We start from the raw sequence: 56,135 nt of genomic DNA on the forward strand, positions 1-56,135 counted from the left end.
GCCGGTACCGGCGGCCGCGACCTGCATGATCGCCTTGGCGTGGTCGGCGGCCGGGTGGTCGCTGGCCTGGTACGCGGCGGAGACGCCGAGGCAGGCGCTGTAGTCGAAGGTGCCGTAGTGCAGTCCGGTGGCGCGGCCCTCGGCGGCCTGGATCATCCGGGCGACGGTCGCGGTGCCGTCGGTGGCGAGGATGGACTGGCTCGTCTCGATCTGGATCTCGAACCCGATCCGGCCCCGCTCGAGCCCGTGGGCCTTCTCGAACTCCTCCAGGAGCCGCACCATCGCGGTGACCTGCTCCGCGTACGTGACCTTCGGCAGGGTGAGCACCAGTCCGGCGGGCAGTCCGCCGGACTCCATCAGGCCGGTGAGGAAGATGTCCAGCGTGCGGATGCCCCGGTCGCGGACCGGCGCCTCCATGCACTTCATCCGGATGCCCATGTAGGGGGCCGCCGTGCCGTCCTGGTAGGCCTGGGAGATCAGCCGGGCGGCGCGGGCGGCGGCCTCGTCCTCCTCGGCGTCGGGACGCGGCCCGTAGCCGTCCTCGAAGTCGACGCGCAGGTCTTCGATCGGCTCGCGCTCCAGTTTGGCGCGTACTCGGGCGTGCACGGGCTCCGCGAGGTCGTCGGAGAGGCCGAGGACGGCGGCGAGGGAGTCCGCGTCGGGTGCGTGCCGGTCGAGGGCGGCGAGGGCCTGGTCGCCCCAGGAGCGGACGGTGTCCGCGGCGAAGGCGTCGCCCGGGACGTACACGGTGTGGACGGGCTGGCGGGTGCCGGGGTCTCCGGGGTAGCGGCGCTCCAACTCGGCGTCGACCGGGGCGAGGGAGGCGCTGATCTCCTCGCTGACGGCGCCGGCGAGGCTCGTCGTCACCTTCTCCTGCTGACCCTGACCCATTCCACACCCTCCTGTTTTCCGCTCAGCGGAATCAACAATCCGTAGAGCGAAGTTATCCGCGACCTTCCGGCTGGTCAACACCCTCATTGCACCCCTCTTGCCCGGTGATCCTCCCCCGGGCCCCTCCCGGAACACCTGCGGACTTCCCCCGGGGTCCATCCGGGCATCTCGACATGTTCACGCCCAACTTCGAGACTGCAAGGCGCACGACCCGACCGGCATCCGTCGCAGAACGGTCCGCACCACAGACCGGCACTGGCCACAGAAGGAGCATCCCGTGCCCCGTCACAGCCGAGTCACGCGCCGCCTGGGACTCAAGACCGCGCTCGCCGCCGCGGTCGCCCTGCCCCTGTCCAGTACGGCGCTCTCCAGGTCGTCCGCCTCGGCGGCGGACCGCCACGGCCGCCTGGAGGTCATGTCCTTCAACCTGCGCTACGCGAGCACCGCCGAACCCCACAGCTGGGCCGTCCGCCGTCCCGTCACCCGTGAACTGCTGCGCCGGGAGCGACCGCACGTCCTCGGCACCCAGGAGGGCCTGTACCAGCAGGTGCGCGACATCGCCACGGATCTCGGCGGGCACTACGAGTGGATCGGCACGGGCCGCGCGGGCGGCAGCCGGGACGAGTTCATGACGGTCTTCTACGACACCCGCAGACTCGCCCCGGTGGAGTACGACCACTTCTGGCTCTCGGACACGCCCGCCGTGATCGGCTCGAACACCTGGGGCGGCGGCTCCATCCGCATGGTGACCTGGGTCCGCTTCCGGGATCTGCGGGACGGGCAGCGGGAGTTCTACTTCCTCAACACCCACCTGGACAACGCCAGTCAGAACGCACGCGCGCGTGCCGCAGCCCTGATCACCGAACGGATCGCGGGGCTCGACCGCTCCCTGCCGCTGGTGGTGACCGGCGACTTCAATGTGGCCGCCCACAAGAACCCGGTCTACGACACGATGCTGGGCGCCGGCCTCGTCGACACCTGGGAGTCGGCGGCCGAGCGGAGTGACCTGTACGCCACGTTCCACGGCTACCGCCCGCTGACCCCGGACGGCGACCGCATCGACTGGATCCTCGCCTCGCCCGGGATCGGCGCGCACCGGGCGTCGATCAACACCTTCTCCCTGGACGGGCAGTTCCCGAGCGACCATCTGCCCGTCCAGGCGTCCCTGACCCTGGGCTGAGCAGGGCCCCGAACGCCGTGAGGCCCCCTCGACCGTGTCGGTCGAGGGGGCCTCACACGAGGATCACGCGAGGAGAGCGATCAGCCCTTGCGGGACTTGATCTCCTCGGTGAGCTGCGGGACGACCTCGAAGAGGTCGCCGACCACGCCGTAGTCGACCAGGTCGAAGATCGGGGCCTCGGCGTCCTTGTTGACCGCCACGATCGTCTTCGACGTCTGCATGCCGGCGCGGTGCTGGATGGCGCCGGAGATGCCGTTGGCGATGTACAGCTGCGGGGACACGGACTTGCCGGTCTGGCCGACCTGGTTGGTGTGCGGGTACCAGCCGGCGTCCACGGCGGCGCGCGAGGCGCCCACGGCCGCGCCGAGGGAGTCGGCGAGCGCCTCGATGATCGAGAAGTTCTCGCTGCCGTTGACGCCACGGCCGCCGGAGACCACGATCGCGGCCTCGGTCAGCTCCGGGCGGCCGGTCGACTCGCGCGGGGTGCGGCCGGTCACCTTGGTGCCGGTGGCCTGCGCGGAGAAGGTCACCGACAGCGCCTCGACGGTGCCGGCGGCCGGGGCGGCCTCGACGGGGGCCGAGTTGGGCTTGACGGTGATGACCGGGGTGCCCTTGGAGACCCGGGTCTTCGTGGAGTACGAGGCGGCGAACACCGACTGGGTGGCGACCGGGCCCTTGTCGTCGGCCTCGACGTCGACGGCGTCGGTGATGACACCGGCGCCGATGCGCAGCGCGAGACGGGCGGCGATCTCTTTGGCCTCGGCGGACGAGGGGACCAGCACGGCGGCCGGGGAGACAGCCTCGACGGCGGCCTGCAGCGCGTCCACCTTCGGGACGACGAGGTAGTCGGCGTACTCGGCGGCCTCGTCGGTGAGCACCTTGACGGCGCCGTGCTCGGCGAGCGTGGCGGCGGTGTTCGCGGCGCCGGCGCCGAGCGCGACGGCGACCGGGTCGCCGATGCGGCGGGCCAGCGTCAGCAGTTCCAGGGTGGGCTTGCGGACGGCGCCGTCCACGTGGTCGACGTAGACGAGAACTTCAGCCATGGGACTTCTTCTCTCCTGCTTGCGAAAGATGAGGGGCGGGCGGCAACGACTGGGCTCAGATGCTGCGTCGGCCCGGGGGACGACCCCCGGACCCCAGCCGTTAAATGAACTTCTGGCCCACGAGGAACTCGGCGAGCTGCTTGCCGCCCTCGCCCTCGTCCTTGACGATCGTGCCCGCGGTGCGCGCGGGGCGCTCGGTGGCCGAGTCGACCGTGGTCCAGGAGCCGTCGAGACCGACCTCGTCGGCCTCGATCTCCAGGTCTTCGAGGTCCCAGGACTGAACGGGCTTCTTCTTGGCGGCCATGATGCCCTTGAAGGACGGGTAACGCGCCTCGCCCGACTGGTCGGTGACCGACACGACGGCGGGCAGCGAGGCCTCGAGCTGCTCGGAGGCGGTGTCGCCGTCCCGGCGGCCCTTGACGACGCCGTCCGCGACCGTGACCTCGGACAGCAGCGTGACCTGCGGGACGCCCAGGCGCTCGGCGACCAGCGCCGGGAGCACGCCCATGGTGCCGTCGGTGGAGGCCATGCCGGAGATGACCAGGTCGTAGCCGGCCTTCTCGATCGCCTTGGCCAGCACCAGCGAGGTGCCGATCGCGTCGGTGCCGTGCAGATCGTCGTCCTCGACGTGGATGGCCTTGTCCGCGCCCATGGACAGCGCCTTGCGCAGCGCGTCCTTCGCGTCCTCGGGGCCCACGGTCAGCACGGTGATCTCCGCGTCGTCCGCTTCGTCGGCGATCTGCAGGGCCTGCTCGACCGCGTACTCGTCGAGCTCCGACAGCAGGCCGTCCACGTCGTCACGGTCGACGGTCAGGTCCTCGGCGAAGTGCCGGTCGCCAGTGGCGTCGGGCACGTACTTAACAGTGACAACGATCCTCAAGCTCACGCCGGCTCTCCTACTGCATCGTCTTTTCTGGGCTGCCTGCCTACGGGCAGCATAGGCGCCTGAAGCAGCCGTTCCCGGTGGGGGCGACCCGCGCTCCGAGCGAAATATTACTCGCCAGTACGCGCTTCTACGCTCCCGTAGCTGGTTCCCTCTAAGCAAGCGCTTTGAACTGTGACCTTCGCAACGCAGCGTAATCGGAACTCGACGTGCTCGCAGACGGGGGGCGGACGGGGTGGGCCGTGGCGGCCCGGCGCACCCGCCCCCGAGCGCGCTATTCCCGCAGCGCGTTGAAGCGCCCCTGGTGGTACAGCAGGGGGCGGCCGGCACCGGCGGGGTCCCCGAGCACCACCTCGGCCAGGACGACGCGGTGGTCCCCCGCGGGAACGCGGGTGACGACCCGGCACACGAGCCAGGCGAGGACGTCGTCGAGCACGGGAACGCCCTCGGGCCCCTCCCGCCAGGCGGTGGGCCCGCCGAAGCGGTCGGCGCCGCTGCGGGCGAAGGTGGCGGCCAGTTCCTGCTGGTGCTCGCCGAGCACATGGACGCCCACGTGGTCCGTCCGGGAGATGGCCGGCCAGCTGGAGGCGCCGGTGCCGATGCCGAAGGAGATCAGCGGGGGCTCGGCGGACACGGAGGCGAGCGAGGTCGCGGTGAAGCCGACGGGGCCCTCTTCGCCGCGTGCGGTGATCACGGCGACTCCGGCCGCGTGCTGGCGGAAGACGGAGCGGAGCAGGTCCGGGGAGGCGAGTCGGGAGGTACGGAGATCGGGCGTGGCCGTCATGGAGTTGTCCTTCTGCGCGAGGCCGGCGGCGGGGGTCCTGGGCTGCTCAGCAGCCCGGACAGCGCCCGCCCGCACCGCGGACGAGGGCCGCGGTCCGAAGGCGTGCACGCTCGAAGCGCGCGAGGCGCTCGCAAGGAAGGAGTTCCGTGGGCATACGGTCAGACTGACGATAGGTGGCTGATGCAGTCAAGTACGTCCCGGCATGTGGGAGATGCGTCACCGAGGGCCTCCAGCCTCATGATCAGGGGCTTTTGGATGATCAGGGTGTTCCGAATGATCAGGTCTTCGCGGATGGCCGGATGATTGCGGATGATCAGGTGGTTGCGGTTGATCAGGTGGTGCCGACCGCCTCACCGAGCGCGGCGATCACGTCCGCCTTGCGCGGCTGTCCGGTGGCGCGGCGCACGATGTGACCGTCGGCGTCGAGGACGAGCACGGTCGGCGTCTTGAGGATCTCCAGTTCGCGGACGAGTCCGAGACGGCTCTCGGCGTCGATCTCGATGTGCCGTATGCCCGGAACCAGTTCGGCGACCTCACCGAGCACTCTGCGGGTCGCCCTGCAGGGTGCGCAGAAGGCACTGGAGAACTGGACGAGGGTGGCCCGCTCGCCGAGGTCCTCGCCCAACTCGGCCGCGCCCAGCCGTTTTCCGCCGTCCCGCCCACGCACTCTGACTCTCCCGCTCCGACGTCGGTTCAGCACTCCGTAGGCGCTCGCCAGGGCGAGCACCACCACACACACCGCAAGTCCGGTCATCCCCGGCTTCAGCGTTCACGAGGCTGCAAAGATTCCCGCGCCCGGGGGCGTGATCCCTGCGGAATACTTGATTCATGAACATCGATGCACGTGGGCCGCGTTTCGGAGCGGTCGTGACCACCGTGGTCCTGGCGGTCGTACTGATCACCGGCAGCGCCTGGCTGCTGGCCTGGCAGACGCTGGCGTTCGCCCTCGGCGCGGCGGGCGGCGTGGGCCGTTCCCCGTACGGCCTGCTGTTCCGGTACGCCGTCCGTCCGCGGATCGCGCCGCCGACGGAGTTCGAGGCGCCCGAGCCGCCGCGGTTCGCGCAGGCGGTCGGATTCGCGTTCGCCGCGATCGGTCTCCTCGGCTACACGGTGGGCCCCGAGTGGCTGGGACTCGCCGCGACCGGGGCGGCGCTCGCGGCGGCGTTTCTCAACGCGGCGTTCGGGTATTGCCTCGGGTGCGAGATGTACCTGCTCGTACGGCGAGTGGCGGTTCGCGCGGAGTAAAGGCCACGTAAAACGCCGAGGTGGATCAAGGGGTGACGTGACGAGGATCTCGCCAATCTCAGGCACCAGGACTGGTCACTCGTCCGTTCTTCGGGCACGATCTGCGCAATGCCGTAAACCTACGGCAGCGTAAGTTTCCCGCCGGGAGCACCCCTTCCCAGGCAGAACAGAGAGAAGGGTCCACTCCGTTCATGGCTGAGCTTGTCTACCGTCCCGCCATCGGTCTCGCCCAGACGTTGTTCAAGGCCTGGGACCTGAAGATCGATCTCAAGGGGACGGAGAACATCCCGCGCACGGGCGGTGCGGTGCTGGTGAGCAACCACATCAGCTATCTCGACTTCATCTTCGACGGTCTCGCCGCCCTGCCCCAGAAGCGCCTTGTCCGTTTCATGGCCAAGGAGTCGGTGTTCCGGCACAAAATCTCCGGCCCCCTGATGCGCAACATGAAGCACATCCCGGTGGACCGCAAGCAGGGAGAGACGGCGTACGCCCACGCGCTGGCCTCGCTGCGCTCCGGTGAAATCGTCGGCGTCTTCCCCGAGGCCACGATCTCCCAGTCCTTCACACTGAAGAGCTTCAAGTCGGGCGCCGCGCGCATGGCCCAGGAGGCGGGCGTCCCGCTGATCCCGATGGCCGTGTGGGGTACGCAGCGGCTGTGGACCAAGGGCCACCCGCGCAACTTCAAGCGCAGCCACACCCCGATCACCATCCGGGTCGGCGAGGCGATCGAGGCCTCCCGCGACAAGTACGCGGGCGCGATCACCCGTCAGGTGCGCGAGCGCGTGCAGGAGCTCCTGGAAGCCGCGCAGCGCGCCTATCCCGTACGCCCCAAGGGCCCGGACGACACCTGGTGGATGCCGGCGCACCTGGGCGGCACGGCACCGACCCCCGAAGAAGTGAAGGCCTCCGAGGCCCGCTGAGCGCACGGCGCTCCGTGGAGGGGCAGAAGGACCGTCCGCAGGCCCGTCGGCCTGCGGGCCCTCCGGCTCAGAGCGCGGCGGCTCAGAGCGCGACGGGAAGCGACTCCCACAGGTGTGGGCGGTCCCGGGCGGCCTTGAGCGCGGCCAGGACGGCCGGGTGCGGTGCGTCGTACAGCTCCGGGTGGTCCAGCTCGTGCGCCCGCGGGTCGGGCGTGAAGGCCAGGCGCTCTCCGGCGAGGGAGAACCGGGCGTCCACGCCCGGTTTGTTGCCCCGGGGGTCCTGCCGGTGCCAGGCACCGTTGAAGCGGACCGCGACCAGGCCGTGCACCACGTCGAACTTCTGGTAGCAGAACGCCGTCGGGATGTCCTCGGCTCTCAGCAGGGCGGCCAGGGCGTGGGCCTTGGCGTAGCAGATGCCGGTGCCCTGCTCCAGGACGTCGGAGGCGCGCCAGGTGACGCGGAGGTCGCCGGAGTCCTGTGAGTGCGGGATGGTGTCGCGCACGAACTCGAAGGCCGCCTGCGCATAGGCATACGAGTCGGCGACCTGACTCGCCAGCCGTGCGGACACCTCGCGCACGATCGGATGACGGTGGTCGATCGCCTCGTCGGCGGCCAGGTAGGCGGACAGGTCGGGGTTGTTCTGGATCAGCTCCATGCCTGCGGAGCATAAGAATACGATCACCCGGGAGTCAACTACTTTTCCAGGCGACCGTATATCTATGCACCACTCCCCGGGCCTGTCAGCCCGCCATCTCCTCCTTGAGCGCCGCCACGAAACCGTCGACGTCGTCCTCGGTCGTGTCGAAGGCGCACATCCAGCGGACGTCTCCCGCGGTCTCGTCCCAGAAGTAGAAGCGGTAGCGCTTCTGCAGGCGTTCGCTCACGTCGTGGGGCAGCCGGGCGAAGACCGCGTTGGCCTGTACCGGGTAGAGGATCTCCACGCCGTGCACCGCGCGGACGCCCTCGGCGAGGCGCTGGGCCATCTCGTTGGCGTGGCGGGCGTTGCGCAGCCACAGGTCCTTGGCGAGCAGGGCCTCCAACTGCACCGACACGAAGCGCATCTTGGAGGCGAGCTGCATGGACAGCTTGCGCAGATGCTTCATGTGGCTGACGGCATCCCGGTTCAGGACGACGACGGCCTCGCCGAACAGCGCGCCGTTCTTGGTGCCGCCGAAGGACAGCACGTCCACGCCGACCGCGTTGGTGAACGCCCGCATCGGTACGTCCAGGGAGGCGGCCGCGTTGGCTATCCGGGCGCCGTCGAGGTGCACCTTCATGCCGTGCCCGTGGGCGTGCTCGCAGATCGCGCGGACCTCGTCGGGCGTGTAGACCGTGCCCAGTTCGGTGTTCTGCGTGATCGACACCACCTGCGGCATCGCCCGGTGCTCGTCGTCCCAGCCGTACGCCTGCCGGTCGATCAGCTCGGGGGTGAGCTTGCCGTCGGGCGTGGCCACCGTGAGCAGCTTCAGCCCGCCCATGCGCTCGGGAGCGCCACCCTCGTCGACATTGATGTGCGCGCTCTCCGCGCAGATCACGGCGCCCCAGCGGTCGGTGAGCGCCTGCAGGGCCACGACGTTGGCGCCCGTGCCGTTGAAGACGGGGAACGCCTCGGCGCCCGCGCCGAAGTGGCCGCGGATCACCTGCTGGAGGTGGCCGGTGTAGTCGTCCTCGCCGTACGCGATCTGGTGCCCGCCGTTGGCGAGGGCCAGGGCGGCGAGCACCTCGGGGTGGGCGCCCGCGTAGTTGTCGCTGGCGAAGCCGCGCACCTGCGGGTCGTGGCGCCGCCGGGCATCCGTCCTCGGCGGGTTCACGGCGTCTCTGCCGGAGTTCACGGCTTCTCGGTCAGCCACAGACGCTTTCCGTTCACTTCGGGGGCGGACTGCTCCCAGACACCGGTGATGGACTCGGCCAGGTCCTTGACGTCCGTGAAGCCCGCGAACTTCGCGTTCGGGCGCTCCGCGCGCATCGCGTCGTGCACCAGCGCCTTGACCACCAGGATGGCGGCGGCGGACGTCGGCCCCTCGGCGCCCTCGGAGATCCCGGCCTTGCGGAAGTAGTCGGCCATGGCCAGCGTCCACGCCTCGGCGGCGGCCTTGGCCGCCGCGTACGCGGCGTTGCCCGCGGTGGGCTTGCCGGCGCCCGCGGCGCTGATCAGGACGTACCGGCCGCGGTCGCTGCGCTGCAGTGCCTCGTGGAAGGCGAGGGAGGTGTGCTGCACGGTACGGATGAGCAGCAGTTCCAGCAGGTCCCAGTCGTCGAGGCTGGTCTTGGTGAAGGTCTCGCTGCCGCGCCAGCCGCCGACGAGGTGGACCAGTCCGTCGACGCGCCCGAACTCCTTCTCGGTACGCGCGGCCCAGTCCTTCGCCGAGTCCCGGTCGAGGAGGTCGACCGTGTCGCCGACGACGGTGGCGCCGCCGTGGGCGTAGCGGGCCGCGTCCACGGCCTCGGCCAGTCGCTCCGGGTCGTTGTCGGACCCGACGACCACGGCCCCGGCCTCGGCGAGCCGCAGCAGGGTCGCCCGGCCCACCGGACCGCCCGCGCCGGCCACCGCGATCACCGCGCCGCTCAGTGCCCCGCCGCTACCGTTCCCCATGGTCTTCGCCTCCTGAGCAGTGTTCCGGACGCGGTCGCTCACGCGGCCACCCGCTCGGCACTCGCAGCGGTGATGCCCTTGGTCTGCGCGATCACGTTCTTCAGCTTCTTGGAGAGTGCCTCATAGAACATGCTCAGGGGAAACTCGTCCGGAAGCACGTCGTCCACCAGTTTTCGCGGCGGCAGCGTCAGATCGAGGGCGTCGGGGCCCTTGGCCCAGCGGGATCCGGGGTGCGGGGAGAGGTACTGGGAGACCAGGTCGTACGCGGCGAACCAGTGGACCAGTTTCGGACGGTCGATGCCGTCGCGGTACAGCTTCTCGATCTCGGCGCACAGCTCGTTGGTGACCTGCGGGGCCCGCTGCCAGTCGATGAACAGCTTGTTGTCGGTCCAGCGGACGACGTCGTGCTTGTGCAGGTAGGCGAAGAGCAGCTGTCCGCCGAGGCCGTCGTAGTTGCGGACGCGGTCGCCGGTCACGGGGAAGCGGAACATCCGGTCGAAGAGCACCGTGTACTGCACGTCACGGCCCTGCGGGAAGCCGTCGGCCTCCAGCTTGACGGCCTCGCGGAAGGCCGTGAGGTCGCAGCGCAGCTCCTCCAGGCCGTACATCCAGAACGGCTGGCGCTGCTTGATCATGAAGGGGTCGAAGGGCAGGTCGCCATGGCTGTGGGTGCGGTCGTGGACCATGTCCCACAGGACGAAGGCCTGCTCGCAGCGCGCCTGGTCGCCGACCATCTCGCTGATGTCGTCGGGCAGGTCGAGGCCGAGCGTGTCGACGGCGGCCTCGGTGACCTTGCGGAAGCGGGCGGCCTCGCGGTCGCAGAAGATACCGCCCCAGCTGAACCGCTCCGGGGCCTCGCGCACGGCGATGGTCTCGGGGAAGAGGACGGCAGAGTTGGTGTCGTACCCGGCGGTGAAGTCCTCGAACTTGATGCCGCAGAACAGCGGGTTGTCGTAGCGGGTGCGCTCGAGGTCGGCCAGCCAGTCGGGCCAGACCATGCGCAGGACGACCGCTTCGAAGTTGCGGTCCGGATTGCCGTTCTGCGTGTACATGGGGAAGAGGACCAGGTGTTCGAGGCCGTCCACTCGGTGCGCCGCGGGCTGGAAGGCCAGCAGCGAGTCGAGGAAGTCGGGCACCTCGAAGCCGCCGTCGGCCCAGCGGCTCAGATCCTTGACGAGCGCCGTGTGGTACTCGGCGTCGTGCGGAACGAGCGGCGACAGCTCCTGCACGGCGTCCATGACCCGGCGCACGGCCTGGCCGGCCTCCGCCGGATCGGGGGCGCTCCCGGCGTCGAAGTCGATCGATCCGTCCTTGGACTGCCATGGCCGGATCCGCTCCACGGCATCCTTGAGCACGGGCCATGCCGGGTGGCTCACTACCCCGCTCCGGGGAGGAATCTGTTCCTCCGCACCCACCTGCACAAGAATTTCCGTCATGACCCACCTTCCACGGGAGAACCTCGCGTATGGACACCGTATGCGTGCGGGACTCTCCGGGACAAGTGGAGTCTCGGGAGATTATCCTGTCGCCTCGCACCTTCACCGCTATTTTTCCTGTGGGACACCGCGAGGGCGAATACTTCCGCCGTCGGCCGGGTAGTCGCCGGAGTTCGGGCGGTCCGCCGCGGACACCCTCTCCGAGGCGCGGTCAACCGGCTGAGGACTCGCCCACCCGGGGGTGAGCCGCAAAGGCCACGGCAGGACCCGCTCCCCCGGCCGACAGGCCTCATTCCCGGCCACCGGAGCGGGTACAAGGCCCGCCGAGGCCATTAGGCTGCGGCCTTGCCGCGTGGGCACGGGAGCGCCGCGCGCGGCAGCCGAGCCGCCGTCGACGGAAGCGGAGTCAACCCTTGAACTTCCTCACCATCGGTCATCGCGGGATCATGGGTGTCGAACCGGAGAACACCCTTCGTTCCTTCACCGCCGCCCAGCAGGCGGGCCTCGACCTGATCGAGCTGGATCTGCATCTGAGCAAGGACGGCGCGCTCGTCGTCATGCACGACGCCGACGTGGACCGTACGACCGACGGTTCGGGTCCGATCGCCGAGAAGACCCTCTCCGAGCTGCGGGTGCTGGACGCGGGACGCGGGGAGCGCGTGCCGGTGTTCGAGGAGGTCCTGGACGCCGTCACGGCCCCGCTCCAGGCCGAGATCAAGGACGTGGCCGCGGCCCGCGCCCTCGCCGAGGTGATGAACCGGCGCGATCTGGTCGGCCGGGTCGAGGTGCTGTCCTTCCACGACGAGGCGATCGCCGAGATCGCGCGGCTCGTGCCGGGCGTCCGTACGGCGCTGGTCGCCAGCCGCTATGGCATCGATGTCGTCGAGCGGGCGACCGCGGTCGGCGCCACGACTCTGGTGCTGAACATCCGGCGGCTGACCCTGGAGGTCGTCGAGCGGGCGCGCAAGGCGGACCTGCGGATCATCGGCTGGGTCGTGAACACCCAGGACCATCTGCGGCTGGTGCGCGCCCTGGAGCTGGACGGCGCGACCACCGACTACCCGGAGATCAAGCGCACCGGCCGCTTCACGGCCTAGCCGCCGCCGCCGCGCCGACCGGCGGCGTAACGATTATGCGAGCGGCTTCGTCAGGAGCTCGAACTGCAGGTCGTCGCGCTGCGGCAGGCCGAAGCGCTCGTCGCCGTACGGGAAGGGAGTCATCTCTCCCGTACGGCGGTAGCCGCGTCGCTCGTACCAGGCGATGAGGTCCTCGCGTACGGAGATCACGGTCATGTGCATCTCCTTCGCGTCCCAGGTCTCGCGGGCCAGCCGCTCCGCCTCGGCGATGATCACCTTGCCGAGGCCCGCCCCCTGGAGTGCGGGGCTGACCGCGAACATGCCGAAGTAGGCGTGCGCACCCCGGTGTTCGAGCTGGCAGCAGGCGACCACCGTGCCGTCGCGCTCGACGGTCAGCAGCCGGCTGTCGGGCGACTTGATGACCGCGAGGACGCCTTCCGGGTCCGTCCGCTGCCCTTCCAGGATGTCCGCCTCGGTGGTCCAGCCGGTCCGGCTGGAGTCCCCCCGGTAGGCGGATTCGATCAGTGCGACCAGGGCGTCCACGTCGGTGTCGACGGCGTCGCGGAAGGTCGGTCCGTCGGGAGCGGTGGGCATGGGGCGGTTCTCCGATCTCGGGCGCGGCGCGGCCATGGACGAGGGTAACGCTCCCCTTCACCCCCATTACGCTCGGGACGCATGGTGCATGTACTGAGCAGCCGGACCTTGCTCCGCCCCGCCGATCCCGAGCGCTCCCGTGCCTTCTACGGCGAGCAGCTGGGGCTGCCCGTCTACCGCGAGTTCGGCACGGGCCCCGAGCGCGGCACCGTCTACTTCCTCGGCGGCGGCTTCCTCGAAGTCTCGGGCCGTTCCGCCGAACCGCCCTCCCCCGCCGTCAGGCTGTGGCTGCAGGTGGCCGACGTGACGGCGGCGTACGAGGAACTCGTGGCCGCGGGTGTCGAGGTGGACCGGCCGCCGGTGAAGGAGCCGTGGGGGCTCGTCGAGATGTGGCTCAGGGACCCGGACGGCACACGGATCGCGGTGGTGGAGGTGCCGTCGGACCATCCGCTGCGGTACCGGCCGTGAGGGACCGGGCACGGTGACCCGGCGGGCCCGGCGGTCGCGGCGGTCGCGGCCGACGGCGGTGGCGCCGGGTCACAGGCCGCCGGCCGGCCCTCCGTCACTGGCGGCAGAGGCAGAACGGGTGGCCCGCCGGGTCCGCGTACACGCGGAAGCCGCGGCGACCGCCGTCGTCGTCCAGGTCGAGCGGCGTGGCGCCGAGGGCCAGTACCTGGGCCTCGTCCAGGTCCGGCACGTCGAAGTCCAGGTGCAGCTGCTGGGAGCCTCCGTCGGCGCTCGGCCAGTCGGGCGGGCGGTGGCCGGGGGCCCGCTGGAAGGAGACGCGGTGGCCGCCGGGGGCGTGGAGGTCGTACCAGTCGTCGCTGTACCGCTTCACCTCACCGCCCAGGACGCCCGCGTAGAACTCCGCCAGCGCGGGCGGATCCGGGCAGTCGAGTGCTACGAGGCCGTACGTGGCGATGGCCATGGGGTTCCCTCCGCTTCGAAGCTCACAGGTCCTTCAGCGCGGGCAGCAGCTTCTTCTCGGCCCAGTCCAGGAAGGGGAACTGGTGGTCTCCCCCGATCTGGACGAGGGCGACCTCGGTGAAGCCCGCCTCGGCGTAGGGGCGGACGGCCTCGACGAAGGCGTCCACGTCGTCGCCGCAGGGAACGTTCTGCGCCACGTCCTCGGGCCTCACGAACCGGGTCGCCGTGTCGAAGGCCGCCGGGCCCGGAAGTTCGGAGTTGACCGGCCAGCCGCCCAGCGACCAGCGGAACTGCTCGTGCGCCCGCGCCACGGCGGCGTCCTTGTCCGTGTCGAAGCAGACGGGCAGCTGGCCCACCCTGGGCTTGCCGGCGCCGCCGTGCCGGTCGAAGGACTCGATCAGTTCGGCCTTCGGCTCGGTGGCGATCACCAGGTCGGCCAGCCGGCCCGCGAGGGCGCAGGAGCGCTCGCCCGAGACGGCGACACCGATGGGGGTCGGCTCGTCGGGCAGGTCGAAGAGCTTGGCGTTCTCCACGTCGAAGTGCGTGCCGTGGTGGTTCACGTTCTTGCCCTCGAACAGCGCGCGGATGATCTCGACGGCCTCTTCCAGCATGTCGAGGCGTACGTGCGCGGCGGGCCAGCCGCCGCCCACCACATGCTCGTTGAGGTTCTCGCCGGAGCCCAGCCCGAGCCGGAAGCGGCCCTCGGCGAGCAGCTGCGTGGTGGCGGCCTTCTGCGCGACGACCGCCGGGTGGTAGCGGGTCGTCGGGCAGGTCACGTACGTCATGAGGGGGATCGTGGACGTGGCCTGCGCGGCGGCCCCGAGAACACTCCACGCGTACGGCGCGTGTCCCTGCTCGGCCAGCCACGGGAAGTAGTGGTCGGACGTGACCGAGAAGTCGAAGCCCGCCCGTTCGGCGGCCACCACGTGCTGGACGAGCTCACGGGGTCCGGCCTGCTCGGTCATCATCGTGTATCCCATTTGCACCATACGCTCCGAGTGGCCGGTCACGGCCACCCGAAACCCCCGTCATGTCGGTGGCCGCCGAGGCCGCCGCCCTCGAAGCCGCCACTGTGGGGCCGGCCCTCGGGGCGCGGCGGACCGGGCTCCCGGCTGCGCACCCGCACGCCCCGCCACACCGCGACGACCGGCACGGCCGTGCCCAGAAGTCCCACCGCAACCCGGACAGGGCGTGATCAGTGCGCGTGTCGCGGTGTGCCGGAGGCCGCCGGGGGTACGGGGAAGGGATGCGAATGGGTGTACTCGACGTCGGCTCGAACACGGTGCGGCTTGTCATCGCGGAAACGGATGGCGCGGTTCCGCTTCCCGTGCACACCGCCAAGCGTCAGCTGCGCCTCTCCGCCCATGTGGAACGGGGCGGCCATCTGCCGGCGGAACAGGTGGACCGGCTGGTGGAAGCGGTGAAGGAGACCCGCGCGGAGGGCAGGCGGTGGGGGGTGGGCCAGCCGTTCGCGTTCGCCACCGCGATCGTGCGGGACGCCCCGAACCGCGACGAGATCCTCGGCCGGATCGCCGCGGAGGCGGGGGTGCCGCTGCATGTGCTGCCCGGCGAGGTGGAGGCCGAGCTGACCTTCCTGGCCGCCCGGCGCTGGATGGGCTGGCGCGCCGGGCCGCTGGCCCTGCTGGACATCGGGGGCGGTTCGTTCGAGGTGGCCTTCGGGCGGAGCAGGCTGCCCGACTTCGCCATCGCGCTGCCGCTGGGCGCCAACCGGCTGACCCGTGAGTTCTTCCGCGGCCAGGACCCGCCGTCGCCGCACCGGATCAAGCTGCTGCGCCGGCACGTACGCCATCAGCTGCGCGATGTCGCGGCCCGTATCCGGTGGGAGGCACCGCGGACGGCGGTCGTCACCTCGCGGACGTTCCAGCAGCTGGGCCGGCTGTGCGGCGCGGCCCCGGGCCGGTCCGGGCCCTTCACCACCCGGACCATGACCCGCTCCGACCTGGGCAGGGCCGTCGAGCAGCTGGCGGCGCTGCCGACCGCGGAGCGCGCGCTCCTGCCCGGTATCTCCCTCGCGCGGTCGGGGCAGTCCCTGGCCGGGGCGATCGTCGCGCACACCACGATGAAGCTGATGGGCATCGACGAGGTGACCATCTGCCCCTGGGCGCTGCGCGAAGGGGTGCTGCTGCGCTGTATCGAGGACGGCAACTCCGAGTGGTGGGACTCGTACGGCCTGGAGGCCCTGGAGAGCGCGGCGCCGAACGCGACGCCGCTGGTGCTCCGCCCCCTGCGCGGGACGGAGCCGACGTCCGCGTAGGCCCCCGTCCCCGGTGCAGGCCCCCGTCCTCGGTCCGACGCCGCGGCTGACAACCGGCGTTCCCGCCGCGGGGCCCCTTACGTGGTGCAGGCCGTCCCGTTGAGGGTGAAGGCCGTGGGTGCGGTGTTGCCGCCGGACCAGGAGCCGTTGAAGCCGAACGTGACGGCCGCGCCCGGCGCGATGGCCGCGTTGTAGCTCGCGTTGGCGGCGGTGACGGCCGGGCCGGACTGGGTGACGGTCGCGTTCCACGCCTGCGTCACGCTCTGCCCGGCGGGCCAGGTCCACGCCAGCTGCCAGCCGTTGACGGCGGTGGTGCTCGTGTTCCTGACCGTCACCTGCGCGGTGAAGCCGGTGTTCCACTGGCTCTGCACGGCGTAGGTGACCGCGCAGGCGCCCACCGGTTCGGGCGTGCCGTCGTCGACCCAGCCGAGCGCCTCGGCGATGCCGTAATAGGCGGGCTTGGGCTGGAAGTTCTCGTCGTACGGGGTCGCCGCGCCGTAACCGGTGAACACGTCCGGGATCCATGAGTCGGAGTCGGTGAAGCCCCAGACGGTGACGCCCTCGCAGCGCGCCACGGCGACGCAGGCGGCGGTGACCGCCTTGTACTCGGCCTTCTGCTGGGCGAGTTGGGCGGTCGTGGGCGGAACGGTCATCCGGATGTCGAGTTCGGTGATCGCGACGTCCACGCCGAGGTCGGCGAAGCGCTGGATGTTGGCCTGGAGCGTGGACGGCACCTGGCCGAGGATCAGGTGGGCCTGCAGTCCCACGCCGTCGATCGGGACGCCCTGCTCCTTGAACGACTTCACCAGGTTGTAGAGGGCGGTGCTCTTCGCGTTGACGCCCTCCACGTTGTAGTCGTTGACGTACAGCTTCGCGGCCGGGTCGGCGGCACGGGCCGCCCGCAGCGCGTCGGCGATGTACGAGTCGCCGATCGCCGTCTGGAAGACCGACTGCCTGCGCGTACCGTCCTCGTTGAACGGCTCGTTGACGACGTCCCAGTGGTCGATACGGCCCTTGTAGCGGCCGGCCTCGGTGGCGATGTGGTCGGTCATCACCGTCCGCAGGGTGTCGGCGGTCCAGGTGCCGTTGCTCACCCAGCCGGGCAGTTGGCTGTGCCAGACCAGGGTGTGGCCGCGGACCTTCTGGGCGTGCGCCTCCGCGAAGGCGACCACGGCGTCGGCGCCGGACCAGGTGAAGCTGCCCCGGGTCGCCTCGACCGAGCCCCACTTCATCTCGTTGCCCGGCGTGATGGAGTCGAACTGTTCGCCGGTGATCGTGCCGTAGGTGCCGTTGAGCTTGGAGGCCGTGACGGCCGTCCCGTAGTAGATGCCCTTTGCGGCGGCGAGGTCCCGCAGTACGGGCTCGGCGGCGGCCCGCCGTTCCGTGGCGGCCGGTTCCGGGCCGGCGGCGGCGTGACCGGAGGTGGCTCCCCCGATCACGAGCGAGGCCGCGGCCAGGAACGCGGACGCGGCTCTCCGTAAGCTCTGGGGCTTCATGGACGTCCCTCTCATGATGGCTTCACGTCGCTTCCGGAATTTCCGGAAGACCTCTGCAAAGTTTCGAGAGTGCGTCCGGAACGGTAGAGGCGTACGGGGTGACCGTCAACGGAGGTGGGGCAGTTGACCGAGGAGGACACCGGGGGCGCCGGGGACGGCGGGGCCCGGGAGGGGCGGGGCAAGGTCACGATCACGGAGATCGCCCGGGAGGCCGGGGTCTCCGTACCGACCGTGTCGCGGGTGGTCAACGGCCGGTCGGACGTGGCGCCGGGCACGCGTGCGCGGGTGGAGGACCTGCTGCATCTGCACGGCTACCGCCGACGGCCGCCCGGGGCGCGGGTGCGGGCCGCGCTGATCGACCTGGTCTTCGACGACCTCGACAGTCCCTGGGCGGTGGAGATCATCCGGGGCGTGGAGGAAGTGGCGCACGCCGCGGGCGTCGGGACGGTCGTCTCCGCGATCCACGGGCGTTCGGGGGACGCGCGCCGGTGGATGACGAACCTGCGGGCGCGTGCCTCGGACGGCGTGATCCTGGTGACGTCCGTCCTGGAACCCGTGCTGCACGACGAGTTGCGGCGGCTCGGGGTGCCGCTCGTGGTGGTCGATCCGGCGGGGTCCCCCGCGCTCGACGCGCCCACGGTGGGGGTCACGAACTGGGCTGGCGGGATGGCCGCCACCGAGCATGTGGTGCGGCTCGGCCATCGCAGGATCGGGTTCGTCGCGGGGCCGCCGCGGCTGCTCTGCTCGCGGGCCCGGCTGGACGGCTACCGTGCGGCGCTGGACCGGGCGGGGATCGCCGTCGACGAGTCGCTGATCGTGCCCGGCGACTTCTATCCCGAGTCCGGGTTCACCGGGTGTGCGGCTCTGCTGGACCTCGACCGGCCGCCGACGGCGCTCTTCGCGGCGAGCGACCAGATGGCGCTGGGGGCCGTCGAGGCGTTGCGGCGGCGGGGGTTGCGGGTGCCGGAGGACATGAGCGTGGTGGGTTTCGACGACCTTCCGGAAGTCCGCTGGTCGGCTCCGCCGCTCACGACTGTCCGTCAGCCGCTCGCGGAGATGGGGAAGCTGGCGGTCCGCACGGTCCTTCGGCTCACCCGGGGTGAGACTCTCGACTCGCCTCGGGTGGAGCTGGCCACGGAGCTGGTGGTGCGGGCCAGCACGGTGGCGCGGTGCTGACTGCGCGGTCTTCGGGGGTGGGCGTCGTATTTGGGTGCGGGCCGGTGGGGGCCGGTCGCGCAGTTCCCCGCGCCCCTCAGCGGCGCCTGCCCGGCCGCGGTGGGAACCAGCACAGGTCCGCCGGCCTTGCCGACAACCGGCACGATTCACACTGCGGGCCGGTGGGGGCTTGTCGCGCAGTTCCCCGCGCCCCTCAGCGGCGCCTGGCCCTCCGCGGTGGGAACCAGCGCAGGTCCGCGGCCCTTCCCGACAGCCGGCACGATTCACACTGCGGGCCGGTGGGGGCCGGTCGCGCAGTTCCCCGCGCCCCTGAGCGGCGCCCGGCCCTCCGCGGTGGGATCGAGGACAGGTCCGCCAGGCCCTGCGCCGACACCCGGCATCTTTCACAGTGCGGGCCGGTGAGGGCTTGTCGCGCCGTTCCCCGCGCCCCTTTGGGGCGCCTGGTCGCGGCCCTAACCCCGTGGGGTGCCCAGGTGGCCCTCCAGTTGGGACAGGAGGGTGCCCAGTGTTGTTGCCAGGGTTTGTTGGGCTGTGGGGGGTAGGCCGGACAGGATCGTTGTCTCGTATGCGAGCTGTTCGGGGAGGATGCCGTCCACCAGGGCGCGGCCGGTGTCCGTGAGGCGGACGTGGGCGACGCGGCGGTCGCGGGCGTCGCCCCGTCGCTCGACGAGGCCGCGCTCGGTCAGCTGCTTGAGCCGTTTGGTGACCGCCGCGCCGGAGGAGAAGGTCTCCCTGGCCAGCTCGCCCGGTGTCAGTTCGAGGCCCGTGCGGCGCAGCGCGCCGAGGAGGTCGAACTCGGGGCGGGTGAGTCCGGCGTGCCGCAGCGGCGCGTCCTCGGCCTGCTGGAGGAGCGCGGCGCACCGGTTGATGCGGCCGATGACCTCCATGGGCCCGGTGTCGAGGTCGGGATGGACCGTCCGCCACTGCCGGACCACCGCGGCGACCGTGTCGCCCTCGTGCGGCCCGCCACCGGCGGCGCCGGCGCCGACCGCCCTCCGACCGTTCGCTGCCGTCATGCCTCTGCGTCCTCCAGAACGTGCGGTCCCTGCCGTCGTACCGTCGCCGCGAGCGTACGGTGTCCGGCCTGCTCCGCCAGCATCACCCGCTCCTGCGGCAGGGCGCGCTGCCACCATTCGCCGGCCGCCGCGTCGACCGTGGCCCGCAGCTCGACGAGCGCGGCGGCCAGACGACGGCGGGCGGCATCCAGGGCGCCGGGGCCGGACGCGGACCGCTCGGCGGCTGTCAGCCGTGCCGCGTGCTCACGTGCCTGCTCCAGCGTGTCGAGGGCGTCCTCGATCCGGTCCCCGGCGCGCCGGTTGGTGACGGCGACCGCGGCCACGAAACCGACGACCGCGCCGACCAGCGTGTCCACGACCCGGTCCGTCATCAGCCCGCCGGGCTCCTGGAAGCCCGTGAACTCGGTGATCAGCAGGGCCATCGGGGTCACACAGATGCTGCCGAGCCAGTAGTTGCGGGTGATCAGGGCCTCCGCGCCGAAGTTGAAGGCGAGGCAGCACAGGACCAGGGCGGTGGGGCCGAGGTGGGCGAGCGGGGCGACGGCGGCGAAGAGGAGGACGCCGACGAGGTTGCCGACGACGCGCTGGACGCCCCGGCTCCAGGTGAGCGTGAGGTTCGCCTGATAGAGCGAGGCCGCGGTGACCAGGGCCCAGTAGGGGCGGCCGACGCCGAGCGCCAGCGACACGTAACCGGCGAGGGCGCACCCGAGCGCGGTGCGCAGGGCGAGCGGCAGGAGGGGGCCCAGCCTGCCGCTCCACCACCTCAGCCCGCGCCTCCCGCGCCACCTGTTCCGCACGCTGTTTCCGGACGCCGGTCCGGCCTCCCGTAGTTCCACCTCCACGCCGAGCAGTTCGTCGGCGTCCCGTCCGGACGCCACACGGGGTACGGGGTTCGTGCCGCGCAGGTCGCGCGCCCAGGAGCGCAGCCGGGCGGGGTCCGTGTCGGCGGGGGCCGCGAGCGCGACCTCGGCCCGTACGACCAGTTGTTCGAGGGCCCGGCGGGGCTCCGGGCGCGCGCCGGTGGCGAGCAGCGACTGCCAGGCCGCGTGCACGGCGGCGGCAGCGGCGGCGCGGGCCCGCTCATGGCCGGCCTCGCCGGGTACGCCGGACGTGGACACCGGCTCGTACGCGTCCACGTATCCGGCGGCCGCGTTCAGCGCGCGGGCCGTGGCCCGGCGCTCCGGGCCGTGCGGGCGCACGAGACCCGGCGCCATTCCGACGAGCCAGGCCCAGGCGCCCGCCCCGGCGGCGAGGGCGAGGTGGCCGGGGACCTGGCCGAGCGTCTGGGGCGCGAAGAGGGAGGCGGAGCTGATGAAGGTGAAGATGACCGGTCCGGGCGGGCCGATCCGTGTCAGATCGCTCACCGCCTTGTGCGTGGCGGCGAGCAGCGCGCCGACCGCGACCAGGACGACCGCGGAGGACGTGAGCGACGCCGTGACCAGGGCGATCGCGACCGAGGCGAGCATGCCGAGGACGACCCGGGCCAGGGCACGGCCGCGGGCCGCGTACGGGAGGTTGTGAGCGTAGAGCGCGCAGAGCGAGCCGGCCATGGAGTACAGGGCGAGGTCCAGGCGGCCGAGCGCCAGCAGTGTCAGGTTCGGCACGCCGACGGCGACGACCACGCTCAGCGCGGGCTTGAACCAGATGTCGGAGGGGCGGTTGAGGCGCAGGACGCCCGCGAGGGGCAGTCGGCGGACGGGGGTGGCGCGGTGGCGGGGTCGGACACTGCTCATACCCGTAAGATTAGCAGGTGTTTTACTCGTAAAAGATATAGGGCCGTCGAGGCTCCGGCCCGGCGCGCACCCCCCGCACGCTCCCCATGTACGCCGTTGCGCTCGCTTGCGCCCGCCTGCCGCCGCTTGCGCCCCGTCCGGCCGGGGCATCACTTCGACCGGACTGTCCGACACCGTCGAGCGGGGAGGTGCGCGGTGCACGGACCGGGGGCAGGGTCGTCCGGCTGGCTGCTCGTCGCGCTGTGCACGGCGACCGGGGCCTACTGCCTGCTGCGGATGCGCAGCAGGGTCGAGGAGCAGCGCCGCACCGCGGGCGGCGAGGCGCTGATGGGATTCGGCATGGCCGCGATGGCCGTGCCCGCGGCGGTACTGGCGCCACCGCGCTGGGCCTGGGCGGTCTACGCGGCCGTGTTCGGGGCGGCCGCGTTGCGGGCCCTGTGGGCGGCGCGGAGCAGTGCCCACCATCTGCATCACCTGGTGGGCGCCTTCGCCATGGTCTACATGGCCGCGATGATGGCGAGCGGGACACATGCGGGGATTCCCGTCCTGACCGGCGTGCTGCTCGTGTACTTCACGGCGTACGTGCTGTGGACCGGGACCCGGCTCGTGCCCGTCACCGCCGACGGCCCGGCGGGAGACCTCCGCGCGCCCGGCTGGGGCGACCGGCTGGAGCTGGCGCGGGCGTGCCGGCTCGCCATGGGCATCGGGATGCTGGCGATGCTCCTCACCCTCTGAGGGCACTCACCGAAGCGACCGGCCGAGCACCCCCTCAGGTCACCCTCTGAGGGGATTCGCGGCTGTACGGAACCGTGGTCTGCGTCACTTGCCACGACCAGTCGTATCCGGCGGCGCCGCCGCGCTCATAGGCTGCGTCCATGATGGTCCCCGCAGCACTGTTGCTGCTCGGCGCCCTGGCCGCCGTTCTCGCTCCGCGCCTGCTCGCGCGGGCGGAATGGCAGGACCGCGAACCGGTGGTCGCCCTGTGGGCGTGGCAGTGCGTGGTGGTGGCCGTCCTCCTCTGCTGCGCGCTGTCGATGGCGCTCAGCGCTGCCGCCGCCTGGCAGGCGGTCCGCGGCCGGCTCTTCGCCCCCGCCCCGCACGCCGTGGTGGAGGCCTACGCCCTCGCCGGAGGACCCTGGGCCGCTGCCACGGCGGTGACGCTGGCGCTCGGCGGGGTGTGGACCGCGGCCATGCTGGCCCGCGAGATCGGCCGGGCCGCCGCCCGCCGCCGGCGCCGCCGCGCCGAACTCCTCGTACGCGCACCGCTGTTGCCCGGTGAGGAGCCGGGCGGTGAGCGGCTGGTCGTCCTGGAGGGGGAGCGTCCCGATGCCTGGTGGCTGCCCGGCGCCGCACCCCGACTCGTCATCACCACCGCCGCGTTGCGCCGCCTCAAGGGGCAGCAGCTGGACGCCGTGCTCGCCCATGAGCAGGGCCACGCGCGCGCCCGGCACAACTGGCTGCTGCACTCCTCGGCGGCGCTGGCGGGCGGCTTTCCGCAGGTCCCGGTGTTCGCGGCGTTCCGCGACGAGATGCACCGGCTGGTGGAACTCGCCGCCGACGACATGGCGTCACGCAGGTTCGGCCGGCTGACCACCGCCCTCGCGCTGGTCGAACTCAACGAGGACCGCGGGGTGTTCGGGCCCTGCCCCACCCCTCACGCGCATGTTCCGCAGCGGGTCCACCGGCTGCTCACTCCCCCGGACCGTCTCCCGCCCACCCGCCGGCTGAGGCTCACCGCGGCGGCGGCGCTGGTGCCGGTGATCCCGGTCCTGGTGGCCTTCGGGCCGGGGCTGCGGGCGCTCGGGTAGCCGCAGGCATAACGCACGGGAAACCCCCGGGTTCGCCTCGCACCCCACCCGTCGGCGAGGATCGACGCATGCACTCTCCCGTCGACTCGCCGCCCCACGCGACCGGCCCCGGGATCGCCCTGCGCGTTGCCACGGCTCTCGCTCCGCCCATCGTGCTGCTGATCGTCCTGGTCACGGCCTCCTGGGACCCGCTCATGGCCCTCGACGGCGACATCGCCCGCACCACCCACCGCTGGGCGGTCGACGACCCCGGCCTGACCCAGGCGTTCCGCATCCTCACCGACTGGGTGTGGGACCCCTGGACGATGCGGGCCCTGATCGCCGTCACCGTGCTCTGGCTGGTGCTGCACCACGGCGCGTGGTGGCTCGCCCTGTGGCTGACGGCCACCAGCCTCCTCGCCGCGCTCCTCTCGCAGGGGATCAAGGCTGCGGTCGACCGCGACCGGCCCGTCTGGCCCGACCCGGTGGACTCCGCCCACTTCGCCGCCTTCCCCTCCGGGCACGCCATGACGGCCACGGTGGCGTGCGGGCTGCTGCTGTGGGTGCTGCGCCTGTACGGCGCCGGGCGCGTCCTGTGGCGTGTCGCGGTGGCCGTGGCGGTGGTGTCCGTCGCCGGTGTGGGGTTCACCCGGATCTGGCTGGGCGTGCACTGGTCGACGGACGTGCTCGGCGGCTGGCTCCTGGGCGCGTTGGCGGTGGCCCTGGCGGTGGTCTCGTACGCCCGGCGCTTCCCTCCCGCGCGGAGCACATGATGTACTCCACCTGCGTGATCGAATAGTTGGTCCAACCCGTTCTTGGCGCGATGGAGTTGCTTGTCATGTCGACCGGCCCACAGCGGTTCTCGCAGATCGTTACCGACAAGGCGCACCCCGCGCGGGTCTATGACTGGCTGCTGGGCGGCAAGGACAACTATCCGGTCGACGAGGCGGTGGGCGAGAAGCTGCCGCCCGAGGCGAAGGACGCGGCCCGTCAGAACCGGCAGTTCATGCACCGGGCGGCGGCCTGGCTCGCCACCCAGGGCGTCGACCAGTTCCTGGACATCGGCACGGGCATCCCCACCGAGCCCAACCTCCACCAGATCGTCCAGGACATCGTGCCGACGGCGAAGGTCGTCTACACGGACAACGACCCGATCGTGCTGCGTCACGCCGAGGCGCTGCTGGTCAGCCGTCCCGGCGGGGTCACCGACTACATCGAGGCCGATGTGCGGCAGCCGGAGGCGATCGTCGAACACGCCCGGCGCGTCCTGGACTTCAGCCGTCCCATCGCGCTGTCGCTGATCGCGCTGATGCACTTCATCCCCGACGAGCAGGACGCCCACTCCATCGTCCGCGACCTGGTCGCCACGCTGCCGCCGGGCAGCTATCTGGTGCTGTCGCACGCCGCCTCCGACCTGTATCCGGAACTGGCCGCGCAGGTCACCGCCGAGTACGCCAAGGGCGGCATCCAGCTCGGTTTCCGCACCCGCGCGGAGGTGGAGCGCTTCTTCGACGGCCTCGAACTCGTGACGCCGGGTCTGGTGACGGCGACGGAGTGGGACGCGTCGGGCAAGGTGCAGGGCGCCGACGGCAGCGGCATCTACACGGGTGTGGCCCGCGTTTCGTGACCGCGGGGCCTTCGGCACGGGCGGTCGGTACGGACCGGGCGAGTCAGTAACTCCCTCACCTGAAAAGGTAATTGGCACCGGCTGTCACGTCTGACGCAGGGATCCCACGGGCAGGCCGTACGGGAATGAGCCGCCGCGGTCCCGGCGGTTCCGCCTGCGCGCCGGGACCGTACGTCACCGAAGGGACCCCCATGCCCCCTTTCCGTACGCCCTCCCTGCGCCGCGCCGCACTGGCCCTGGCCCTGACGCTCCTGGCGTCGGGGTCGACGGTCTCCGCGACCACGGCCGCCACACCGGACACCACCGTGACCGCCGGCACCGCGGCGGCCGGACGCTCCTGGTTCACCTCCTGGGCGCAGTCGCAGCAGGAACTCGCCCCGACTCCCCTGCGTGACCAGTCCGTTCGCATGATCACGCATCTCGGCCAGGGCGGCGGGGCGCTGCGGGTCCGGATCCAGAACACCTTCGGCACGGCCCCGCTCACCGTGGACGCGGCCACCGTCGGCCACAGCGGCGGACAGGACGCGTCCGTGGAGGGCGATGTCCTCGCCGTCACCTTCGACGGGCGGCGCGAGGTCGTCGTACCGGCCGGCGGCGAGGTGTGGAGCGACGCGGCGGCGCTGAGGACCGATGCGCAGGACGACGTCGCGGTCTCCCTGTCCGTGTCCGGCACGGTCACGCCGGGACGGCACACCGGAGCGTTCCGCTCCAACTACCTGACCCCGCCCGGCTCCGGCGACCACACGGCCGAGGCGAGCGGCTCCGCGTACACGCAGACCGTCGGCTCCACGTATCTGGTGAGCGCCGTCGACGTGCACAACCCGAAGCTCAGGGGCACGATCGTCGCGTACGGCAGCTCGGTGGTCGACGGGACCGGCAGCACCGACTGCGGACCCGGCTGCACGCCCGAGGGAACCGATCACCGCTGGACGGACGACCTCGCCCGCCGCATCACCGCCGAACTCCCCCGCACCCGGCAGCTCGCGATCGCCAACGCGGGCATCGGCGGCACGACCAGTTCCGCCGACTGCCCGCGCAATCCCGCCGGCATACGGGGGCTCGACGCGGCGGCTCGGCTGGACCGGGATGTGCTCGCCCTGCACGGCGTGACCGGGGTCCTCTACTACTACGGCACGAACGACCTCGCCAACGGCTGTGACGCCGACCTGATCCTGCGCAGCTACGACGAGGTGTTCCAGCGGCTGCGGGCCGCCGGGATCAAGGTCTACGTCACGCCGATCACCTCGCGTCCCGGCTACACCGACCGGAACAACCTCGACCGCCACGCCGTCGGCACCCACGTCAAGAAGGGGAACCTCTGCGACGGGACGTGCGACGGCGTCATGGACTTCGACCAGGTCCTCAAGGACCCGCTGAAGCCCAACAGCATCAACCCCGCGTACGACACCGGCGACGGCATCCACGCCAACATCGCGGGCCAGCGGGCGCTCGCCGACTACGTCTCGCTGCCGATGCTCGTGTCGTCGACCGGACGCCGCTGACGCCACCGGCCGCGCCCCCGTCGGGTGCCGGATCATGAGTGGGGTCAGAATCAGAGGGTGACCGTGCCCTCCGAGACCTCACCGCCGCCGCTGCAGACCCTGTGCGGCACCGCCCCCCGCAGCCCCCTGCGCGCCTTCCTGCGGACGGAGACCGGCAGTGCCGCGTTCCTGCTGGCGGGCGCGCTCGCCGCCCTCGTCTGGGCCAACGTCGGCGCCGGTTCGTACGACTCCCTGTGGGAGACCGAGTTGTCGGTCCGCGTCGGCTCGGGCGGCGTCTCCCTCGAACTGCGCGAGTGGCTGAACAGCGGGCTGATGACGCTGTTCTTCTTCGTGGTCGGACTGGAGGCGCGCCGCGAGTTCGACATGGGCGAGCTGCGGGAGCGGCGGCGGATCACCCTGCCGCTGCTCGCGGGGCTCAGCGGCATGCTCGTACCCGTCGCGATCTATCTGGCGGTCAACGCGGGCGAGGACTCCGTGCACGGCTGGGGCGCGGCCATGTCCACGGACACGGCCTTCGCGCTCGGCATGCTCGTCGTCTTCGGGAACCGGCTGCCCGGCAGTCTGCGGGTCTTCATCCTCACCGTCGCCGTCGTCGACGACTTCCTGGCCCTGGCCGTCATCGCCTTCGCGTACAGCGGGGCCATCGCCCTGCCCGCGCTGCTGACCGCGCTGGGCCTGTTCGCCGTCGTGCTGGTGGTGCGCCGCACCCTCGGCATGCGCGTCCCCTCCCTGTACGCGGTCCTGGGCGTCGCCATCTGGGTGGCGCTGCTGAAGTCGGGGGTGGACCCGGTGGTGACCGGCCTCGCGATGGGACTGCTGACGTACGCCCGCCCGGCGGAACGCGGCGACCTGGAACAGGCCAGCAGGCAGTTCCGGCGCTTCCGCGAGCAGCCGACCCCGGAACTCGAACGCACCGTACGGCGCCAGATCGCCTCCACGCTCTCTCCCAACGACCGGCTCCAGCGCATGCTCCACCCCTGGACGAGCTATGTGATCGTGCCGCTGTTCGCCCTCGCCAACGCCGGGATCACCCTCAGCGCCGACCAGCTGACCGGAGCGTTCACCTCACCGGTCACCCTCGGCATCCTCCTCGGTTATGTGCTCGGCAAGCCGGTCGGCATCATCGGCGCGACCTGGCTCACCACGCGGCTCAGCAAGGGACGCCTGCATCCGCCGGTCGGCTGGGGCGCCATCTCCGCGGGCGGCACGCTGGCCGGGGTGGGCTTCACGGTGTCCCTGCTGATCGCCACCCTCGCCTTCGACGGCGACCAACTGGAGCAGGCGAAGATCGGCATCCTGGGCGCCGTGCTCTGCTCGTTCCTCCTCGCCTGGCTGGTCACCGCGGTGACCGGCGCCCTGTCCGCGCAGTCCAGGGCCCGCGCCCTGCTGGGCACCGGGCAGACCATCGTCGACCTCAGCGACCCCGTCGACATGGACCGCGACCACGTGCGAGGCCCCCGGGACGCACCCGTGACACTCCTGGAGTACGGGGACTTCGAGTGCCCCTACTGCGGGCTGGCCGAGCCCGTGGTGCGCGAACTGCTCGCCGACTTCGGCGACGTACGGTACGTGTGGCGGCATCTGCCGCTGCCGGACGTGCACCCGGGTGCGCAGCTCGCGGCGGAGGCCGCCGAGGCCGCCCACCGGCAGGGCAGCTACTGGGAGATGCACGAGCAGCTGATGCGGCATCAAGGGGATCTGCTGCCGAAGGACCTGCTGCGCTACGCCGGGGAGATCGGCCTCGACACGGACCGCTTCCGCGCCGACCTCCGGGCCGGTACGGGCGCCGCCAGGGTCGCCGCGGACGTGGAGTCCGCCGACCTCAGCGGGGTGTCGGGCACCCCCACGTTCTTCGTCAACGGCCGCCGTCACCACGGCGCCTACGACATCGCCGCGCTGTCCTCGGCGGTACGCGCCGCACGGCAGCGGGCCTCGCTCACCGGGACGGGCCGGAAGAACTGACCCGGAACCGACGCCGTGCGTTCAGACCGCGCGCAGGCCCCGGTCGGCGAAGTCGATCAGCCACTCGAAGCTCTCGTCGATGTCGGCGCTCCACTGGAAGCCGTCGGCCGCCTGCAGTGTGGCGAACCCGTGGCACAGGCTGCGGAGCATGCGCAGGGCGTGGTCCATGTCGGACTCCGCGATCTCGTAGCCGCGCAGGACCGCCTTGAACGCGCCGAGCAGCCGCCGGCCCGCGACGGCCATCGGATCGTCCCGGTCGGTCGGTTCCACGCCGATCGTCGCCGCGTACCGGCCGGGATGCTCCAGGACGAAGGCGCGGAAGGCCCGCGCGGCGGCCGCCAGGGCGTCGCGGCCCGCATACCCCTGGACCGCGCCGCCGACGGCGTCGGCGGCCTCGCTCATCGCCAGCGCCGCGATGCGCCGGTTGAGGTCCTCCTGACCGCCCACGTGCTTGTACAGGGACGGGGTGCGCACGCCCACCCGTTGGGCCAGCAGGCCCATCGTGAGGTGGGCGAAACCCACCTCGTCGGCGAGGGCGGCGCCGGCCGCGACCACGGCCGCCGGGTCCAGGCCCGCCCTAGGCACGGGCGGCGTCCGACCGGAGGAAGCCGAGCACGAGCGAGAGGACCTCGTCGGGGAACTGGTCGTGGGGGTAGTGTCCGGCGCCCTCGATCATCTCAAGGCGGCCGAGGCCGGCCGGCAGGTCACCGATGATCGCCGAACCCTCGGCGTGCGGGTCGACCCAGTCGGGGTCGAGGGTGCCCATCACGACCAGGACCGGGCAGCGGACGTTGCCGAGCTGCGCGCCGGCGTCGGTCGGGGCGCTGCGGCCCATGGCCTGCATGGCCTTCATCCGGCCCGGCTCACGCATCAGGGAGTCGATACGGCCGAGCCGCTCGGCCCAGTGGGCGGGCTTCGTGCCGGGGTAGGCCACGTCGAGGTAGGCGCGCCACTGGCCGACGCTTCCGAACACGCCGGTGCCGAGCAGCCGGAACATGCCCTGCCGGTAGCGCTTGAGGCGCATGCCGCCGAGGCTGATCGACTGCTTGCGGGTGAACGGCGCCAGCTCGACGACCGCGGTGACCAGCGAGGGCTCCTGCGCCGCGGCGATGGTGGCGGCGCCGCCGGAGATCGAGTGGCCGACGAGCACGGCCGGGCCGCCGAGGTGGCGGATCAGGGCCAGCAGGTCGCCGGCGATCGCGGTACGGCTCCAGGCGTGCCAGTCGGTACTGGATTCGCCGCAGCCGCGCAGGTCGACGGCGGCGACGCGGTGGCCCGCCGCCACCAGCGGCGGGATCAACGCGCGGTAGGCGGCGCGGCTGTCGCCCATGCCGTGCGCGAGGACGATCAGCGGGCCGGATCCGGCCACCTCGTAAGCGATGGTGCCGCCGTCGACGGCGAGGTACTCGGTCATGACATCTCCCGGATCGTATGGGCCGACTGTTGCCGCCGACCGCTTGGCTAAGGTTGTTAGCTAAAAGCTAATGTGATTAGCCGAACGTGTCAATGGGGGATTCGGCGAGGAATCGCCGGGGGGTGGCGGTGCGGCGGGGGGTCGGTCGGCCCTGCCTGATGCGTCTGCGGCGGGCTGGCGTATGCGGGCGCGGGCCGGGCGGTGGGCCGGGCAGCGCAGCGCAGCGCCGCCGAGCGTTTCGACCGGGGCGCGGCGGACGCGGGTGGCTCCGCGGCGGCGGGCGGCGACGCCTTCGGGCTCTTGGGTCTGGGCGTCCCGCGTTCCCGGCGGCCCGCGGTGACTCAGCGGCTGGTGCGCGCTACCACCGAGGCCCCCTGGGAGACGGATGCGTCTGTGTCTGTGTCACCAGCACGGCGATCTCGTCGGAGCCGGGCAACCGGCCGAAGCGGCGGTCGCCGACGGATGCGTGGCCGTCCCCTCCTGGCGATCGAGTCGGACAAAACTTTTCCTCTTTGGACCAATCCGTACACCGCAGTGGCAACGGATCACCCTCGCAGGCCGACAACACTCGGCTCACACACGAACCTCAGCACGGTGAAAGGGCAGTTGCATGACAGGCAAGGCGGGCGGGGAAGGGCACATACGCCCGGAGCAGGGTACGGACGTCGTGGACCGCGGCGCGGAAAGCCGGTCCGACTCTTTGGAGTCCGCGCCGATATTCGTCGATCCCAGCGGCCGGCGGGCCAGCCGGATGCGCCGGATGGGCTGGCTCGTGGCAGCCGGTTGCGTGTGCTCCGCCGCCACCCTGGGCGTCGCGATCGCCGACGGCAACTCCACCGCTCCATGGCTCCAGATACCCGGCGTGCTCGGCGGCAGCAGCCAGAACCAGAGCGTGGACGAGGTCGAGCAGTCGGAGTCGCCGAAGTCCGGCGCACCGACCGCCGACAGTCCCTCCTCCACCGCCGCGGGGTCACCGATCCGGCAGCCGTCGAAGGACACGGCCCCGGAGGCGATGGGCGGTTCGCCGTCGGCCGAGAAGGGCTCGACCACCTCGGCCGACGAGCCGTCCGCGGCCGGCGCGTCCTCGAAGGCGGGCAACACCGGGGCGGTGCCCGCCGACGAGGAGGAAGCGGTCGCCGTGCAGCCCAGCCGGACGGCGTCCCCCGACTCGGCCCAGGAGCCGACCACGGCTCCCAGTACGGCCGACTCCACTCCCCCGGACACCCCGGCCGAACCCTCGCCGACCGAGACGTCCTCCGGCGGTCTCCTCGACGGCATCACGGACATCGTGTCCGGCCTGTTCGGCAAGTGACGGCTCAGCCCGCGCACTCCCTGCCCGTCAGCTCCGACATCAGCTCCGACAGCAACTCCGAGATCAGCTTCGTATCAGGCGGACGGCCAGCACCCACGCGCACAGCGTGTCCGGGGACCATTCCACGTGATCCTTCGATCCTGACCTGACACCCGGGCTCGTACCGTCCGCCGTGGGTTCCAACTGCCACAGCAGCGAGCCCGGTTCGGTGGGGAGTGCTTCGGCGCCGATGCCGGTCAGCACGTGTCCGGTCGCGGGGAGCGACAGCGCGGCGGAGGGATGCGGCACCGGACCGCCGTCGCTCTCGGCGAAGTCCGTCCGGGCGTCGACGGTGTACCGGACGCCGTCGACCACGAACGAGGACTTCAGGCAGACCGCGTACGCGTCGATGGTGCACGGGCTGGAGACCCGGTGGTCCTTGGAGCGCGCGGTCCAGGCGCCTCCTGCCCGCGGGTAGGAGGCGGTGGCGAGGTTGCCCTCGGTGTGACCGCCCCTGGGATCGCGCCAGTTGACGCGGAATCCCCCGCCGATCAGCGTGTGGCCCGCCGGGACCCGGGCGGAGGCGAACGGGTGCGCCGCGCGCTCGCTCCGGGTCCTGACGACGGTCAGCAGTTCCCCGGCCAGCCGCTCACGGCTGACTCCGTCGATGCTCATGCCGATCGCGAAGGCGGTCAGCCGGTGCGGCTGCGGGATGTTGTGGTCCTTGGACGACGCCAGCCAGGCCGATCCGTCGTCCGCCGGGTACGAGGCGGTCAGCAACGCGCCCTGCGGTGATTCCACGGCGGTCGCGCCGCCGCCGATCGCCACCATGTCGCCGTCGACCTCGGCGGCGAGGTCGGTGAAGTGCTGCTGGTCGCGGCCGGCCCGGTGCCGGAAGGCCGCGGTGGTGATCAGCCCGGAGGCGTCACGGCGGCGGAACAGCTCGCTGCTCCGCCGGTACGTGGCCGCCGACGGCAGACGCTCGACCGACGACAGCGCCCGCCCCACAAATCCTGCGGCAGGCGCTGCGGTCGGCGCCGCGCTCGGCGTATCGGCCGACGCGCCGAGGCCCGGCCCGCGATCCGCACCGAGGCCCGGCGCGACATCCGTGGTGCGGTCTCGCCCGCGATCCGTCCGCAGGGCCATCAGGTGGTGGACCGCCTCGCGACCCGCGCGCGTGCCGTAGTGCTTGAACGCGAACCGGCGCGCACGCTCGGGGGAACGGCCCGTCAGACAGCGCAGCAGGGACGGAGCGGCCCCCGGGGCCGAGTCGTCGGTCGCGCGCCAGTTGTCGTCGCCCGGCTCCCGCCAGATCGCGGCGGCCATCAGCCGCGGATCGCCCAGGCAGTCGCACGAGACGTCCTCCAGGATCCGCCACAGCGACTTGGGGACGTCGTCCAGCACTCCCGGCCGCCCCTGCCCCGGCTCCTGGTGCCAGTGCAGCAGCGCCCCGCCGCCCTCGGCCCCGGCCCCGGAGAAGCCGACGCTCAGCCATCTGCCGTCCGGATGCCGCAGTCGCGCGGTCTGCGCCTCCTCCTGGGCAGCGGTGAGGGTGCAGCCCCGCCGGACGGGGTCCGGTTCGAGGATCGCGTGCAGGACCGCCAACGAGGCGCAGCGGTCGAGGACTTCGGCGGTGTCCGGCAGCCGCAGCGCGACATCGTGGAGGTTCATGGGGCCATTCAAGCGCCCGGCACTGACAACGCGGGAGCCGGGCGAGCGCGGGGTGGGAACGGAACGGGAACGGGGTTCGGGACAGTCCTGGTGACCCGGAGAGCAGCACACTCCCGCGCCGACCGAGTCGCACGCACCGCCTCCGCTCCCCGACCTCGTACGACGAATCGTTCAGGAGACCCCTCGTGCACCCATTGCTGCGTACAAGTGAGGAAGTAGGTGACGCGCTGGCCGAGAACCGGCCCGTTGTCGCCCTGGAATCAACGGTGATCGCCCATGGACTGCCCTATCCGGGCAACGTGGAGACCGCGCTCGCCATCGAGAAGGCGGTCCGGGAGTCGGGTGCCGTCCCGGCGACCGTCGGGCTGGACGGCGGCCGGTTCACCGTGGGCATGTCCCCCGACGACATGGAACGCTTCGCGGTCGGTACCGACGTGCCCAAGGTGTCCAGCAGGGATGTCGGTGTCGTACTGGCCGGCGGCGGCCTGGGTGCCACCACGGTGGCCTCGTCGATCGTCGCCGCGGATCTCGCGGGCATCCCGTTCTTCTCCACGGCGGGCATCGGCGGAGTCCACCGCGGTGCGGGCGAGAGCTTCGACGTCTCCGCCGACCTCGTGCAGTTCACGCGGAGCAAGGTGGCCGTGGTCTGTGCCGGTGCGAAGAGCATCCTGGACCTGGGCCTGACCCTGGAGTACCTGGAGACGCTCGGGGTGCCGGTGATCGGCTACCGCTTCGACCACTTCCCCGCCTTCTACTGCCGTTCCAGCGGACTGCGCGTCCCCCAGCGGATCGACGACCCGGGCGACATCGCCCGCGCGGTACGGATTCACTGGGCGGCCGGGCTGCCCGGCGGCGCCCTGATCACCGCGCCCATCGACGAGGAACACGCCCTGGACAGCGACCTCATGGAAGGGGTCATCCAGGGGGCGCTGCGCGCCGCCGAGGACGACGGGGTGCGCGGTCCCGCCGCGACCCCATATCTGATGAAGGCCGTCTCGCGGGCCACGGAGGGCCGTTCGGCCGCCGCCAACCGCGAGGTCCTGATCAGCACCGCCCGGCTCGCCGGGCACCTCGCGGTCGCGTACGCCGCCACCGCCGAGCCCGTCGGACAGGTGGCCGCGGCATGACCACCGCGTTCGTCTTCGACATCGACGGCACTCTCGCCGACACCCCGTCCGCCATCGCCGAACTGATCGGTGACGTGGTGCGCGGTCTCGGCGCCGATCCCTCGCACGCGGACGTGCTGGCCACGGTCGGAAAACCCCTGGAGGCCTCTCTCGCGGGGCTGTTGGGCACGTGCGTCCACGACACCGTGACCGCCGAGGCCGCCGCCCGCTACCGCCGCCGCTTCACCACGGACGTCCTCAGCCGGGGGCCGGAACTCCTGCTGCCGGGAGTCGTCGAGGGGCTGGACCGGCTGCGGTCGGCGCGGATTCCGCTCGGCATCGCCACCTCCAAGATCTACGCCAGTGCCCACGCGCTGCTGGACGCCACCGGCATCCTCAACCGGTTCGACACCGTCATCTGCCACAACATGGTCGAACGCGGCAAGCCCCACCCCGACATGGCGCTGCGCGCCCTGGCCGACCTCCGCGCACAGGCCTCGCGGTCCTGGTACGTCGGCGACACCGTCACCGACATGGCGATGGCCCGTGCCGCGGACCTGCGGACCGTGGCCGTCTCCTACGGCGTCGACACCGCCGAGGCGCTTCAGGCCGCCGGCGCCGACCACGTCGTCGCCGACTTCCCCTCGGTGATCGACGTTCTCCTGCACGGAACACCGCTCACCGCCCGCGTCACGACCCCGGCGACGACCCGCGTCGCCACCCGAGCCCTCACCGGGACCAGCCCGGAACCGACCGGAGCCCTGTCATGACCACCGCCCAGACCCCTGAGACCTCCGCCGAGACCTCCGCCCCTTCTCCTATCCCCGCCTCCCCCGCTCCCCCTCCCGCCTCCACCCGGTTCACCGGCCGTATGGTGGCCGCGCTGCTCGCCCTGTCCATCGCCCAGTTCCTGGTGGCACTCGACTACTCGATCATCTACGTGGCACTGCCCAGCATCGGATCGGGCCTGGGCCTCGCCCCGGAACGGCTCCAGTGGGTCGTGTCGGCGTACGCCGTCTTCTTCGCCAGTTTCCTCGTGGTCGGGGGCCGGGCCGCCGACCTGACCGGGCCGCGCCGGCTCTTCCTCGGCGCGCTGGCCCTGTTCGGTCTCGGCTCGCTCGCGGCCGGACTGGCCGGCGACCAGTGGCTGCTGGTCGCTTCCCGTGCCGCGCAGGGCATCGGCGCCGCCGCCCTGACCCCGGCCATGCTGGCCCTGATCGGTGCCGCGTTCCCGGCAGGCCCCGTCCGTTCCCGAGCGCTCGCGATCTGGGGCGCGATCGGCGCGGTGGGACTCGCCGCCGGTGTACTGATCGGCGGTGTGCTGACCGCCGCGCTCTCCTGGCGGTGGGTGTTCTTCGTGAACGTGCCGCTCATCGCGCTCACCGTCGTCCTCGCGCTGCGGGTCCTGCCGGCCGGCGCGCGGACCAAGGCGTCGGTCAGGCACCTCAACATCCCCGGCGCCGCCCTGTTCACCGGCGCCGTGCTCTTCCTGGTGGCGGCGCTCACCCAGGCCGCGGTCGACGGCTGGGCCTCCGCGTCCTGCCTGGGCTGCCTGGCCGCGGCCGTCGCCCTGGGCACGGCCTGGTCGGCGTACGACCGGCGTCCGGCCGCCACCCCGCTCATCCCGCCGGCCCTGCTGCGGGTCCGCTCGCTGGCCGGTGCGAGCACGATGTCGGCGCTCTACATGGCGAGCGTCGGCGCCGAGTTCTTCCTGATCACCCTCTTCCTCCAGGACGTGTGGGGCTACGGTCCGCTCGGTGCCGGTATCGCCTTCCTGCCGCTGGCGCTGAGCGTGGTGGCGGGCAACCTCGTCACCGGGCAGCTCGCCGGGTCCTGGGGCATCCGCCGCACCCTCGCCACCGGATTCACGGTCGGCGCGGTGGGCCTCGCCCTGCTGGGTCTCGGGACGGGCGGCTCGGACTACTGGACCGCCGTACTGCCGGGCCTGCTGGTCAGCGGGCTGGGCCAGGGCATGGCCTTCGCGGGGATGTACATCGCGGGCACCAAGGACGTGCCCGACAGCGAACAGGGCACCGCGTCCGCCGTCCTGACGACGACGCAGTACACGGGCGGCGCCATGGGACTGGCCGTACTGGTCCTCGTACTGGGCGACGCGCCCGCGGGCGAGGCGTTCGGCCGGGCGTACGCGCTGACCGCCGTCCTCGCCCTGGTGGCCGCCGCGGTGGCACTGCGGACACTGTCGCCCCGTACGGCGGCCGTCCGGGCGGATGCCGGGGGCGAGCGGTGACGCTCCCCCGAGTGATCGAGCCCGGAGCCGGTCCCACCACCGTCGTCGACGGCACCCCCGTCTCCTTCCTCGTCACCGGGGACGACACGGCCGGCCGCTTCGGGCTCACCGAACACCGGCTCCCGCCCCGCGCACCCGGAGCCCCCCTGCACTTCCACAACGAACTCACCGAGATGTTCTACGTGGCGAGCGGCGACGTCCTGCTCACCCTGGGCTCGGAGCGGCGCGTGGCCGGCCCCGGCACGTTCATGATGGTGCCGCCCGGCACCGGCCACGCGTTCGGCAACCCCGGCGCCGATCCCGCCACCCTGCTGGTGATGTTCACCCCGGACGGCGGCCGGGAGAGGTACTTCCGCGAACTGGGCGACCTGCTGAACTCGTCGCCCGAACCGACCCCCGGGATGCTGGAGGAACTGGCGCGCAGATTCGACCAGTTCCCGGTGGCCGAGGGGCTTCAGCACCCCTGAGAAATCTCCCGACACATCCTTCGACACACCCGACGAATGAGGAGAAGACCGTGCCTGTGGTGACCGTGGACTGGTGGAAGGGCAACGACCGACAGAAACGAGCCGATCTCGTGGACGAGTTGACCACGACGGTGGCCCGGATCGCGGGATGCCCGAGAGACGTCGTGACCGTGCTCGTACGGGATGTCGAGCAGGATCACTGGGGCCGTGGAGGCCTGCTCGCCGACACGCCGATCGAGGAGCCGGCGGACCGTGCGCCGGCGCCTCCGGACGCCGAACCCGCGTTGTCGAGGCGCCCTTGACAACACCGGACGCACACGGCCGGTGGCCGACGGTTTCCGCCGTCGGCCACCGGCCGTGTGCGTTTGCGCTTTCGCTTCGGAACGCCGGGCGGGGCGGGGGGACTTCGGCTGCGGGCCGGTGGGGGCGGGTCGCGCAGTTCCCCGCGCCCCCGGGAGGCGGGGCTGCGCCCCTGACCTCCGACCCGGCCGGGAAGCGTACGGGAACTACGCTCCGCGACACAGCCGGTGCAGAAACGATGCTTCGCGTCGTGCCGTTCCCGTGCTCCGGGAGGGGCTCCTTCGCGGCCGGGGCAGTCGGCCGTCGACGCCCGCCCGCGGTATGCCCGTTGCACCCGGTCCGTTCACCCGTCGGCGACCTGCGCAAAGCCTAAACCCCTACAAAAACTTGTCCGATATCCACCAGCGCGCCCCGCGTCTCAGCCACGAGACGTGTGAAGCCGCACCGGTCGGTACACATTGTGGGTCAGGATGTACACGACAGTGATGGCCGCCCAGCGCGGTTCCCTGCGGAACATCGAGGAATGGGAAGCGGTCTCCGGTCCTGCCGCGAGCTCCGCCCCGCTGCTCCCCGCAGGCGAGCAGCGCCGGGGGCGGCCGCCCCCGGACCGAGGAGAGGGCACGCGCCATGCGCCAAACACCGCCCGTACGCTTTCGCATCCTCGGGTCTCTGGAATGTTGGGACGGTGACGAGCGCGTCCACGTCGGCGGGCCCGTCAGCGAACGCGTCCTGGTGACGCTGCTCCTCGAACCCCAGCGCGTCCTGCCGGTCCACCGGCTCGTCGAAGCCGTCTGGGACGAGGACGCCCCGGCCACCGCGGCCCACCAGGTACGCAAGGCCGTCGCCGAACTGCGCCAGCGCATCCCCGACGGACGCACCCTCATCGCGACGGACGGCCCCGGCTACCGCGCCGCCGTCACGACCGAGCAACTGGACCTGCTGCAGTTCACCGACGCCCTGCGGCGGGCCCGCGACCACGCCACCGCCGGCCTCGCCGTGGAGGCGACGGCACTCCTGCGCGAAGCGGTCGCCCTGTGGCGCGGCCCGGTGCTGTCCGGCAACGGCGGAGCGGTCGTCGACGCGGCCTCCGCCTCGCTGGAGGAACGCCGCATGACCGCGGTGGAGCAGCTCTTCGACCTCAGACTGGAGGCCGGGGAGGGCGCCGAACTGGTCGCCGGTATCCGCGAGGCGATCGGCGGCAACCCACTGCGCGAGACCCTCCGCGGCCAGCTCATGCTCGCCCTGTACCGCTCGGGCCGCCAGGCCGAGGCGCTGGAGGAGTACGGGAACATCCGCGCCCTGCTCGACGAGGAACTCGGCATCCAGCCGGGCGACGCCTTACGGGAGCTGCACCAGGCCATCCTGCGCAACGAACCCTCCCTGACCGTCGCCGCCGCACCCTCGCCGACCGCGGCCCCGGCCGTGACCGGCAGCCGCTCCACCCTCCCCTACGACCTGCGGGACTTCACCGGCCGCGAGGAGGAACTGCACAAGCTCCTCGGCTTCGTGGAGGGCGCCACCGGTTCGGGCCCCCTGATCATCGCCATCGACGGCATGGGCGGCAGCGGCAAGACGTCGCTGGCCGTGCGCGCCGCACACCGTCTCACCGAGCAGTACCCCGACGCCCAGCTCCATCTCGACCTGCGCGGCTACACCCCGGGCGAGGAACCCCTCGCCCCGCCCGCCGCGGCCGAGGCCCTGCTGCGGATGCTCGGCATTCCCGGCGAACGCATCCCCGACGACCCGCAGGGCCGGATCAACCTGTGGCGCTCCACCATGACCAAACACCGCATGATCCTGTTGCTTGACAACGTAGTCGACGAGGCTCAGGTGAAGCCGCTCCTCGCCTCGCCCACCGGCACGGTCGTCCTGATCACCAGCCGTGCCCTGCTCGTCGACCTCGACGCGGCGCACTCGGTGTCCCTGGGCACGATGGCGCCGCCGGACAGCGTCGCCCTGATCGTCGGCATCATCGGAGAGCGCCGCGCGGAGGCCGAACCCACGGCCGTCGCCGACCTCGCCGACCTGGCCGGGCACCTGCCGCTCGCCCTGCGCATCGCCGCGGCACGACTGCGCAAACGACCCCGCTGGACCGTGCGCTACCTCGTGGACCGGCTCCGCGACGACACCCACCGCCTCGCCGAACTCAGCGCCGGCGAACGCAGCGTGGAGGTCACCCTGCGGCTGTCGTACGAGGGACTGGGCGCCGACTACCGCAAATCCTTCCGGCTCCTCGGCCAGTACCCGGGCGCCGATCTCGACGTCTACACGGCGGCGGCCCTGCTCGACCTGGGGGTCAGGGACGCCGAGGACGTCCTGGAGTACCTGCTCGACATGCACCTCGTGCAGCAGCACGAGCCGGGCCGCTACGCGTTCCACGACCTCGTGCGCAGCTTCGCCCTCATGCTGTCGCACACGCGGAGTTCCGGCGGCACCGGCGAGTTCTCCGAGGAGGCCGCGGGCGCGGTCCGGCGCCTGCTGGAGTTCTCGCTCACCGCCTCGGACGCCGCCTGCGACCTGCTCTTCCCCGGCCGGGTGCGGATGGCCCGTCCGACACCCTCGTTCCAGCCGGAACTGGCCCCGCTGGCCACGCCGGAAGCCGCCCGCGACTGGTTCGAGCGCGAGCAGGACAGTCTGCTCGCGGCAATCGCCCTGGCCTTCCGCCGGGGCCTGGACCGCGAGGTCGCCCTGCTCGCGGCGAACGTCGTCTTCCACCTCGATCTGCGGGGCAGGCTCGACGACTTCCTCGCCCTGTGCCGTACCGCGCTCGCCGCGGCCCGCCGTCTGAACGAGACCGATCTGCTGCGGCTGAGCCTGTCCAATCTGGCGGTCGCCTGCTGGAAGCGCGGCAGGTTCGAGGACGGCATAGCGGCGGCGGTCGAGGCGCACGAACTGGCGGTGGAACTGGGCGACCGGCGCGGCCAGGCCAAGGACACCGGCGTCCTGGGCCTGCTGCTCGCCACCACCGGCCGCTTCGACGAGGCGCTTCCCCGCCTTGAGCAGTCGATCGCCCTCAAGCGCGAACTCGGCGCCGAGCGGGCCGAGTCGGAGTCCCTGTCGAACGTCAGCGGCGTCTACATGGAGCGCGGCTGCTTCGAGGAGGCGGTGAGCGCGGCGACCCGGTCCATCGAACTCGCCCGCAAACTGGGCGCGTCGGAGAAGGAACTCGTGGGACTCAGCGATCTCGCGCAGGTACAGCTGGCCATGGGTGACGTGGCGACGGCCGCCCGCACGCTGGCGGCGGCCCGCGAGCGTGCCCCCGGTGCGCTGGCCCCGGCCGACCGGGCGCTGCAGCTCGTCCTGTCCGCGGAGGCCGAGGGCCGGCTCGGGCGGCGGCAGCAGGTGCTGCCCTGGGTGGAGGAGGCCCTTGCCGCCAAGGGGCTGGAGGACGCGCCCGTACGGGAGGTCACCGTGTGGAACACCGCGGGACGGTTCTTCCACCGGGACGGCGACGACGAACGGGCGCTGGGGCTGCACCGGCAGGCCCACGCGTCCGCGGCCCGGCTGGGCCACCGGGTGGAGGAGGCCTACGCCCTGGACGGCATCGCCCGGGCCCTGGCGGCGCTGGGTGACGCCGAGGGGGCGGCCGAGCGGGGGGCTGCCGCCGAGGAGGCGTTCCGTGCGATGGGGATCCCGGGCCGCTACCGCCGGGCGGACTGACCCGCCGGTCGGGTGAAACGCCACATGCCGATGCCCGCCGTTCGTCACGGCGGGCATCGGCATGTGGGGCGAGGTTCAGCGGGCGGGGCGGACGCGACGTCCGGGGGCGGGCCTCAAGCGGTTCAGGCGGCGTAGAAGTTGGGGCCCTCGTCACCGTTCGCACCATCGGTGACGACGTTGGGGCCTTCGTCACCCTCGGCGCCGACCGCGACGACGTTCGGACCCTCGTCACCCTCCGCGCCGACAGTCACGACGTTCGGGCCCTCGTCACCCTCCACACCGGCCGTGACGACGTTCGGACCCTCATCGCCCTCGGCGCCGACCGCGACGACGTTCGGGCCTTCGTCGCCCTCCGCGCCGGCCGTCACGATGTTCGGACCCTCGTCGCCCTCGATGCCGGTGGTGATGACGTTCGGGCCCTCGTCGGAGGCGAGTGTGCGGGCCGGGCCGCGGTCCGTGGCGGCGTCGAGGGCGAGCGAGAAGCCGGGGACGAAGTTCGGACCCTCGTCCGAGGTGGGGCTCGCGGCGGCCGTCCCGGCGGCGACACCGGCTGCGAGAGCGAGGGTGACCGCCGCGGAGGCGAAGAGACCGGCCGAGGTTCCGAAGCCCTTGAGAATCATGTTGTCCGCCTTCTGTCGTCGCGATCTGCGGTGCTGACAGAAAGAAAGGTCGCGCCGGGCGCTCCCGGCCCGTTCCGGGTCCGTTACCGGCCCGTCGGGTGCGGCGGGGAAGCACCCGGGAACCCCTTCGGCGGGGCCCGCGCACGCTCACGACGACCGCCCGCACGGCCTCCTTCGGGCCGTGCGGGCGGCGTACGGCAGAGGCGTACGGCAGGGGTGTACGACAGCGGCGTACCGGAACTCAGAGGTGGTCGGGGCGCCGGCTCACCTCCGCGCGCAGCAGCCGTCCCGCCTGGGTGACCGTCTCCGCGGCCTCCTGCGTGGACTCCGCGCTCAGCAGCACATAGCCGTCCGCGCCGCCGCCGTGGCCGGGGATGTCGTCCCCGGACGCGTACGGGAAGTGGACCCGGTGCACTCCGGGCAGCTCGGAGATCGATTCGAGGCCCGACACCGACAACAGCCGCCCCACGGGCAGCCGGTAGGACGCGACGGCGGCGTACCGGTCGGCAGTCGGCACGTTCACGGGTTTCCCGGCCAGCGCCTGGACGAGTTCCGCTTCGGCGCGGAAGCCCGTCGCGAGCTCGATCAGGGAGGCGAGCGGATCGTCCGGGTAGTCGGCCCGGGAACGCACCACGCGTGGGCCGTCGGCGGTCAGGACGACCACGGTGTAGGCGTAGCCGAACTCGTAACCGGCGAGGTCGAGCAGCTCGGTCGCGATCGCGCGCGCCTCCGCCTCGTCCCGTTCCCCCAGGGGGGCCGGGAACAGATGGCTGCTCGGATGCCAGGCGCCGTGCAGTGCCACGACACCGACGACCCGGTGCATACCGTCGACGGTGAGCGTCACGACGCCGTACTCCGGGCCCTCCAGATACTGCTCCACGAGATAGGAACGCTCACCCGCCGACCCGCTGGGACAGGACGCGGTCCGCGTGGAGGACGGCAGGGTGCGTACGGTGACGGGCGCGCCGATCTCCTCGACCGCGGCGGGCAGTTCCTGGGCCGTACGGGCCTGTGCGGCGGGTACGTACGAGTGCCTGCTGCCGTTGAGCAGGGCCCTCATGGCCGCGGGTTCGCCCAGCAGCCGGGCCGCGTCGACCGGGTTGGGGGTCACGCCGAGACGGGCCGCGGTCTTCGCGACCGCGGGAAGGGCGGCCGTTCCGGCGAAGGCCAGCAGCCGTTGCGTCCCGTGGACCCGGACCGCGACGTCGATCGCCTCGACCAGCGCGGTCTCGTCCGTGAGGTCGACGAGCTCCACCGGTATCCCGGGGGGAAGGCCCTCGTCCGGGCAGTCCGGAGCATGGGGGGACGTCGCGGGCTTCAGGGACTCCTGGGACCCTTGGGACTCCTGTGCCTCCGGAGTGAGGGAGGCGTCCGCGAGCACCCGTACGGCGAAACCCGCCGCGACGGCCTCGCGGACGAGGCTGGCCGAAGGACAGAGCAGCAGCAGGCGCTGCGGAGCACTGTCCGGGGGGTGCGGCTCTCGGTAGCGGTCGGCCGTCGCGCTCATGGCTGGCTCCTCGTCTCCTCGACGGCGGGCGGGATCCGGCGGCTGTCGCGCTCGCCCATGTCCGGGGTGCCCCGGACAACTGACGGCCGGGCAACTGATGGCCGGTCAACTGAATGTTCGTACATGTGTGGATGCTTCCTTGATGCGTGAGGGCGCCGGACCGACTGTTCCGGCCGTGCCCACGCGTTTCCGCGCGGAGTGGCGCTCGACGGGAGTGTCCCTCCGCCCGTTCCCGGATCCCTCCCCGTACGTTCCCGGCCGGGCCGCCGAACCGCTCCCGCGCACCGGTGGGCGGCGGGAACCGGGCGGGAAGAGAGCGGGAACGGCGTGGGGCACTGTCTTCTCGGGACCTCGACCACAGCCGCGGCCGTCGGGCTCCCCCTCCTCACCGGGAGCGGAACGTGCCCCCGCACACCGTCCCGGACCCGTCCACGGCCGCCCCTTCCTCACCGACTGGAGCCCCCATGAGCGCCACCGACAAGGAGCCCGCCTCTGTCCTGCCCTTCCGGCGGACCGACCCGGCCGGCACCCGGGCCGCCGCACCGACGGCCACCCCTCCGTCCCTCCCCGGCACCGGCCCGCTGCGGCTGATGCGGGTGATGCGGGAGGACCTGCGCGTCGTCGTCGAGCGCGACCCCTCCGTCCGCGGCCGTCTCGAAGCCGCGCTGCACCCCGCGCTGACCGCGCTGTGGACGCACCGGATCGCCCACCGGCTGCACACCGGAGGACACCGGATGACGGCACGGCTGCTGGCCCGCTGGGCCCGCCGGCTGACCGCGGTCGAGATCCACCCCGGGGCGGTACTGGGCCGCCGGGTCTTCATCGACCACGGAGCCGCGGTGGTCATCGGCGAGACGTGCACGATCGGCGACGACGTGACGATCTACCACCAGGTGACGCTCGGCGCGGTCGGCTGGTGGAGCGACAACAACAGGCCGCAGGGCGACCGCCGGCATCCGGTCGTGGGCCGCAACGTCATCCTCGGCACCAACGCCACCGTGCTCGGCCCGGTGACCGTCGGCGACGACGCGATCATCGGCGCCCAGGCCCTGGTCAACAAGGACGTGCCGGAGGGGATGCGGATGCTGGCCGCCACCGCTTCCGGGCGCACCCCGGGCCGCCCGGCCGAGGACACCATCGCGAGCATCGCCTCGGCCGGTTCCTGGTAGCCGCTCCCCCGCCCCCGGACCTTCCGCCGCCCGACCTCCCGCCGCCGGATCCCCCGGCTCCCGCTCGACCGCCTTCCGCGCCACCGGTCCGCCTCCCTCCGGTCTCCCCGCCCGCAGCCCGGTGTTCCCGCCCCTTCCGCCCGCAGGCCCAGATCTGACAAGGAATCACACCATGCGCACCCTCGCACCGCACACCTCCCAACCGTCCCTGGTCCGGCCGGCCGTCGCCGACGGCATCGACGACCTGGTGGGCGCCACCCCGCTGATCCGGCTGAGGCTCGAAGGCCTGGCACCGGGCGCCGAGATACTGGCCAAGCTGGAGGCCGCCAACCCGATGTCCAGCAGCAAGGACCGGGCGGCCCTGTACATGCTCAGGGCGGCCGAGGCGCGCGGCGATCTGGCGCCGGGCGGCACGATCGTCGAGGCCACCTCGGGCAACACCGGCATCTCGCTCGCCGCCCTGGCCGCGGCCCGCGGCTACCGCTGCGTCATCGTGCTGCCCGACAACGCGACGACCGAGCGGGTGCGGCTGCTGGCGGCGCTGGGCGCCGAGGTCGTCCAGACCCCCGCGGACCGCGGCTACCCGGGAGCGATCGAGAAGGCCGAGGAGATCCACGCGTTCACCCCGGGCTCCTGGTTCCCCTGCCAGCACGAGAACGCGGACAACGTCGAGGCCCACTACGCCACCACCGGCCCCGAGATCACCGCCGCGCTCGCGTCGACCGGCCGCCGCGTCGACACCCTGGTCTGCGCGGTGGGCACCGGCGGCACCCTCACCGGGATCGCCCGTCATCTGCGGGAGTACGACTCCGGGGTACGGATCGTCGCGGTCGAGCCGCAGGGGTCCCCGCTGCTGTCGGGCGGACAGGCGGGCCGGCACCGCATCCCCGGTCTCAACGGCGGCTTCATCGCCCCGACGACCGACGTCTCCCTGATCGACGAGGTGATCGCCGTCAGCGACGCGGACGCGCTGCACACCGCCCGCCGACTCGCCGCAGGGCAGGGCCTGTTCGTCGGGGTCTCCTCCGGTGCGGCCGTGCACGCCGCACAGTCGGTCGCGGCCCGTCCCGAGTACCGGGACAAGACCGTCGTCACCGTCCTGCCCGACACCGGCGAGCGGTACCTGAGCATGTGGGAGGACCCGTCATGACGCTGCTGGTCTCGACCCTGAAGAGGTTCGGCGACGCCGTCAAGGTCCGTATCGGGGAGACCACCACCACCCGGTACATCGCGCTCGCCGAGACCACCGACGGCCGCCTCGGCCTCTTCCACCACCACATGCTGCCGGGCGCCGCCGGAGCGGCCCCGCACTACCACACCCGGATCTCCGAGTCGTTCTACGTCATCTCCGGAGAGGTCACCGTCCACGACGGCACGGGCTGGCACAAGGCCCACGCCGGCGACTTCCTGCACGTGCCCGAGCACGCCGTGCACGGCTTCCGCAACGACAGCGACGCACCGGCGGAGATGCTGATCATCTTCACGCCCGCGGAGAACCGCGAGGCCTACTTCACCGGTCTGGCGGAGCTGTTGGCCGACGGGAACACCCCGTCGCGGGCCGAGATGGTCGCGCTCATGGAGAAGTACGACCAGTTCGAGATCGACGAGCCCTGACCTGCCCCTCCCGGTACACGTCCGGCCCGACACACGTCCGTCCCGGTGCACGTCCGTCCGCTGTTCCCCGTCCGCTATTCCTCGTCCCTGTTCTCCGTTCCCGTTCCCCGTTCCGTTCCCCGTCCCGTTCGACAACTCTCAGGAGTCATCACATGCATCCCGTCAACTGGGCCCGCTTCGGCCTGCTCGCCGCCCTGTGGGGGTGCAGCTTCGCCTTCATCAAGGTGTCGCTGGACGCCTTCGCCCCGCTCCAACTCGCCTTCGGGCGGCTCCTCGTGGGCGCCCTCGTCGTCGGCCTGATCCTCGCCGTGACCAAGGGCTCCTTCCCCGACCGCGCGGTCTGGGGACACATCGCCGTCGCCTCGGTGTTCGGCAACGTCGTGCCGTTCACCCTCTTCGCCGTCGGCGAGCAGCACACCACCGCGACCATCGCCGGTGTCATCCAGGGCGCCACACCGCTGGTCACCCTGGGGCTCGCCGCCCTGGCCATCCGCACGGAGAAGCCCACGGCCCGCAAGGTGACCGGACTCGTGATCGGCTTCGTCGGCCTGATCGTCGTGGTCGGGCCGTGGCGGACCGACGGATTCGGTTCCATCGGCGGCCAACTCGCCTGTGTCGGGGCGGCGATCAGCTACGCGATCAGCTTCGTCTACCTCCGCCGGTTCATCTCCCCGTACAAGATCCCGGCGCTCGCCGTGACCGCCGCGCAGCTCACCTCCGCCATGGTCATCACCGGTCTGATCACCACCTTCAGCATCGGCTGGGACCTGCCGGGCGAGCTGACGGCCGGCCCGCTGCTGTCCCTCCTGGTCCTCGGCGGCGCCTCCACCGGTATCGCCTTCGTCCTGATGAACCGGCTCATCGCGGACGCGGGACCGACCACGGCCTCCGGCGTCAACTACCTGGTCCCGGTGTTCTCCGTGATCGTCGGCGCCGCGGCCCTCGGCGAGTCCGTCACCTGGAACGTGCCGGTGGGCGGCGCGGTGGTCATCGCGGCGCTGGCTCTCGCGGAGGGGCGGCTGCCGCTGCCCGCACGGCGCGCGGCCGAGCCGCCGGCCGCCGCCGCTCCGGTCCCGCCCGTTCCCGACCCGGCCGCGCCGGTCGAGCCGACCGACCAGGTCGACCGGGCCGACCGCACCGACCGGGCCCAGCCCGTGGTCGCCCAAGAGGCCTGCTGAACCGGCCTGTTCGGGCCCACCCGGACCGGTCGGCGGCCTCTCCAGGCAACTCCGCACAGCAGCACGCCGCACGGCGCGCCCCCTGCTCAGGGGGCGCGCCGTGCGGCGTTCGCGTGTGGCCAGCTGCTTGATGCCCGCGTGTCCCGGCCCCGAGGGCCGGCGGCCGGTACGTGGGGCGAGCCGCGCCGTTCCCCGCGCCCCTCAAGGCAAACGAGTGCGCCGTTCCCCGCGCCCCTTACGGGACACAGCCCCGTCCGGCCCCCGCCAGGCGCACCCACCCGGTTCCCGCGCCCGCTCCGGGCGCCGGGAGCGACGCGGGACACGACCGGGAACCCGCCGCGCGAACCTTCAGGAGCAAGAGAAAAGGAGCCACAGAAGCCCCTCCGGCCCCTGTGACCCCACCCACTCACCTCTCCCGTATCTCCTGTCTCCCCCATCTCCCCCGTCTCGCCCCCGATTCCCCCACCGCACCAGCGGGCCGACGCCACCGCACCGGCCTTCGTACACAGGAAGCAGCCACCGGAATGCCCCCATCCACCGCACCCGCACCCCATCCGGCCACCGCCCTCGGTGACGCCCGCATCATCACCGCGGCCGAGTTCGACTTCCGGCCCGTCGCCGGCGCCGACCCCACCGCCCGCACCACGGTCGCCACCCCCGTCAGCCCGGCGGCGGGCGCCACCCATGTCACCCTCCACGTCGTCCGGATAGCCGCCGGCGAGTCGTACTCCCCCGAGCACAGCACGGCCGAGGAGAACACGGTCGTGGTCTTCTCGGGGACGGGCACCGCGGCCGTCGGTGAGCTCGAATCCCCCGTCGAGCGCGGATCCGCCGCCTACGCCCCCACCGGCCGCGCCCTCACCCTGACCGCGGACGGCAGGGGTCTGACCGCCTACGTGTGGCGCACCCCGCTCGCGAACGCCCCCGTCGGGAGCGAGCCGGTCCTGCACTCCTCCCTGTGGGACGAGACCACCCAGCTCCGCGGCTTCGGCGGTACCGGGCAGGTGGACGCGGCCGAGCGCCGGGCCACCATGAACTTCGTCTTCTGGCCCGGCAACGGCAGCAGCCGGCTGTGTCTGCACTGCGGCATCCAGCAGCCCGGCGAGACCTTCAACGTCCATCTCCACCCCGACAGCGACGAGGCGTTCATCGCCTTCGAGGGCGTCGGCCAGATGTATCTGCGCGACCGCTGGATCGACGTGAGCGCCGGTGACGTCCTGTACGCCTCGCCCGGCGTGCTGCACGGCGCCCGCAACCCGCACACAGGTCCCACCGCCCGCCGCTTCGTGACCTGCGGCGGGCCCAGCCCCTACGACCCGGCGCTCTACTCCGCCGCCGGCTACTCCTCACAGGTCAGGTGAACGCAGCGTGTGCCGCATATACGGAACCTTCAACGTCCATTCCGACGAGGCCGAACTGCGCCGCGTCGCCGACCTGATGCACCACGGCGGTCCCGACGCCCAGGGGGTCGCGCACCGGCCCGACTGGGCCCTGGGCAACAACCGCCTGTCGATCATGGACCCCGAGGGGGGCGCCCAGCCGTACCACCTCGGCCGGGTCACCGTGGTCTTCAACGGTGAGATCTACAACCACGGCGAGCTGCGTTCGCGCCTGGCCGGCCTCGGCTTCCACTTCGACGACCTGTGCGACGGCTCGATCCTGCCCGCGCTGTACATCACCTACGGGGACCGGTTCGCCGAGCACCTGGACGGCATGTACTCGGTGGCGGTCATGGACCTGCGGGAGACCCCCCGCATGGTGCTGGCCACCGACGACTCGGGCATGAAGCCGCTCTACTACCACTGGGACCGCGCCGCGGGCCGCTTCCACTTCGCCTCCGAACTCCCCGCGCTGCTGGGCTTCGCCGGGGTGAAGGCCGAGGAGGACGAGGCAGGTCTCGACGCCTACCTCACCTCCAAGACGCCGTTCGGCAACCGCACGATGTTCCGCGGGATCCAGGTGTTCCCGCCGGCCGCCACCGTCCTCCTCAGCCACCGGGACGGACTGCGGATCAAGCAGCGTCCGATGGCCCACGAGCAGGGCCTGCGCCCCGACAAGGACCGCACCCTCACCGAGGCGGGCGACCAGCTGCGCGACCTGCTGTCCGAGGAGGTGTCCCGGCTCCTGATCGCGGACGCCCCCGTCGCCGCGGTCACCTCCGGCGGGCTCGACTCCAGCCTCGTCACCGCACTCGCCGCGCAGGCACTGCGCGACAGCGGCGGCTCCGGCAGCCTGCACACCTTCAACATCGCCTACACCGGCACCTGGCCCAGCGACGAACGCGCCTACGCCGCCGAGGTCGCCCGCGCCGCGGGCACCACCCACCACCAGGTCGAGGTCGATCCGGCCACCTTCCCGGACCTCATGACCGACGTCGTACGCCACCTGGGGCAGCCCAACGCCGACCCCATCACCCTGTCCACCTTCTCCCTCTTCCGCGCGGTCCGTGACGCCGGCTTCAAGGTCGCCCTCACCGGCGACGCGGCCGACGAACTGTTCAGCGGCTACTCCCGGATGACCCAGGCGGTCGCCGCACACCACGGCGCGAGCTGGATCGACGGCTACCTCGACCATCTCGCCGCCGTCCCGCGGGCCCTGCGCCAAAGCCTGTACACCGACGAGTACGCCATCGCCGTGAACGCGGTCGGCCCCGCCCTGCCGCCCGGCATCCGGCGGATCCTGCACAGCAGCCCCGGCACCCGGCTGCAGCGCATCGGCGCGGTGGAGCAGCGCTACCGGCTCCCCGCCTACCACCTGCGGCGCGTCGACCATCTGTCGATGGCCAGCTCGGTCGAGGTGCGGCTGCCGTTCACCCAGCCGTCCGTCGTGCGCTTCGCGTCCACCCTCACCGACGAGCAGCGGCTCGTACCGGGTCTGGGGGTGAAGCGGGCCCTGTACCAGGCCGCGCAGGGGCTGATCCCGCGCAGTGTGCTGGAGCGGCCCAAGCAGCCCTTCACCCTCCCGGTCACCGCGATGCTCACACCCGGCCAGCGGCTGTGGACCCTCGCCCGGGACGTCCTGTCGCCCCGCACCCTGCGCGCCGACGGCCGGATCCGCCCCGAGCGGGTCGACGCCCTCTTCGACGAGCAGGCCACCCGCCCCAGCGACGCCGTCTCCCTGGCCCTGTGGTCCCTGATGTCGCACCAGCTGTGGCGCCAGGAGTTCTTCGCCACGGCCCAGGCCCCGGTCACGCTCCACACTCCGGTCCGAGTCCTCCAGGAGGCGGCGTGACTGTCAGCCTCGCCCGTGCGCACGGCACCCCCTGCCCCACCGCCGTGATGGACGCGCGCACCCTGCCCGACTCGGAACCCGAACTCCTCGCCCGGCTCTCCGAGTTACGGTCGGCCCTGGCCGACCAGGGAGCCTCGGACGTCCTGAAGAACGCCCTCGTGCAGCCCTCCCGGCACCCCCTGTTCGACCTGGACTACCGCTTCGTCCAGTCGATGCCGGACAGTTTCGACAGCTTCGACCTGCGCGGCTCCTGCGGCCACTCCATCCTGGCGGCGGTCGAGGCGGCGGCCCGTACCGGCATGATCCAGCCCCTCGTGGCCGGCTGCCGGGTCCGGGTCAACGTCCTCAACAACGGGGACAACGTGGTGTGCGAGGCGGAGGAGACCGACGACGGGGGCACCCGTTTCACGGCCCACTTCCTCTGCTCGCCGCCGCGGCCGGTGAACGACCTCCTGATCACCGGTGAGCCCGTCACCGGCATCCCCTTCGAGGGGCGTACGGTTCCGGTCTCGCTGGTCTCCATGGGCAATCCGTATCTCTTCGTGCACGCCGCCGAACTCGGCGTCCACACGGTCGAGGGCCTGTTCGCCGACGACCTCGTGCTCTTCGACCGGATGACCAGGCTGCGCCTCGCGGTCTGCCGGACGCTGGGCTGGGACACCACCGGCGCCTTCCCCAAGGTGGCCGCGCTGCTCCCGGACGGTCCGGGCGCCCTCGCGGTCCGCGCCATCTCCGTACCGTCCTGGCATCCGACGGTGGCGCTCACCGGGGCCACCTGCCTCGCGGCGGGCGCCGCCGTGGAGGGCACGATCCCCTACCTGCTGTCCGGTGTCTCGGAGCAGCCGGACAGCGACCTGCTCTCCCTGCGCACACCGGGCGCCACGGTCCGCGCCTCGGCCCGTATCGCGGGCGGCCCCGGCGACCGCCGGCTCGCCTGGATCTCCGTCGCGGAGAAGCAGGTCGACTACGCCGGCCTCTTCCTGCCCGCCCCCACCTCCGAGGAGTTGTCATGGCTTCCGCTGACAGCCTGACCGTGCCCGAAGCCCGGGCACTGACCGAGACCGACGTACCGCTCCCCGAGCCGGCCGGCGATCTGTCCGCCGGACCGTCCACCGAACCTTCCGCCGGACCGTCCACCGGCCTGACCGCGTCGATGCGTGAACGCCTCGCCGCCGCCGCCCGCGACGCCGACGCGAGCGGCGAACCCGACCGGCCCGCGCTGGCCCTGCTCCGCGAGACCGGACTGCTGGGACTTGCACTGCCGTACGAGTACGGCGGCACCGGCGCCGACGCGCACGGCCTCAACTCGGCGGTCGCACAGGTGGCGCAGGTCAACGCCTCCGCCTCGATCATGCTGTTCCAGCACTACGCGGTCAGCAGGCGCATCCTCGAACACGGCAGCCCGGCCCTGCGGCGCCGGCTGCTGCCCCAGCTCGCCCGCGGTGACTGGCTCGCCGCCTCCGCCTGGAGCGAGACGGGAGCGGGCGCGAACAAGAAGCAGCTGTCCACCGTCGCCCGCCGCGCACCCGACGGGGGCTGGGTCCTGGACGGCGCCAAGTCCTTCACCACCAGTGCCGGACTGGCCGACATCTACCTGGTGCTGGCGCAGACCGAGGAGCCCGCGCCGGACGCCGCGCCGGACACCGGCTACGGCTCCGCCGGCCAGACCTTCTTCCTCATACCGGCGGACGCGCCCGGCCTGGAACCCGACACCTCGATGCGGCTGACCGGCATGCGCGGTTCGGCGACCGGTTTCGTCTCCGTGCACGACTGCCACGTACCCGACACCGCCCGGCTCGGCCCGGTCGGCGCCGCCGCCTCGATCATCGCCGGGGTCCGCGACAGCGGTGCCACGCTCGGTGCCGTGTCCGTCGGCCTGGCCGAGGCGGCCCTCGAACTCGCCCACCGGCACGCCGAGCGGCGCGGGCTGCTGGCCCAACAGGCCGTCCGGCACCGGCTGGTGGACATCGCGGGCGAGGTCGAGACCGCCCGCGCGGTCGTCGAGCGGGCCGGCCGGCGGACGGCCGACGACCCGGGGATCGCCACGCTCCACTCCAAGCTCGTCGCCTCCTCGGCGGCCGAGCGTGTCATCAACGCCGTCGAGCGGCTGCTGGGCTCGGCCGGCTATGTCGCCTCGAACGAGATCAACCGCTACGGCCGCGACGCCCGTGCCGTCGCCCTGATGGGACCGACCAACGACCTCTGCAAGGAACTGGTGAGTCTGACGTGGAACCGCTGAAGCCCCGACCGGCCGATCCCTCCGCCGGTCTGCCCGCCGCCTTCTCCGCCGGTCCTCCCGGCACCGCTCCCGCGGGCCCGCCCGTCGGCCCGCCCACCGGTCCGCCCGCCGATCTGATCGTCGAAGGGGGCCGCCTCGTCACCCCGGACGGTGTCCGCGACGGAACGGTGGTCGTCCGGGACGGCCGGGTAGCGGCCCTCCTCGCGCCGGGCGAGCCCCTGCCGCCGGGCCCGCGCCTCGACGCCGCCGGCCGTTACGTACTGCCGGGTCTGATCGACTCCCACGTCCACTTCCGCACACCCGGTCTGGAGTACAAGGAGGACTGGGAGCACGGCAGCCGGGCCGCCCTCGTCGGCGGTGTGACGACCGTGATGGACATGCCCAACACCCGTCCGCCGTCCCTGGACGAGAGCAGCATGCTCGCCAAGGCAGCGGTGATCCAGGGCACTTCGTGGATCGACTACCGCTTCCACATGGGCGCCGACCCCGACCATCCCGAGCTGCTGGCCGAGCTGGACCCGCGCATAGCCTGCTCGGCGAAGGTGTTCATGGCGGGACATCACACGGCCCCGGTCGTGTTCCGCGACGGCGAGCAGCTGCGGCGGGCCTTCGCCGCCGCCGCCCGCGGTGGTGTCCGGCTCGTCCTGCACGCCGAGGACCAGCACGTCTTCGACCTGCTCGACGCGAGTTCGGGCGCCCCGGACACGTACGGCGGATACGAGCCGCACCGGCCGCGGTCCGGTGGGATCGTCGCCGTCGCCCATGTGGTGCGCCTGGTGCGCGAGTACGGCACGAAGACGCACATCCTGCATGTGTCGTCGGCGGAGGAGGCCGATCTGCTGTCGGCCGCAGCCGCCGAAGGGCTGCCGCTCACCTACGAAGTGACCGGCCATCACCTCTCGTTCACCCACGACGACACCACCCGGCGCGGCCCGCGGACCCGGCTCTCCCCCGCCATCCGCGAGTGCCGTGACCAGAAGCGGCTGTGGCAGGCCGTGCTGCGCGGCGAGGTCGCCACCCTGGGCAGCGACCACGCCCCGCACACCGTGGAGGAGAAGAACCGTCCGCCGGCCGACGCGCCACCCGGTCTGCCCGGCGTCCAGGAGCTGGCCACGGCCGTCTGGACCGGCCTGCGGACCCGGGACATCGCCCCGGACGAGGCCGCCGCGCACCTGGCCCGGCTCATGGGCGAGGGACCCGCCCGGCTCTTCGACCTGGTCGGCAAGGGCAGGCTCGAAGCCGGTGCGGACGCGGACCTGACCCTGCTGAACCCGTCCGACCGCTGGCAGTTCTCCGCCCACGACGTCCAGGCGCTGTGCGGCTGGTCCGCGTACGAGGGCTGGACCTTCACCGGACGGTTCACCACCACGGTGAAGGGCGGCCATGTCGTCTGGGACATCCGGGACGGGTTCTCCGGCCGCCCCGAGGGCCACTGGCTTCAAGGATCGGCCCGGCCTCTGGAGGTGGCCCGATGAGTTCGACACTGCTCGAATCCCAGACCCCGCCCGGTACGTCCTCGTCCAGCACGTCCTCGTCCGCGACGGCTGCTCAGCCGGTCCAGGACCTCGCCGATGCCTTCCGCGCCGCGATGTCCGCCCTGGCCGCCCCCGTCACCCTCGTGACCTGCTACGACGACCTGGGCCGGCCGCGCGGCCTGACGGCCAGCGCCGTCAGCTCACTGTCCCTCACCCCGCCGCTGTTCCTCGTCTGCCTCGACCGCAACTCCCGTTCGCACGACACGCTCACCGGCGCCGAGGACTTCGCCGTGCATCTCCTCGGCCCGGGCGAGGAACACCTCGTCAAACGCTTCATGCGGCCGGCCGAACACCGCTTCGACGGCGTACCCCTGGCCGCGGATTCCCACCGGGCCCCCGTCATCAGGGACGCCTCACTGACGCTCCACTGTGTCCGCCACGACGTCCTGGAAGGAGGCGACCACACGATCCTCGTGGGACGGGTGACCGCTGTGCGCGGCGAGCCCACGCACTCGGGCGGCCTGCTCTGGCACCGACGGGGCTTCGCCCACGCGCGACGCCCATGACCCGGACGGGGGCTGCCACCGCGACGCGGCCGGCAGCCCCCGTCCGGGATCCGGCACAGAAAAAGATCCGGCACAAAAAAGAAGGAAGACAGATCGTCATCGGCGTGGTTACCATGCGGGCGATGAACACCTTCTCCTTTTCCGGATTGGGGGAATCATTCGCGCAAGGTGAGTGCTGATGGCACCTCACTTCGCGAATGAGATTCCTTCCCACCTGCTGATGTGGCGGCGCGTACGTGAGTACGCCGTGCCACCGTCCATGATCGAGAACTCGACCGCACGGCGTGCGGTCGGCGACTGGGCGGGGGCTTGCGCCGCCGCCCGTGTCCACGTCGATCTCGATCTGCGCGCCGTGCGCCGTCGCCACGGCACCCCTGTGGTCACCCTCCTCCGGGAGGACCTGCGCCGACTGGCGCCCGATCTGCTCCGCTGGCACATGCCCCGCATCGCCCCGAACGGCCGGCTCCGGCCCGGACTCACCCTCTCGCTCGCCCGTTACGGGAGTGCCGGCGGCACGCCGTTGCACCTGGTGGTGCGGACCCCGCCCGCCTGGGCGGACGGCGGCCAGTGGATGTCCCTGGCGCTGTGGGAGGGCTCGGGGAACGGCACCCCCGGAGACCATCCCCATGGACACCACCCCCATCCACATCCCGAGCGGCGTTTCCGGCTCGATCTGCACCGGCATCTCTGGGACGCCGGGCGGAGCAATGAGCTGACGGCCCGGTGTGGAGCGGGAAGGCTCCGCCCCATGATTCGCCCTGGGCCGAAGGGAGTTGGGCCGTCGAGGCCGAGCTGCTGTTGCGGGCCGAGAGGCTTCCTCGCGGGGCCTTCACCGTCCGGCTCGGCGCCCGCAGACGGGCCGTACTCGAACTCGTCGCCCCCGACGACAGCCATGTACCGACACTCCGCGCCCTGTCCGAAGGCGTGCTGCCGCCGCAGGAGGTCGCGGCGCTCCCGGTGCTGCCGGAGGCGGCGGCCCGGGTCCTGCCGGATCTGGAGCTGCTGCGGACGGGGCTCATCCCGCCCGAGCGACTGCATCCGCTCGTCGCCGCGGCGCTGGCGGGGTACGGGTCGGCGCCGGTGGGCGGTCCCGTACCCGAACCCGGCGATCCGCATCGCGTGGAGTGCCGCGGCGAGACCCACCGGATCGCACTGCGGGACGGAGTGCTGACCGCGGTCGACCACGACCCCGCCCAACTGCGGCGCGAGGAACTGCTCGTGGCGCTCGGCGGGCCCCCGCTGCCCTGTCTGCGGGCGATCGACTCGGTGCACCGGGATCCGGAGGCACTGCCCGCGGTCCGGGAGCGGCTCCGCCACGGTGACGCCACCGGGGCACTGGCCGTCGTCGAAGGCCTGCTCGGTCCTGGCGCGGTCCTGCGCGACGGGCCGCTCCGCGAGGAACTGGAGCAGGCCGCCGCCCGCCACGTCGACCACGGGCTCTTCCGCTCGGGACTGGTCGCCGTGCATCCCGCCGCCGGTACGGCAGGGGGCGCGGACATCCCGGGTGGCGCGGGCGTCCCGGGTGGCTCGGGTGGCGTGGACGGCTCGGGTGCGGGACGGGTGAAGGCCGGTCACCGGCCCCGGCTCGACCGTTCCACGCCGCTTCCGCTGCGCAGCAAGCTGATCGGCCGGTCCCGGCCCCGCACCAGTCAGGCCTCGTGACCGGCGACCCGCCGCAGTCCCCTTGCCCATCACTCCTTGTCCATCACTCCTTGTCCCAGCTCCCACCTCTTGTCGCGCACCGCGCACTGCGCGCCGCACAGTCTCCTGCCGTCCAGGACGGGCCTTCCCGTCCCTCAGCCCCCTCCGGTGATGCCCATGATCAACAGCACCCTCCTGCCCGCTCCGGCCCCGGCACCGGCTTCGGCCGACGCCACACCCGTACCCTCGCCCTCCCGCGTACCGGATACGGACACGCACCTCGCCGTCGCCGACGGCCTCCTGGCCCTCCTGCGGGCGACCACCACCGAGCCGCGCCCCGACGAGCAGCTCGAAGCGCTCACCCTGGCCGTGGCGGCGGATCTGCCCGTGCTGCTCTGGGGTGAGCCGGGTATCGGCAAGACCGCCGCCCTGACCCAGCTCGCCGCCTCGCTCGACCTGCCGCTGACGACCGTGATCGCCAGCGTCCACGAGCCGTCCGACTTCTCGGGGCTGCCGATCGTGGGCGAGGACCCCGCGGTGCAGGGCGTGCCGATGGCGCCGCCGCAGTGGGCCGTGGAGCTCGTACGAGCCG

At 72.2% G+C, this 56,135-nt stretch carries 52 protein-coding genes and 1 pseudogene (2 of these 53 cut by a window edge); 32 read left to right on the top strand and 21 right to left on the bottom strand.

All coding sequences use genetic code 11. The annotated features are described in order from the left end of the window. Positions 1 to 891, bottom strand: partial view of a DUF6986 family protein gene (locus ACZ60E_RS25325; RefSeq protein WP_469443279.1) — the 5' portion only. It extends 414 nt beyond the left edge of the window; only the first 891 of its 1,305 coding nucleotides appear in the window; its start codon is at positions 889 to 891; its stop codon lies off the left edge, out of view. 277 nt (positions 892 to 1,168) lie between these two features. Here ACZ60E_RS25325 and ACZ60E_RS25330 point away from each other — a divergent pair, with 277 nt between their 5' ends. Then, complete coding sequence (locus ACZ60E_RS25330) at positions 1,169 to 2,071, top strand: endonuclease/exonuclease/phosphatase family protein (RefSeq protein WP_469443281.1); 903 nt, start codon at positions 1,169 to 1,171, stop codon at positions 2,069 to 2,071. Positions 2,072 to 2,151: 80 nt separating this feature from the next. Here the strand turns inward: ACZ60E_RS25330 and ACZ60E_RS25335 are convergent, their stop codons facing one another. The 4 genes from ACZ60E_RS25335 to ACZ60E_RS25350 all read right to left on the bottom strand — a co-directional run bounded on the left by ACZ60E_RS25335 (position 2,152) and on the right by ACZ60E_RS25350 (position 5,535). Continuing rightward, positions 2,152 to 3,114: an electron transfer flavoprotein subunit alpha/FixB family protein gene (locus ACZ60E_RS25335; protein ID WP_384799086.1), complete on the bottom strand. Its 963-nt coding sequence runs from the start codon at positions 3,112 to 3,114 to the stop codon at positions 2,152 to 2,154. A gap of 100 nt (positions 3,115 to 3,214) precedes the next feature. Next, positions 3,215 to 4,000, bottom strand: coding sequence for an electron transfer flavoprotein subunit beta/FixA family protein (locus ACZ60E_RS25340; protein WP_384799089.1), 786 nt, complete (start codon positions 3,998 to 4,000; stop codon positions 3,215 to 3,217). Positions 4,001 to 4,271: 271 nt separating this feature from the next. Beyond that, a complete protein-coding gene (locus tag ACZ60E_RS25345) occupies positions 4,272 to 4,781 on the bottom strand; it encodes a flavin reductase family protein (protein WP_384799092.1) in 510 nt (169 codons plus the stop codon). Between the two features lie 331 nt (positions 4,782 to 5,112). Next, complete coding sequence (locus ACZ60E_RS25350) at positions 5,113 to 5,535, bottom strand: TlpA family protein disulfide reductase (protein WP_469443285.1); 423 nt, start codon at positions 5,533 to 5,535, stop codon at positions 5,113 to 5,115. 74 nt (positions 5,536 to 5,609) lie between these two features. On the opposite strand from ACZ60E_RS25350, the gene ACZ60E_RS25355 reads away from it, so the two are divergent. Beyond that, positions 5,610 to 6,026 (top strand): DUF4395 domain-containing protein, encoded by a 417-nt coding sequence (locus tag ACZ60E_RS25355; RefSeq protein ID WP_385835022.1) that lies wholly within the window; start codon positions 5,610 to 5,612, stop codon positions 6,024 to 6,026. A gap of 191 nt (positions 6,027 to 6,217) precedes the next feature. Beyond that, complete coding sequence (locus tag ACZ60E_RS25360; protein WP_384799104.1) at positions 6,218 to 6,946, top strand: lysophospholipid acyltransferase family protein; 729 nt, start codon at positions 6,218 to 6,220, stop codon at positions 6,944 to 6,946. A gap of 82 nt (positions 6,947 to 7,028) precedes the next feature. On the opposite strand, the gene ACZ60E_RS25365 is transcribed toward ACZ60E_RS25360, so the two are convergent. The 4 genes from ACZ60E_RS25365 to ACZ60E_RS25380 form a co-directional block, all read right to left on the bottom strand. Next, positions 7,029 to 7,601 carry a transglutaminase domain-containing protein gene (locus ACZ60E_RS25365; protein ID WP_469443287.1) on the bottom strand — a complete coding sequence of 191 codons (573 nt, stop codon included), beginning with the start codon at positions 7,599 to 7,601 and terminating at the stop codon, positions 7,029 to 7,031. An 85-nt stretch (positions 7,602 to 7,686) separates the two neighbouring features. Beyond that, on the bottom strand, positions 7,687 to 8,757 hold the full coding sequence (locus tag ACZ60E_RS25370; RefSeq protein WP_384799422.1) for a threonine aldolase family protein: 1,071 nt from the start codon (positions 8,755 to 8,757) through the stop codon (positions 7,687 to 7,689). A 17-nt stretch (positions 8,758 to 8,774) separates the two neighbouring features. Next, a complete protein-coding gene (locus tag ACZ60E_RS25375; protein WP_385835019.1) occupies positions 8,775 to 9,539 on the bottom strand; it encodes an SDR family NAD(P)-dependent oxidoreductase in 765 nt (254 codons plus the stop codon). A 38-nt stretch (positions 9,540 to 9,577) separates the two neighbouring features. Then, positions 9,578 to 10,975, bottom strand: coding sequence for a DUF6421 family protein (locus tag ACZ60E_RS25380; RefSeq protein WP_469443289.1), 1,398 nt, complete (start codon positions 10,973 to 10,975; stop codon positions 9,578 to 9,580). Between the two features lie 413 nt (positions 10,976 to 11,388). On the opposite strand from ACZ60E_RS25380, the gene ACZ60E_RS25385 reads away from it, so the two are divergent. After that, positions 11,389 to 12,072 (top strand): glycerophosphodiester phosphodiesterase, encoded by a 684-nt coding sequence (locus ACZ60E_RS25385; RefSeq protein WP_469443291.1) that lies wholly within the window; start codon positions 11,389 to 11,391, stop codon positions 12,070 to 12,072. A gap of 33 nt (positions 12,073 to 12,105) precedes the next feature. On the opposite strand, the gene ACZ60E_RS25390 is transcribed toward ACZ60E_RS25385, so the two are convergent. After that, on the bottom strand, positions 12,106 to 12,645 hold the full coding sequence (locus tag ACZ60E_RS25390; protein WP_469443293.1) for a GNAT family N-acetyltransferase: 540 nt from the start codon (positions 12,643 to 12,645) through the stop codon (positions 12,106 to 12,108). Between the two features lie 81 nt (positions 12,646 to 12,726). On the opposite strand from ACZ60E_RS25390, the gene ACZ60E_RS25395 reads away from it, so the two are divergent. Further along, entirely contained in the window at positions 12,727 to 13,113 is a 387-nt protein-coding gene (locus ACZ60E_RS25395) for a VOC family protein (RefSeq protein ID WP_385835016.1), read from the top strand. A 94-nt stretch (positions 13,114 to 13,207) separates the two neighbouring features. On the opposite strand, the gene ACZ60E_RS25400 is transcribed toward ACZ60E_RS25395, so the two are convergent. The 3 genes from ACZ60E_RS25400 to ACZ60E_RS25410 are packed head-to-tail and all read right to left on the bottom strand — an operon-like array spanning position 13,208 to position 14,746. After that, positions 13,208 to 13,573 (bottom strand): VOC family protein, encoded by a 366-nt coding sequence (locus ACZ60E_RS25400; RefSeq protein WP_469443295.1) that lies wholly within the window; start codon positions 13,571 to 13,573, stop codon positions 13,208 to 13,210. Between the two features lie 22 nt (positions 13,574 to 13,595). Next, the gene (locus ACZ60E_RS25405) at positions 13,596 to 14,561 is read right to left on the bottom strand and encodes an LLM class F420-dependent oxidoreductase (protein WP_469443298.1); all 966 of its coding nucleotides are present in this window, start codon (positions 14,559 to 14,561) and stop codon (positions 13,596 to 13,598) included. A 17-nt stretch (positions 14,562 to 14,578) separates the two neighbouring features. Beyond that, entirely contained in the window at positions 14,579 to 14,746 is a 168-nt protein-coding gene (locus ACZ60E_RS25410) for a DUF6479 family protein (protein WP_469443301.1), read from the bottom strand. 72 nt (positions 14,747 to 14,818) lie between these two features. Between ACZ60E_RS25410 and ACZ60E_RS25415 the strand changes: the two genes are divergently transcribed. Next, the gene (locus tag ACZ60E_RS25415; RefSeq protein ID WP_469443304.1) at positions 14,819 to 15,847 is read left to right on the top strand and encodes a Ppx/GppA family phosphatase; all 1,029 of its coding nucleotides are present in this window, start codon (positions 14,819 to 14,821) and stop codon (positions 15,845 to 15,847) included. Between the two features lie 77 nt (positions 15,848 to 15,924). Here ACZ60E_RS25415 and ACZ60E_RS25420 read toward each other — a convergent pair whose 3' ends face one another. Next, positions 15,925 to 17,343, bottom strand: coding sequence for a glycoside hydrolase family 10 protein (locus tag ACZ60E_RS25420; protein ID WP_469443307.1), 1,419 nt, complete (start codon positions 17,341 to 17,343; stop codon positions 15,925 to 15,927). A 123-nt stretch (positions 17,344 to 17,466) separates the two neighbouring features. Between ACZ60E_RS25420 and ACZ60E_RS25425 the strand changes: the two genes are divergently transcribed. Beyond that, complete coding sequence (locus tag ACZ60E_RS25425) at positions 17,467 to 18,519, top strand: LacI family DNA-binding transcriptional regulator (RefSeq protein ID WP_469443309.1); 1,053 nt, start codon at positions 17,467 to 17,469, stop codon at positions 18,517 to 18,519. 452 nt (positions 18,520 to 18,971) lie between these two features. Here ACZ60E_RS25425 and ACZ60E_RS25430 read toward each other — a convergent pair whose 3' ends face one another. Then, positions 18,972 to 19,535 (bottom strand): MarR family winged helix-turn-helix transcriptional regulator, encoded by a 564-nt coding sequence (locus ACZ60E_RS25430; protein WP_384799137.1) that lies wholly within the window; start codon positions 19,533 to 19,535, stop codon positions 18,972 to 18,974. After that, complete coding sequence (locus ACZ60E_RS25435) at positions 19,532 to 21,268, bottom strand: FUSC family protein (RefSeq protein ID WP_469443311.1); 1,737 nt, start codon at positions 21,266 to 21,268, stop codon at positions 19,532 to 19,534. The genes ACZ60E_RS25430 and ACZ60E_RS25435 overlap by 4 nt, the downstream gene beginning before the upstream one ends. Positions 21,269 to 21,463: 195 nt before the next feature. Here ACZ60E_RS25435 and ACZ60E_RS25440 point away from each other — a divergent pair, with 195 nt between their 5' ends. The 6 genes from ACZ60E_RS25440 (at position 21,464) to nhaA (ending at position 28,146) form a co-directional block, all read left to right on the top strand. Beyond that, complete coding sequence (locus tag ACZ60E_RS25440; RefSeq protein WP_469443312.1) at positions 21,464 to 22,003, top strand: DUF5134 domain-containing protein; 540 nt, start codon at positions 21,464 to 21,466, stop codon at positions 22,001 to 22,003. 140 nt (positions 22,004 to 22,143) lie between these two features. Beyond that, entirely contained in the window at positions 22,144 to 23,076 is a 933-nt protein-coding gene (locus tag ACZ60E_RS25445) for a M56 family metallopeptidase (RefSeq protein ID WP_469443314.1), read from the top strand. Positions 23,077 to 23,144: 68 nt separating this feature from the next. After that, the gene (locus tag ACZ60E_RS25450; RefSeq protein ID WP_384799149.1) at positions 23,145 to 23,828 is read left to right on the top strand and encodes a phosphatase PAP2 family protein; all 684 of its coding nucleotides are present in this window, start codon (positions 23,145 to 23,147) and stop codon (positions 23,826 to 23,828) included. Between the two features lie 65 nt (positions 23,829 to 23,893). Further along, positions 23,894 to 24,682, top strand: coding sequence for an SAM-dependent methyltransferase (locus tag ACZ60E_RS25455; protein ID WP_384799152.1), 789 nt, complete (start codon positions 23,894 to 23,896; stop codon positions 24,680 to 24,682). Positions 24,683 to 24,873: 191 nt separating this feature from the next. Further along, positions 24,874 to 26,184, top strand: coding sequence for an SGNH/GDSL hydrolase family protein (locus ACZ60E_RS25460; protein ID WP_469443318.1), 1,311 nt, complete (start codon positions 24,874 to 24,876; stop codon positions 26,182 to 26,184). Between the two features lie 63 nt (positions 26,185 to 26,247). Then, on the top strand, positions 26,248 to 28,146 hold the full coding sequence (gene nhaA, locus ACZ60E_RS25465) for a Na+/H+ antiporter NhaA (protein ID WP_469443543.1): 1,899 nt from the start codon (positions 26,248 to 26,250) through the stop codon (positions 28,144 to 28,146). Positions 28,147 to 28,167: 21 nt separating this feature from the next. On the opposite strand, the gene ACZ60E_RS25470 is transcribed toward nhaA, so the two are convergent. Beyond that, positions 28,168 to 28,701 (bottom strand): TetR/AcrR family transcriptional regulator, encoded by a 534-nt coding sequence (locus tag ACZ60E_RS25470; RefSeq protein WP_453792269.1) that lies wholly within the window; start codon positions 28,699 to 28,701, stop codon positions 28,168 to 28,170. A 22-nt stretch (positions 28,702 to 28,723) separates the two neighbouring features. Then, positions 28,724 to 29,560 carry an alpha/beta fold hydrolase gene (locus ACZ60E_RS25475; protein WP_469443320.1) on the bottom strand — a complete coding sequence of 279 codons (837 nt, stop codon included), beginning with the start codon at positions 29,558 to 29,560 and terminating at the stop codon, positions 28,724 to 28,726. Between the two features lie 610 nt (positions 29,561 to 30,170). Between ACZ60E_RS25475 and ACZ60E_RS25480 the strand changes: the two genes are divergently transcribed. Continuing rightward, entirely contained in the window at positions 30,171 to 30,872 is a 702-nt protein-coding gene (locus ACZ60E_RS25480) for a hypothetical protein (RefSeq protein ID WP_469443321.1), read from the top strand. A 63-nt stretch (positions 30,873 to 30,935) separates the two neighbouring features. Here ACZ60E_RS25480 and ACZ60E_RS25485 read toward each other — a convergent pair whose 3' ends face one another. Continuing rightward, complete coding sequence (locus ACZ60E_RS25485) at positions 30,936 to 32,522, bottom strand: hypothetical protein (protein ID WP_469443324.1); 1,587 nt, start codon at positions 32,520 to 32,522, stop codon at positions 30,936 to 30,938. A gap of 185 nt (positions 32,523 to 32,707) precedes the next feature. Between ACZ60E_RS25485 and ACZ60E_RS25490 the strand changes: the two genes are divergently transcribed. From ACZ60E_RS25490 to ACZ60E_RS25515, 6 genes are all read left to right on the top strand, one after another. Continuing rightward, positions 32,708 to 33,649, top strand: a complete 942-nt coding sequence (locus ACZ60E_RS25490; RefSeq protein WP_469443326.1) for a pseudouridine-5'-phosphate glycosidase — start codon at positions 32,708 to 32,710, stop codon at positions 33,647 to 33,649. Next, a complete protein-coding gene (locus ACZ60E_RS25495; RefSeq protein ID WP_469443328.1) occupies positions 33,646 to 34,398 on the top strand; it encodes an HAD family hydrolase in 753 nt (250 codons plus the stop codon). Before ACZ60E_RS25490 ends, ACZ60E_RS25495 begins: the two co-directional genes overlap by 4 nt. After that, positions 34,395 to 35,876, top strand: coding sequence for an MFS transporter (locus ACZ60E_RS25500; RefSeq protein ID WP_469443330.1), 1,482 nt, complete (start codon positions 34,395 to 34,397; stop codon positions 35,874 to 35,876). Before ACZ60E_RS25495 ends, ACZ60E_RS25500 begins: the two co-directional genes overlap by 4 nt. Before the next feature lie 11 nt (positions 35,877 to 35,887). Then, positions 35,888 to 36,343, top strand: a complete 456-nt coding sequence (locus ACZ60E_RS25505; RefSeq protein ID WP_469443331.1) for a cupin domain-containing protein — start codon at positions 35,888 to 35,890, stop codon at positions 36,341 to 36,343. Positions 36,344 to 36,393: 50 nt separating this feature from the next. After that, positions 36,394 to 36,645 (top strand): tautomerase family protein, encoded by a 252-nt coding sequence (locus ACZ60E_RS25510; protein ID WP_469443332.1) that lies wholly within the window; start codon positions 36,394 to 36,396, stop codon positions 36,643 to 36,645. A gap of 625 nt (positions 36,646 to 37,270) precedes the next feature. Beyond that, complete coding sequence (locus ACZ60E_RS25515) at positions 37,271 to 40,303, top strand: AfsR/SARP family transcriptional regulator (protein ID WP_469443334.1); 3,033 nt, start codon at positions 37,271 to 37,273, stop codon at positions 40,301 to 40,303. A 122-nt stretch (positions 40,304 to 40,425) separates the two neighbouring features. On the opposite strand, the gene ACZ60E_RS25520 is transcribed toward ACZ60E_RS25515, so the two are convergent. Continuing rightward, positions 40,426 to 40,923, bottom strand: a complete 498-nt coding sequence (locus ACZ60E_RS25520) for a hypothetical protein (RefSeq protein ID WP_469443336.1) — start codon at positions 40,921 to 40,923, stop codon at positions 40,426 to 40,428. Between the two features lie 241 nt (positions 40,924 to 41,164). After that, positions 41,165 to 42,430: a hypothetical protein gene (locus ACZ60E_RS25525; RefSeq protein ID WP_469443337.1), complete on the bottom strand. Its 1,266-nt coding sequence runs from the start codon at positions 42,428 to 42,430 to the stop codon at positions 41,165 to 41,167. A gap of 587 nt (positions 42,431 to 43,017) precedes the next feature. Between ACZ60E_RS25525 and epsC the strand changes: the two genes are divergently transcribed. The 12 genes and pseudogenes from epsC to ACZ60E_RS25585 all read left to right on the top strand — a co-directional run. Next, positions 43,018 to 43,599: a serine O-acetyltransferase EpsC gene (gene epsC, locus ACZ60E_RS25530; protein ID WP_469443546.1), complete on the top strand. Its 582-nt coding sequence runs from the start codon at positions 43,018 to 43,020 to the stop codon at positions 43,597 to 43,599. A gap of 172 nt (positions 43,600 to 43,771) precedes the next feature. Then, positions 43,772 to 44,749, top strand: coding sequence for a PLP-dependent cysteine synthase family protein (locus ACZ60E_RS25535; RefSeq protein WP_384799190.1), 978 nt, complete (start codon positions 43,772 to 43,774; stop codon positions 44,747 to 44,749). Then, positions 44,746 to 45,213: a cupin domain-containing protein gene (locus tag ACZ60E_RS25540; protein ID WP_210890866.1), complete on the top strand. Its 468-nt coding sequence runs from the start codon at positions 44,746 to 44,748 to the stop codon at positions 45,211 to 45,213. Before ACZ60E_RS25535 ends, ACZ60E_RS25540 begins: the two co-directional genes overlap by 4 nt. 152 nt (positions 45,214 to 45,365) lie before the next feature. Beyond that, positions 45,366 to 46,391, top strand: coding sequence for a DMT family transporter (locus tag ACZ60E_RS25545; RefSeq protein ID WP_384799193.1), 1,026 nt, complete (start codon positions 45,366 to 45,368; stop codon positions 46,389 to 46,391). Between the two features lie 524 nt (positions 46,392 to 46,915). Then, complete coding sequence (locus tag ACZ60E_RS25550; RefSeq protein WP_469443341.1) at positions 46,916 to 47,752, top strand: cupin domain-containing protein; 837 nt, start codon at positions 46,916 to 46,918, stop codon at positions 47,750 to 47,752. Between the two features lie 7 nt (positions 47,753 to 47,759). Next, positions 47,760 to 49,622 carry an asparagine synthase (glutamine-hydrolyzing) gene (gene asnB / locus ACZ60E_RS25555; protein WP_384799198.1) on the top strand — a complete coding sequence of 621 codons (1,863 nt, stop codon included), beginning with the start codon at positions 47,760 to 47,762 and terminating at the stop codon, positions 49,620 to 49,622. Then, positions 49,619 to 50,653 (top strand): PrpF domain-containing protein, encoded by a 1,035-nt coding sequence (locus ACZ60E_RS25560; RefSeq protein ID WP_384799201.1) that lies wholly within the window; start codon positions 49,619 to 49,621, stop codon positions 50,651 to 50,653. The genes asnB and ACZ60E_RS25560 overlap by 4 nt, the downstream gene beginning before the upstream one ends. Next, the gene (locus tag ACZ60E_RS25565; protein ID WP_453792219.1) at positions 50,632 to 51,861 is read left to right on the top strand and encodes an acyl-CoA dehydrogenase family protein; all 1,230 of its coding nucleotides are present in this window, start codon (positions 50,632 to 50,634) and stop codon (positions 51,859 to 51,861) included. Before ACZ60E_RS25560 ends, ACZ60E_RS25565 begins: the two co-directional genes overlap by 22 nt. Then, entirely contained in the window at positions 51,849 to 53,336 is a 1,488-nt protein-coding gene (locus tag ACZ60E_RS25570; RefSeq protein ID WP_469443344.1) for a dihydroorotase, read from the top strand. The genes ACZ60E_RS25565 and ACZ60E_RS25570 overlap by 13 nt, the downstream gene beginning before the upstream one ends. Beyond that, a complete protein-coding gene (locus ACZ60E_RS25575) occupies positions 53,333 to 53,902 on the top strand; it encodes a flavin reductase family protein (RefSeq protein ID WP_469443346.1) in 570 nt (189 codons plus the stop codon). Before ACZ60E_RS25570 ends, ACZ60E_RS25575 begins: the two co-directional genes overlap by 4 nt. Before the next feature lie 178 nt (positions 53,903 to 54,080). Continuing rightward, positions 54,081 to 55,564, top strand: a pseudogene (locus ACZ60E_RS25580) (hypothetical protein). A gap of 156 nt (positions 55,565 to 55,720) precedes the next feature. Then, on the top strand, positions 55,721 to 56,135 hold the start of the coding sequence (locus tag ACZ60E_RS25585) for an AAA family ATPase (protein WP_469443348.1). 911 nt of this gene lie beyond the right edge of the window; only the first 415 of its 1,326 coding nucleotides appear in the window; the start codon lies at positions 55,721 to 55,723; its stop codon lies off the right edge, out of view.

Source organism: Streptomyces sp. NPDC102514, assembly GCF_055584525.1.

What these genes read in the sequence shown, in the direction of transcription:
- ACZ60E_RS25335 (WP_384799086.1), bottom strand. Translation starts at nt 3,114, where the DNA reads ATGGCTGAAGTTCTCGTCTACGTCGACCACGTGGACGGCGCCGTCCGC.
- ACZ60E_RS25345 (WP_384799092.1), bottom strand. Translation starts at nt 4,781, where the DNA reads ATGACGGCCACGCCCGATCTCCGTACCTCCCGACTCGCCTCCCCGGAC.
- ACZ60E_RS25350 (WP_469443285.1), bottom strand. Translation starts at nt 5,535, where the DNA reads ATGACCGGACTTGCGGTGTGTGTGGTGGTGCTCGCCCTGGCGAGCGCC.
- ACZ60E_RS25355 (WP_385835022.1), top strand. Translation starts at nt 5,610, where the DNA reads ATGAACATCGATGCACGTGGGCCGCGTTTCGGAGCGGTCGTGACCACC.
- ACZ60E_RS25360 (WP_384799104.1), top strand. Translation starts at nt 6,218, where the DNA reads ATGGCTGAGCTTGTCTACCGTCCCGCCATCGGTCTCGCCCAGACGTTG.
- ACZ60E_RS25365 (WP_469443287.1), bottom strand. Translation starts at nt 7,601, where the DNA reads ATGGAGCTGATCCAGAACAACCCCGACCTGTCCGCCTACCTGGCCGCC.
- ACZ60E_RS25375 (WP_385835019.1), bottom strand. Translation starts at nt 9,539, where the DNA reads ATGGGGAACGGTAGCGGCGGGGCACTGAGCGGCGCGGTGATCGCGGTG.
- ACZ60E_RS25380 (WP_469443289.1), bottom strand. Translation starts at nt 10,975, where the DNA reads ATGACGGAAATTCTTGTGCAGGTGGGTGCGGAGGAACAGATTCCTCCC.
- ACZ60E_RS25390 (WP_469443293.1), bottom strand. Translation starts at nt 12,645, where the DNA reads ATGCCCACCGCTCCCGACGGACCGACCTTCCGCGACGCCGTCGACACC.
- ACZ60E_RS25395 (WP_385835016.1), top strand. Translation starts at nt 12,727, where the DNA reads ATGGTGCATGTACTGAGCAGCCGGACCTTGCTCCGCCCCGCCGATCCC.
- ACZ60E_RS25400 (WP_469443295.1), bottom strand. Translation starts at nt 13,573, where the DNA reads ATGGCCATCGCCACGTACGGCCTCGTAGCACTCGACTGCCCGGATCCG.
- ACZ60E_RS25405 (WP_469443298.1), bottom strand. Translation starts at nt 14,561, where the DNA reads ATGGTGCAAATGGGATACACGATGATGACCGAGCAGGCCGGACCCCGT.
- ACZ60E_RS25415 (WP_469443304.1), top strand. Translation starts at nt 14,819, where the DNA reads ATGCGAATGGGTGTACTCGACGTCGGCTCGAACACGGTGCGGCTTGTC.
- ACZ60E_RS25420 (WP_469443307.1), bottom strand. Translation starts at nt 17,343, where the DNA reads ATGAAGCCCCAGAGCTTACGGAGAGCCGCGTCCGCGTTCCTGGCCGCG.
- ACZ60E_RS25430 (WP_384799137.1), bottom strand. Translation starts at nt 19,535, where the DNA reads ATGACGGCAGCGAACGGTCGGAGGGCGGTCGGCGCCGGCGCCGCCGGT.
- ACZ60E_RS25435 (WP_469443311.1), bottom strand. Translation starts at nt 21,268, where the DNA reads ATGAGCAGTGTCCGACCCCGCCACCGCGCCACCCCCGTCCGCCGACTG.
- ACZ60E_RS25445 (WP_469443314.1), top strand. Translation starts at nt 22,144, where the DNA reads ATGATGGTCCCCGCAGCACTGTTGCTGCTCGGCGCCCTGGCCGCCGTT.
- ACZ60E_RS25450 (WP_384799149.1), top strand. Translation starts at nt 23,145, where the DNA reads ATGCACTCTCCCGTCGACTCGCCGCCCCACGCGACCGGCCCCGGGATC.
- ACZ60E_RS25455 (WP_384799152.1), top strand. Translation starts at nt 23,894, where the DNA reads ATGTCGACCGGCCCACAGCGGTTCTCGCAGATCGTTACCGACAAGGCG.
- ACZ60E_RS25460 (WP_469443318.1), top strand. Translation starts at nt 24,874, where the DNA reads ATGCCCCCTTTCCGTACGCCCTCCCTGCGCCGCGCCGCACTGGCCCTG.
- ACZ60E_RS25475 (WP_469443320.1), bottom strand. Translation starts at nt 29,560, where the DNA reads ATGACCGAGTACCTCGCCGTCGACGGCGGCACCATCGCTTACGAGGTG.
- ACZ60E_RS25480 (WP_469443321.1), top strand. Translation starts at nt 30,171, where the DNA reads ATGACAGGCAAGGCGGGCGGGGAAGGGCACATACGCCCGGAGCAGGGT.
- ACZ60E_RS25485 (WP_469443324.1), bottom strand. Translation starts at nt 32,522, where the DNA reads ATGAACCTCCACGATGTCGCGCTGCGGCTGCCGGACACCGCCGAAGTC.
- ACZ60E_RS25495 (WP_469443328.1), top strand. Translation starts at nt 33,646, where the DNA reads ATGACCACCGCGTTCGTCTTCGACATCGACGGCACTCTCGCCGACACC.
- ACZ60E_RS25500 (WP_469443330.1), top strand. Translation starts at nt 34,395, where the DNA reads ATGACCACCGCCCAGACCCCTGAGACCTCCGCCGAGACCTCCGCCCCT.
- ACZ60E_RS25515 (WP_469443334.1), top strand. Translation starts at nt 37,271, where the DNA reads ATGCGCCAAACACCGCCCGTACGCTTTCGCATCCTCGGGTCTCTGGAA.
- ACZ60E_RS25520 (WP_469443336.1), bottom strand. Translation starts at nt 40,923, where the DNA reads ATGATTCTCAAGGGCTTCGGAACCTCGGCCGGTCTCTTCGCCTCCGCG.
- ACZ60E_RS25525 (WP_469443337.1), bottom strand. Translation starts at nt 42,430, where the DNA reads ATGAGCGCGACGGCCGACCGCTACCGAGAGCCGCACCCCCCGGACAGT.
- ACZ60E_RS25535 (WP_384799190.1), top strand. Translation starts at nt 43,772, where the DNA reads ATGCGCACCCTCGCACCGCACACCTCCCAACCGTCCCTGGTCCGGCCG.
- ACZ60E_RS25540 (WP_210890866.1), top strand. Translation starts at nt 44,746, where the DNA reads ATGACGCTGCTGGTCTCGACCCTGAAGAGGTTCGGCGACGCCGTCAAG.
- ACZ60E_RS25545 (WP_384799193.1), top strand. Translation starts at nt 45,366, where the DNA reads ATGCATCCCGTCAACTGGGCCCGCTTCGGCCTGCTCGCCGCCCTGTGG.
- ACZ60E_RS25550 (WP_469443341.1), top strand. Translation starts at nt 46,916, where the DNA reads ATGCCCCCATCCACCGCACCCGCACCCCATCCGGCCACCGCCCTCGGT.
- ACZ60E_RS25565 (WP_453792219.1), top strand. Translation starts at nt 50,632, where the DNA reads ATGGCTTCCGCTGACAGCCTGACCGTGCCCGAAGCCCGGGCACTGACC.
- ACZ60E_RS25575 (WP_469443346.1), top strand. Translation starts at nt 53,333, where the DNA reads ATGAGTTCGACACTGCTCGAATCCCAGACCCCGCCCGGTACGTCCTCG.